This window comes from Mesorhizobium sp. M0051, from assembly GCF_040323235.1.
In the GTDB taxonomy this organism is placed as follows: domain Bacteria; phylum Pseudomonadota; class Alphaproteobacteria; order Rhizobiales; family Rhizobiaceae; genus Mesorhizobium.
The window spans coordinates 1-57,671 of record NZ_JAMYUT010000030.1; the positions used below are offsets into that span (position 1 = coordinate 1).

Here is a 57,671-nt window from a genome sequence, read left to right on the forward strand (position 1 = left end):
TTTATTTGTCTGGGCGCTGATATTTTTAAAAAACAAACCTACTCCGCCCCCCCCGCCGCGGGGGCCCCCCCACCCTGTGCCCGCGCCGCCACCCTGATCTCCACCCAACTGCGAAGGGAGCAAGCTCCCTAAAGCCGCTCCGGCCTCAATAGTAGAAGCGCTCTTCGGCAATCTTGCCGTTCTTGACCGTGTACAGGCCAACTTCGTCCATGGTGACACGCTCGCCGGTAGCCTTGGGCGTTATGTCGAACTTGAAGCGCACCGCGAACTGGTCGCCGTTGACATAGGGCCCCTCGACCGAGCCGCCATGCACTTCATTGTTCTCCTGCCACCACTGGCCCTTCTGCCTGAGAGCCTCCTTGCCACGGGCGATGGCCATCGGCCCCTCCATGGCTTCGAGGCTGACGATATCGTCGGCATTGTATTTTTCGGCGGCCGCTTCGTGTTCGCCCTGCTTGAGCAGTTCGGTGAAATCCTTGGCAATTTCCGCGATGGTCATTTGTGTTCCTCCTGTTCCGACGCATTGCAAATAGGGGACAGGTTGCTGGCTTGCCATCGTCTGGCCGGTCGTAGCTGACACGTCATGTCAGGATGATATCGCGGGACCGGATCCCCGCACATTCGGTTGCGGACACGAGCCATTTCCGCGATCCTAGGTAAATGTGCAACCTCTACAACATCACCACAACGCAAGAGGCGGTCCGCCAATGGACACGCACACTGCGCGACGTCATCGGCAACCTTGAACCTTCGGTCGACATCTATCCAAATCAGGCCGGCCCGGTTGTTCGCAATACGCCAGACGGGACGCGTGAGCTGGCGAAACTGCTTTGGGGTTTGCCAACGCCGCCAGAGCGCATGAAAGCTAGGGCCGACTACGGCACCACGAACGTTCGCAATCCGCAATATTCGCACTGGCAACAGTTTGTCGGCGTCGAGCATCGATGCGTCGTGCCCGTGACCAGCTTTGCAGAACCCAGCCCCACACCGAACGACAAGGACCCGGAAACAGGAATCCAGCGCAATTATTGGTTTGCCCGAGACGAAAGCCGACCTTTGTTTTTCTTCGCCGGTTTTTGGACCAGTTGGCATGGCGTGCGGAAAGTCAAGGATGGTCCTGGTGACTTCGAGTTGTATGCCTTCATGACAACCAGGCCTAATGCGCTCATCGCGCCGATCCATGAGAAGGCCATGCCGGTGATCCTGACGACGTCGGAAGAGACCGAGGCCTGGCTGACAGCGCCATGGTCAGAAGCACGGCATTTGCAGCGGACTGCGCTCGACGACGCGTTGGTGATCGTCGAGAAACCAGCCACACAGATCAAGTTCCCGCAGCACGTGCCAGCCCAGGGATCACTTTTCTAAGTTGCAGAATCGCCGTGTCAGCCCCTTCCTCAATCCTCGTCTCGCCACATCACCCGGCGAACCATGCGGACTTCGACAAGGCGTCTGACACGGATTTTCAATCGTTCAGCAGCACTCGGAAGGATGATATCGGCGTCAAGCTCGCGTAGTTTGCAGCGTTCGCACCGCATATGCCGTTCCACATCCCAAAAGGGGATGTCACCGACCAGCTTTGCGAGGTCGCCGGGCAGGTAGTGCCGAGTGATGTTGCAGTTCCGGCATCGGACGCGAACGAGTTGCCCGACGTCGTGCGCCAGGCACAGGGTTTGCACATTTCGGCGCGGTCGGCTGCTAGGTTCCGGCATCGACCAGATTTAGGAATATATTCCATGGCAGTCAAATCATACTTAATTTCATGCGGCCGTGGACTGCTTGTGGCCGCCGAACGGCGCGAACGTGTTGCTCCAGTTGTTACGTCGATGAGCCTAGCCCGGCAGCACGGGGCAGTTGGCGCCACGGCGCAGGCTGATATGCGCAACGTCGCCGACGCTGAACTGAAAACCCTCGGCCTGGCGCGGCGCGTCGATGACAACAGGTGCGCCCTGCCCGAGTTCGGCATGCAGGCGCAGCGTGCGGCCGTGAAAGACGATGCTGTTGACGCGCGCCGGCGCCGTGCCGGCCGCGGCCTCGGTGGCCGCCAGCAGATCCTCTGGCCGCACGCCGACGGTGCGCATGGCCCCTTCAGTGGGAGCCTCGCCGGCCTCGGACATGGCCTCCAGCGGCAGAGCGCCGGCGGCGAAATGCAGGCGATCGCCGTCGCGACCAATGAAACGCGACTGCAGCAGGTTCATCGTGCCGATGAAGCTGGCGACGAATTTGGTGGCTGGCCGGTCGTAGAGTGTGGCCGGCGGTGCGATCTGCTCGATGCGGCCCTTGTTCATGACGACGATGCGGTCCGAGATCGACAGCGCTTCCGTCTGGTCGTGGGTGACCATGACGAAGGTGGTGCCGAGCCGCGACTGCAACCGCTTCAGTTCGACCTGCATCTGCTCACGCAGATGCGCGTCAAGCGCCGACAGCGGCTCGTCGAGCAACAGCACGCGCGGCTCGCAGACGATGGCGCGGGCGAGCGCGACGCGCTGGCGCTGGCCGCCCGACAGTTCGGAGACGCGGGCGCCGATCTTGTCGGCGAGGCCGACCATGTCGAGCGCTTCGCCGACGCGTCTTGCCTGTTGGCTGCCTGAAAGCTTGCGCAGCGACAGGCCGAAGCCGACATTTTCTTCAACGTTCATGTGCGGAAACAGCGCATAATCCTGGAACACGGTGTTGACCGGCCGGTCGTAGGGCCGCAGCGCCGTGATGTCGCGGCCATCGAGCACCACCTTGCCGCTCGACGGGCTTTCGAAGCCGGCGATGACGCGCAGGCTGGTGGTCTTGCCACAGCCGGACGGGCCGAGCAGCGTGATGAACTCGCCGCTGACAATGTCGAGGTCGACGGCGTCAAGCCCGACGATGCCGCCGGGAAAGATCTTTGAGACCGCTTGCAGCCGGACGAGAGAATCAGGCGCCATCGCGAACCTCGGACGGCTTCGTGGTGTTGACCCAGAGGATTTGGCAGCGCTCGGCGCCCGGATTGCGGAAAGCGTGCAAAAGCGTGCTCTTGAAGGCAAAACTGTCGCCCGCCTTCAGCACGTATCTTGTCGCATCCACCACCAGTTCGACCTCGCCCGACAGGACGAAGCCGAACTCATGGCCGGCATGGGCATAGGCCTCGGCTGTGCCGCCGCCGGCTTCCACCGTCACCAGCATGCCGGTCAGCGTCGCGCCAGGCGGCGACAGCAGCGCCTTGGCAATGCCTTCCGACTTGACCGGGATTTGCCGCCGGCTGCCGGCCCGCACACAATAGAGATCGTTGGCGGCATCGTTGCCGTCGGCGATCAGCGCCGACGGCTCGATGTCGAGGGCGGCAGCGAGCGGCCAGATCACCTTGACGCGCAGCGAGGACATGCCGCGCTCGATCTGGCTCAGTGCCCCGATCGACACGCCTGCCCTGGCGGCAAGATCGGCCAGCGACAGCTTGCGCTCGAGCCGCAGCGCCCGCACCCGCCGGCCGACCCGCACATCGGCATCGTCCTTCGGCTTCTCAGCCGCTTCGTCCAGCATGTCCATTCATCCGTCCTCGTTTGCAGTCTCTCTATCGGAGTGCGGCGCAGCGCCGATAAGCTCCCCCTTCTCCCCTTGTGGGGTGAGAAGCGGTTCGCGCAGCGAACGAAAAGCCAATTGCTTGGCTTTTCGAGCTTCGAACGCCCTGAGCCTGCGAAGGGCCGGGCGTGGCTAGTCGATCCACCCTGCCGGGTCCCCGCTGCTTCGCAGCGTCCCGGCGTTCGCCGGCCTTTCATCGTGCCACTGGCACGATGAATTCGCCTACGCGAACCGGCTGCTCACCCCACAAGGGGAGAAGGCGGGCCTCAACTCAGCCGCCGGCCTTCACCTTCTCGAACATCTTGGCCAGCTCGTCATTCTGTTTCATCGGGCCGGTGAAGATGGTGGTCTTCAGCATCACTTCCGGGTCGGATGGCAGTTGCAATTTTTCCAGTTCCTCCTTCGGCACGGTGGCGAAGGCGGAACCCAGCGAGCTGCCATAGCCATAGGACTCGATCAGATATTTGCCGGAATCGGCGTCCAGCCGGCTGTTGATGAAATCATAGGCGAGATCGACATTCTTGGCGTCCTTGAGCATGACGAAACCGCAGGCCCAGGTCAGCATGCCCTCCTTCGGCTTCATGAACTCGACCGGCACGCCCTGCTTCTTCAGCGAGGTGGCCGACGCGTTCCAGGTCATGGCGGCGACCAGCTGACCGCTGGCCAGCGCCTGTTCGACCGAGGTCATGTCGGTTGTGTAGCTGGAAAGCAGCGGGCGTTGCTCGCGCAGCTTCTCGGCGACCTTGTCCATCTCGGCAGGCGTCATGTCGAACGGATTGACGCCGGCCAGAAGTGCGGCAACGATCGGCGTGTCGTGCACCGCGTCGATGGTCGCCATGCGGCCGGCATACTGCTTGTCCCACAGGAGGTTCCAGCTCGCCTCCGGATTCTTCACCAGATCGGTGCGGTAGAGGATCGAGGTGTTGCCCCAGTCCCACGGCACCATCCAGACCTTGCCGTCACCGGCCTGCAGGTCGGGCAGGTTCTTGAACACCGGGAAGATCGAATCCCAGTTCTTGATGCGCTTGGTGTCGATCGGCTGCAGCAGGCCTTCCTTGTTCCAGCGCGCCACCTTGTCATAGCAAGGGTGCGCAATATCGGGGCGGAAGCCGGCCTTGACCTTGGTGAACGCGTCGTCGTCGTCGCCGAAGATCGAGGCCTCGACGCCGTCGGGGTGCGCAACCAGGAAGCTCTTGTTGAAATCGGGCAGCTCGTAGCCCGACCAGGTGAAATATTGCAGCTTGTCGCCAGCGAAAGCGACCGTGGACGACAGCGCCAATGCCAGGGCGGCAAGACCGGCCCGGACAGTCTTTCCAGATATCAGGTCGCCAGATATCAGGTCGCCAGATTTCAGGTCGCTAGATTTCAGGTCGAATGCCATTGCAGTTCTCCTCTCTTGGTTTGTTTTGGTTGCAGTGGAACGGCGGGCGCCGCTGCGGCCAGGCCGCGATGGCGTAGGATTTCGGCTGCTGCCGCGATGACGAAGGACACCGCCAGGATCGACGTGCCCAGCGCCATGACCGTCGGCAGCGATTTGGGGAACCTGAGCTGGCTCCAGATGTAGAGCGGCAGCGTCGGCTCGGTGCCGGCCAGGAAGAAGACGACGATGAATTCGTCGAAGGAGATCAGGAAGGCCAGCATGAAGGCCGAGACGATGGCCGGCAGGCTGAGCGGCAGCATGACTCGCCGGAACGTCGTCCAGTCTGAAGCGCCGAGATCGAGAGCCGCCTCGCGAATGGTTTTCGGGATGGCTGCGAAGCGGCTGCGCATGATCACCACCGTCGTTGGCAGCGCCACCAGGATGTGGCCGAGAACGATGGCAACGCGCGATGGCCCGAGGCCGATGAGGTTGATGAGGATGAGCAGCGATATGCCGACGATGACGCCGGGGATCAGGATCGGCAGTCGGGCAATGCCGCTAATGGTGACGGCCAGCGGCGAGCGGCCATAGAGGTCCATATAGGATACGGTGATGCCGCACAGCGTAGCCCCCGTGGCGGCAATGACGCCGATGACGAGGCTGTTCAGGAGCGCACTGGTCAGTGCCGAATTGCCGAACAAAGTCGCGTACCATTGCAAGGTCAAGCCTTGCAGCGGAAACGCCGCCTGGATCGAGTTGTTGAAGGAAAACAGCGGGATCAGCAACACCGGCAGATAGAGAAAGACCAGGTAGGCGATGACGTAGGCGCCAAGCCAGCGGCCGTCTCGCTGCGTGCGCGTGGTTTTCATGTGCGGCTGCCAAATCTGCGGTCGGCGAAGCGCGCGACCAGCACCACCCAGAGGATGACCAGCATGACGGCGACGGAGAGTGCGGCGCCAAACGGCCAGTCATTGGCCTTGCCGAATTGCGCCTGGATCAGCGTGCCGATCATGGTGCTGGCCGGACCGCCGACGAGGGCCGGCGTGACATAATCGCCAACCGTCGGCACGAAGACGACAAGGGCTGCCGCCAGCACGCCCGGCATCGAATTGGGCAGCACGACACGGCGGAAAGAGGTGAAGGGCCGCGCGCCGAGATCGGAAGCGGCCTCGATCAGCGATTTCGGGATCGTGTCCAGCGCCACATAGATCGGCAGGATGGCGAAGGGCGCATAGGCGTGCGCCAGCGTGACGACGACGGCGGCCGGCGTGTTGAGAAAGGCCAATGTCGGCTCGGACCAGATGCCGCTTTCGATCAGCGCCGAGTTCAGCACGCCATTATAGGCGAGCACGATCTTCCAGGCGAAGACGCGCAAGAGATAGCTGGTCCAGAACGGCAGCGTCACCAGGAACAGCAGCAGGCCGCGCCGCCGGCCGGCATGGAAGGCGAGATAGTAGGCGACGGGATAGGCGGTGACGACGGTGGCCAGCGTGACAAGCGCGGCTATGACCAGCGAGCGCAGTGTCACCGTCCAGTACAACGGATCGGATACGACAGCTGCAAAATTCGCCACGGTGAAACCGGCGCCGAGCAGCGACCCGTCATTGCCGCGGAAGGCGAGGAAAAGCACCAGGCCGAGGGCAAACAGGATCAGCAGGAAGGTGACTAGCGCGCCCGGCAGCAGCATGGCGACCCGGAAGCCCGATGACGACCGGGCCTCTGGCGCTGGTGCTGCAACGATGGTCGACATCGACCTGCCTACCGAAATTTTGAAATTGGCTTAGAGTTTTTCATATTCATGAAACTGTCAAGCGGAATCCCAACCGAACCCCGCTGGAATGAATTGCCGTGGTCAGCGCTCCAGCGCGTCGAGCAGGCGATACCAGGCGATGGTCGCGGCGACGCCGACCTGCCGGAAGGCGTGGAATGGGATCGGCCGGATCGGCGAAAGCGGGAACGGCAATTGCCTCGCATCGCCACTTTGGAGATAGCCAGCGATACGCCCGCCAAGCGCTGTCATCAGTCCGACACCGCGGCCCTGGCAGCCGACCACGGCAAGCAGGCCCTGCTCCGGCTCGTGGATGTGCGGCAGGTGGTCCGGCGTCATCGCCACCCGGCCGAACCAGCGCTTCTCGATAGCGATTTCGGACAGCATGGGGTAGAGCCGCCGCAGCGCCCGCTCAAGATGTGCCCAGTCACTGGTGCTCGTCGGCAAGGCCATGCGGCCACGCCCGCCAAGCACCAGCCGTCCGTCGGCGCTCTTGCGGTAGTAGACGAGAATGCGCCTGGAGTCCGACACCGCCTGCCCCTCAGGCAGGATCGTGGCTGAAAAGTCGGGCGGCAATGGCGCTGTCGCGATCTGGAACGAATGCAACGGCACGATCGTCTCGGCGAGGCCGGGGACCAGACCATCCGTATAGGCATTGGTCGCCAGCACGACCGCTTTTGCCTGCAATTGCACCCCGTTCTCGGTTGAGATCCGCCAAACGCCGGCGCTCTTCTCCAACCGGACCACCTTCTGGTGTTCGGCGATTTTCGCGCCCGCTGCCGCGGCAATTCGTGCCAGTTCCGATGTGTAAGCAAGCGGATCGACGACACCTGCGCGGCGATCGAGCCAGCCGCCGAGATAGCCCTGCGCGCCGGTCATCGCCGTAATCTCCGTCGCGCCCAAAAGCCTGACATCGGCACCGCGCGCCCGCCACTGCCGGTCACGGTTTGCCGCGGCCTTCAGCGCGACCTCGGTGTGCGCCGCCTGGATCCAGCCATTGCGAACGAACGGCACCGCCAATTTTTCGCCGCGGATCAACTCGAAGACGGCATCGGCGGTCGAGGCGGCGAAATCGACGAGAGTTTCGCCGCGCTCCGGGCCAAAATGCGCCAGTAGCCATTCCGGATCATATTTCAGGCCGGGAATGACCTGGCCGCCATTCAGTCCTGATGCACCCTGGCCGATTTCGCCGGCCTCCAGCACCTGCACGGACAGGCCAAGGCGGGCAGCATGCAAGGCAGTCGACAGCCCCATGATCCCACCGCCGACAACCACGATATCGACACGATCACCGCTTGGAAAAAGCGATCGAAACCTGGAATCTGACTGCGGCTTGCGCCAGATGGGATCGGAGAATGGTGCGGACAAAGGGTCACCTGGATGCGTTGTGGATCAGTGAAAATTGTAGTGACGATTTCATATTTTTGAAAGAGCACTTCAGTTGTCGTCTGTGAACCCGACAGATGATCAGAAGCCGGAATCTCGATCGCCAGCGACGGGATAGACCTTTCAAGGGAATCCGGTGAAAGTGCCGCGCCGATCCAGCCAGCCGCATTTGTCGATCATTTCAGAGGACCAAACGCCATGACGAACCAGATGCACCTGCCCACTGAGGGGCTCTTTGTCGGCCGCGCCAGCAGCGCCTCGCATCCGCTGGTGGTCACGGTGCGCGACGGCACGGTCTTCGACATCACGTCGCGCACAGCGCCAACCATGCGCGACCTTTGCGAGATGGCCGATCCGGCAGGGCACGTCCGCTCGGCCAAGGGCAAACCGATCGGGTCGCTCGATGACGTCGCCGCCAACAGTTTTGAAACCAGGCGCGATCCGGCAAAGCCGTATTTGCTCTCCCCAGTCGACCTGCAGGCAGTAAAAGCCTCGGGCGTCACCTTTGTCGTCAGCCTGCTGGAACGGGTGATCGAGGAACAGGCGCGCGGCTCGGCGGAGAAGGCGGACGCCATCCGCGCCGACATCGCCGGACTGATCGGCCACGATCTGTCGAAACTGAAGCCCGGTTCGCCCGAAGCGATGGAGATCAAGGCCAAGCTCATCGCGCGTGGCGCCTGGTCGCAATATCTGGAGGTCGGCATCGGCCCCGATGCCGAGATCTTCACCAAATGCCAGCCGATGGCCTCGGTCGGCTTCGGGGCCGATGTCGGCCTGCATCCCGTGTCGACCTGGAACAATCCGGAGCCCGAGATCGCCATGATCGCCGCCAGCAGCGGCAGGATCGTCGGCGCCACCATCGGCAACGACGTCAATCTGCGTGACGTCGAGGGGCGTTCGGCGCTGCTGCTCGGCAAGGCCAAGGACAACAATGCCTCGGCCGCACTCGGTCCCTTCATCCGCCTGTTCGACGACACCTTCTCGATCGATGACGTCAAGCGCGCGGTCGTGCGCCTCAAGGTCGAGGGCGAGGATGGGTTTTCGCTGGAGGGCGCGAGCTCGATGGCCGAGATCAGCCGCTCGCCGGAAGAGCTGATTGCCGCCGCCATGGGTCCGCACCACCAGTATCCGGACGGGCTGGCGCTCTATCTCGGCACCATGTTCGTGCCGTCGAAGGATCGCGGCGAAAAGGGCAAGGGTTTTACCCACAAGGTCGGCGACATCGTCACCATCTCGTCGGAAAAATTCGGCGCGCTGGTCAACAGGGTGCGGCTATCGCCCGATTGCCCGCACTGGACCTACGGCGCCAGCCGTCTGATGCGGGAACTGGCGAAGGCCGATCTGATCTAGCACCTTTCGACACGCAGCCGTGGGTTCGGTTGTTGACGCTGGTCCGAGGAGTGGCCGCCGGCGTCATCCTCGTCAGTGCTGGTTGCGCTATCGCAGGTCGGGCAAACAGGACGACCCGTTCGGCTCAGTTCGACGCCAGTTATCCGACAGTCTGAAAAATCACATCAACTGATGCGATCTGATGGGAGCGCTGATGGCGCCCCGTCAGGCGCCAACTACATCTGCAGACGGAGGCTTGCCAATCGCCGAAAAAGGGAATGCTCTGACGGCGCTGGCAAAGACGCAATCCGGCGGTCGCCGGAACAAGGGACGGATTGAGAACTGACCATCGACAAACGGGAGGAAATCAAATGCTGACACGGCTAAGACTCGTCCTATACGGCCTATTGGTGGCGCTGACGATTGTTCCGGCAGCGGCACAGGCCAAGACATTCTACTGGATTTCGCATGGCGGCCCGGCCGATCCGGTCTGGACCTACTTCCTGGCCGGCGCCAAGCAATGGGCCAAGGACACCGGCAACACCGTCAACACCTCGTTCCACAATGGCGATGTCGCCTCGCAGCAGGAAGCGGTTCGCGCCGCCCTCTCCGCCAAGGCCGATGGCATCGTCACCACGAGCCCCGATCCGGGCAGCCTGGTAGAGATCGTCAAGGAAGCGCGTGCGGCGAAAGTGCCGATCATCAATTTCAATACGCCGGACCCGAAAGCGGACTTCAACGCTTATGTCGGCGGCGACAACGTCACCTTCGGCAAGCACTGGGCGCAATATCTGGTCGACAAGGGCCTGGTGAAGAAGGGCGACTTCGTCTGGATGCCGGTTGAGGTCCCCGGCGCCACCTATGGCGTCCAGGAAGAAGAAGGCATCAAGAGCGTATTCGGGCCGCTCGGCATCACCTATGAAATCACCGAAGCCACGCTCGACCAGGCTGAAGTGATCAACCGCATGGTCGACTACCTCACAGCCAACAAAGCCAAGGTCAAGGCGATCATCGGCCTCGGCGATCTCGTCACTGGCTCGATCAAGCGGGTGTTCGACCAGGTCGGCATCAAGCCGGGCGAAATCCCGGTCGTCGGCTGGGGCAACTCGCTCGACACCACCCAGGAAGTGCTGAACGGCTACGTCAATGCCGGCCAGTGGCAGGATCCGCAGGCGACCAGCTATGTCGCACTCTCGCTCGCCAATATGGCCGCGAGTGGCATTCCTCCGGGCTTCAACGTCATCACCGGCGCGCTCTACGAGAAGGACACCGCGCAGGTCTACGACAACATCCTGTCCGGCAAGTAACATCCCGTGCCCAAACAGTCGCGATCGCCTCGGTGATCGCGACTGGCTTCCTATTTTCGCCGAGCCGTTCACGCACGGATATGCAAGGCTCAGCCTTTCCACCTATGTCGCGGGTTGCTCGTGGAAAATCGTTCGCTCATCCAACACTTCGTCGCACGGCCAGAATTCGGCCCCTTCGTGCTGCTCGTCGTCGAGATCGCCGTTTTCTGGGGCATCAACCACGACTTCCTGTCGCCGCAGAACATCTCCAACACGCTTGCCTTCACGGTCGAGCTCGGCCTGATCGCGCTGGCGATGACGCTGTTGATGACGTCGGGCGAATTCGACCTCTCGGTCGGTTCGTTGTTCGGTTTCTCGCCGGTGCTGATGTGGACGCTGTTCAACAGCGGCCTGACATCGCTGGAGGTCGGCTTTGTCGCCGCGCTGCTGGTTGCCGGCTTCATCGGGCTGGTCAACGGCTGGTTCGTGACGCAGCTCAAGATCCCGTCCTTCCTGGTGACACTCGGCATGCTTTTGGTGGTACGCGGCACCGCCCTTTTCGTCACCGATGGCTTTCCGCAGCGCACCTGGAGCGCGGAAGGCAGCTGGCTGGCGGAAGCGCTGGTCGGCGATTTCTTCATCGGGCCGTTCCGCATCTACATGTCGCTGTTCTGGTTCATCGCCGCGGCCATCGCGCTCGGCTATGTGCTGACGCAGAGCCGGACCGGCAATTGGATCCAGGCGGCCGGCGGCAATCCCAATGCGGCGCGCGCCCGCGGCGTCAATGTCAGCGGCGTCAAGATCGGCCTGTTCGTGCTGTCGTCGGTCATGGCTTCGCTTGCCGGCGTCATCTCCTCGCTGCGCACCTCGGCTGCCAACCCCAACAGCGGCACCGGCTACGAGCTGGAAGTCATCGCCATGGTGGTGATCGGCGGTACAGCACTCACCGGCGGGCGCGGCACGATCATCGGCACCGTGCTCGGCATCCTGATCCTGCGCGTGATGCGCAACGGCATCGTGCTGATCGGCGTGCCAGGCCTTGCCTACAACATCTTCATCGGCGCGATCATCCTTGGCATGATGGCGCTCCACTCATGGCTGGAACGCCGGCATCAGGCAGGGACTTGAATCATGGCCGAGCCACTGATCCGCATGCAGAACATCCGCAAGTCCTATGGCCGCGTCCAGGCATTGGAGGATGCCAACTTCCATGTCAACGAACGGGAGATCGTCGGCCTGCTCGGCGACAATGGCGCCGGCAAGTCGACGCTGATCAAGGTGCTTTCGGGCGCCGTTCCATTGACCAGTGGCGATATCTTCATCCGCGGCCAGAAGGTGAGCCTGCGCAGCACCAGCGACGCCATCGCCCAGGGCATCGAAACGATCTACCAGGACTCGGCACTGGTCACGCAATTGTCGATCGCCCGCAATCTGTTCCTCGGGCGCGAGCCGCTAAAACCACCGCGCTTCCTCAACCGGATGGACCAGGACGCCATGAACACGGTCGCCCGCGATCTGCTCAAGCAGGTCGGCATCTCCAAGAACATACCGCCGACGACGCCGATCGGCTCGCTGTCGGGCGGCGAGCGCCAGGCGGTGGCGATCGCTCGCGCCATGCATTTCGACAGCGACCTGATTATCCTCGACGAGCCGACCAACAATCTCGGCGTCGCCGAAACACAGGGCGTGCTCAGCTTCGTTCGCAACGCCCGCGATTCCGGTCATTCCTGCATCTTCATCGCGCATAACATCCACCATGTCTTCCAAGTGGTCGACCGCATCGTCGTCATGCGCCGGGGCAAGGTGGTCGCCGACGACATCGACCCCAAGAAGACCAGCGTGTTGGAAGTCGAGCGGATCATCACCGGCATGTCGGACAAGGAAATCCGTGATGCCATTGCCGATGGCAAGCCATCGCACTGACTATCTGTGATGGACGGCAATCATCCGTCACTCAGGTCGCATCGTTCATCTGGCGCGGCCTCGCATCGGCGCATAGGTTGCGGCATGAAAGCCACCGTCTCGTATTTCGCCCGCAATTGCGGGCCGTGGGTTGCGGCATGAAAGCCACCGTTTCGGATCACGCCCGCAATTGCGGGCCGTGGGTTGCGGCATGAAAGCCACCGTTTCGGATCACGCCCGCAATTGCGGGCCGGGGGTTGCGGCATGAAAGCCACCGTCTCGGATATCGCCCGCAATTGCGGGCTGTCTACCGCAACGGTCGACAGGGTGCTCAATAGCCGGCCGGGTGCGAGCGCCGCCAACCGGCAGCGCGTCATGGAGGCGGCCAAGCAGCTCGGCTATCTGCCGGTCGCGGATCAGGTGACGCTGCCCTCGCGGCCCGCGCACCTCGAATTCCTGCTGCCGATCGGCAGCAATGCCTTCATGCGCGATCTTGCCGGCCATATCGAGGATTACGCCGCGCGCCTGCCGCTCGTCGCCTCGTGCCGGATCCACAACCTCGCAGGCATCTCGCCGAACGCGCTGCAGAGTGCCGTCGAAAATCTCTCGCTCAAGGCCAATGGCGTCGGTGTCATCGCCGTCGATCATCCGCGTACGCGCAACATCCTGCGCGACATCGTCGACGCCGGCATGCGCCTGGTGACGCTGGTGTCCGATGTTCCGGCGGCACCGCGCTCGGCCTATGTCGGCATCGACAACCGGGTGGCGGGACGAACGGCGGCGCTGTTGATGGGACGCTTCCTTGGCGGCCGCACCGGCCATCTGGCGATGGTCGTCGGCTCCCGCTCTTATCGCGGCCACGAGGAACGCGAGATGGGTTTCCGATCGGTGCTCAATGAAGAGTTTCCCAACCTGACGGTGAGCAGCGCAGTCGAGATCAACGACGAGCCTGAGATTAGCTATGCCGAAACCATGAAGGCACTGCGCAACGAACCGGAACTGCTGGGCATCTATTGCGTCGGAGCCGGACATTCGGGCGTTGCAAGGGCGATTCGGGAAGCGAGGCCGAACCGCAAACCGGTGTTCATCTGTCACGACCTCACCAAGGACACACGCGGCCATCTGGTCGACGATCTGCTCGATGTCGTCATCGACCAGAATGCCAGGCTGATCGCGGAACAGTCGGTCATTCGCCTGCTCGGCTCGATTGCCTCCTCGGCGCCCTACCTTACCAGGAAGTTCATCGAACCGCGGTTGATCTTCAGGGAAAACATTCCGGTGCAGTGAGGTGGGCGACTTGGCAAGGCACAATCCGGATTTGTACGACAATTGACACGGCAAATCTGCACAGGAGCTATGCAGGATTCATTATTGCCGAATCATTGGGCAAATCGTAGTTTCTGGTTGTCGGCCATCTACTCCTCCCAGATGCGATGCCGACGCTGAATGGGGTGCACCTCCTCCCGCACCACATTCGAAATCGAGCCCGCTGCCACCTCCTCCCGGCAGCGGGCTTTTTTTGTTTGGTCCTTGGAAATTTCCGGTGCAGCCTGCGTTGGGGCGGCGATGATCACCTCGGTCACACGACGGGTAAGACGCCAACAGTCGCGGTGGAGATCAACCGGCGGCGGTGCCCCGGAAGGAAACGATCAACCCTTCGGCCATGCGCACGAACTGCATGCTAGGACCTTCGTTTCCCACGGTCTGCACGCTGACACGCGCGCCCTCGAACAGCAGCGACAGCGTATCGGCGAGCAGTTCGGCCTGACCGATACCCGCATCCCTGCATAGCGTTACAAGGCGCTCACGCTGGGCTTCCTTGAGCTCCTTGATCACCAGCCTGGCCGGATGGTCCGGCTCGGTCAGTTCAGCGGCGGCATTGGCCATGTCGCAGCCACGACCGTCAGCATTGAGCATGGCAGCCGCCTTGCGAACCCAGGCATGCAGCTGGGCAAGCTTGTCACCAGGAAATTCGGCTTCAAATACATCCCACATAGCGCCGGCCTTGGCCGCATTGGCGCGCAGGCATTCGACGATCAGTTCGTCCTTGGATTCGAAGTGACGATAGAGCGTCATCTTGTTCGTGCCGGCAGCTTCGGTGATGGCGTCGACGCCGACGCCCTTGATGCCATGCTTGTGGAACATGTCGCGTGCCGTCTCCAGGATCCGCTCCCGGGGACGAGAGCGCTCCACGACGCCTTCTGTCATCATGATCTCCTTTCGTTTCCAAAAAACCCTCGGCCACCTCTTGACTAGGGTGTTACCGGTCTGTAACTTCCAGAATGTTACTTACTGGTAACACCTCTATCGTCCGTCGTCAATAACAAGGCCGTGAACTGGCCCTGCCAGGCGAAGGCGGATGAAAAACTGCCAATCATGCGGCCTCGGCCGGTGAAGAGATGAAAAACGGTTCGCGAGCATGGGCTGCGAACCGACAGACAAGGAGCCGGCCAATGCCACAGCGCCGCGATCTTACCATAGAGGAAGCCGTCCGGGATCCGATGATCCGGCTGGTCATGAAAGCCGATGGCGTTGATCCGCGCGCCTTCGAAAACATGCTGCGCTCACTCGCCGATGCGCAGCAGCGCGAGGTGCCGTTATTCCGTTCGCAGGATGAGTTCGGTGTCGGGCGCGCTCAAAGGTTGTCCAGGGTTGCCAGTGCCTTCGGCAGGGCAACGGCGGCCGGGGAGGCGTGTGTGTCGTGGTAAACTTTTTCATCCATCGTCCGATCTTCGCCTCGGCGATCGCCATCATAATGGTGCTCGCCGGGACGATTTGTTATTTCCTGCTGCCCGTCTCCCAGTTCCCCGACATCACACCGCCGCAGGTCGTGGTCAGCGCCCATTATCCAGGCGCCAGCGCGCAAGTGGTGGCAGACACGGTGACGACGCCGCTCGAGCAGCAGATCAACGGCGTGCAAGGCATGACCTATATGTCGTCGACGAGCTCCAATGACGGCTCCTCGACCATCACCATCACCTTCGATGTCGGCTATTCGCTGAGCACCGCCGCGGTCGACGTCCAGAACCGCGTCTCGCAGGCGGCCTCGTCGCTGCCGGCGATCGTCAACCAGGGCGGCGTGACGATCAAGAAGCAGAACCCGAACTTCGTCCTCATCGTCAACCTGACCTCGCCGGACAGTTCCGTCGATCCGGTGGCGCTGAGTAACCTTGCCTATCTGCAGGTGGTCGATCCGCTGAAGCGGTTGCCCGGCGTCGGCGACGTGCAGATCTTCGGCGAGCGCCGCTATTCGATGCGCGTCTGGCTCGATCCCGACAAGCTTGCCAATCTCGGCATCACCGCGGTCGACGTGCAAAACGCCATCGCCGAACAGAATGTCCAGGTGGCGGCCGGCAAGATCGGCCAGTCCCCGGCCCCGGCTGGCACCGCTTTCGAGATGCAGGTCAATGCCGTCGGTCGCCTGAGCGATCCCAAGGAATTTGGGGACATCGTCGTGCGCGCCAATACCGGCACCGGCTCGCTGGTTCGGCTGCGCGACGTCGCCCGCATCGAACTCGGAGCGCTGCAATATTCGTCGTCCGCCTTCTTCGGCAAGGATCCGACCGTCGTGCTCGCCGTCTACCAGATGCCGGGTTCCAACGCGCTCGATCTGCAGCAGCGCGTCAAGGACAAGATGCAGGAGCTGTCCGGCCGTTTCCCGAAGGGCGTCTCCTATGCGATGCACTACGACACGACCCGCTTCGTCTCGGCATCGATGCATGACGTGCTGATCACGCTCGGCGAAGCGCTGGTGCTGGTCGTCGCCGTGGTGTTCATCTTCCTGCAAAGCTGGCGCACGACGATCATCCCGACCATCGCCATACCGGTTTCGCTGGTGGCGACGCTGGTCGTCATGGAGATGCTCGGCTTCTCGCTCAACATGCTCTCCCTGCTCGGCATGGTGCTGGCGATCGGCCTCGTCGTCGACGATGCCATCGTCGTGGTCGAGAATGTCGAACGACAGCTGGAGGCCGGGCTCAAACCGCTGGCGGCCACCAAGGCCGCGATGGCCGAAGTCACCGGTCCTATCATCGCCACGACGGCGGTGCTGATGGCCGTGTTCGTCCCGGTTGCCTTCATTCCGGGTGTCTCCGGCAGGCTTTACAATCAGTTCGCGCTGACGGTCGCGATTTCCGTCGGCATCTCCGCCTTCAACTCGCTGACGCTCAGTCCCGCGCTCAGCGCGGCCTTCCTGCGGCATCGCGGCGAGACGCAGTTCGCCCCGTTCCGCTGGTTCAACACAGGCTTCGACAGGCTGTCGCATGCTTATGCGCACGGCGTGCGCATTCTCATCCGCCTGCGCTGGATCATGCTCGGCTTGTTCGCGGCCGGACTGGTCGCCACCTACTTCGTCTGGCAACGCCTGCCCTCGACCTTCCTTCCGGTCGAGGACCAGGGCTATTTCTTCGTCGTCATCCAGTTGCCCGACGGCGCTTCGCTGGAACGCACCGACGCAGTGGCCAAGAAGGCGCGCGACATCCTGCAGGCAACGCCCGGCGTCGAAATCGTCGGCTCGATCAGCGGCCTGAACTTCCTGACCAGTGCCGCGCAGTCGAATTCGGCGGTCGAGTTCGCCATCCTGAAGCCATGGGAGGAACGCGGTCCCGACCAGAGCGCCTCCAAGCTCGTCGCCGACGTGCGCGGCAAGCTGATGCAGATTCCGGAAGCCTTTGCGCTGAGCTTCGATCCGCCGTCGATCCCCGGCATAGGCACGACGGGCGGCTTCGAATTCGTCGTCGAGGACCTCACCGGTCGCGGCAGTTCAGCTCTCAACGACGCCACGCAAGCCGTGATCGCCGAGGCGCGCAAGCAGCCGGAGATCAATCCGCAGCAGCTGTTCTCGCCGTTCTCGACCTCGACGCCGCAGTTCAACTACGACCTCGACCGCAGCAAGGCGAAACTGCTCGGCCTCAACCTGCCGGATGTGTTCAGCACGCTGCAGATCTATCTCGGCTCGCTTTACGTGAACGATTTCAACCTGTTCGGCCGAACCTTCCGGGTGACCATCCAGGCCGACAAGGATGCACGTGCGGGTGCTGCCGACATTTCGCGGCTCTACGTGCGCAATGCCTCCGGCGGCATGGTGCCGCTCAGCACGCTGGGCAAGCTCGTGCCGTTCGTCGGCCCGGAAACCGTGCCGCACTACAACAACAACGCCTCGGCCTCGATCAATGGCGGCGCCGCACCCGGCTTCTCCTCGGGCCAGGCGGTCGCCGCGATGGAACGGGCCGCTGCCACCGCGCTGCCCAGGGATTTCGGTTTCGAATGGACCGGCATCACCTTCCAGGAGCTCAAGGCAGGATCGATCGCGTCCGTCGTCTTCGGCCTCGCCATCGTCTTCGTCTTCCTGATCCTGGCGGCGCAGTATGAGAGTTGGGCGATGCCGTTCATGGTGCTGCTGGCGGTGCCGCTCGCTCTGTTCGGCGCGTTCGTGGCGCTGTGGATGCGCGGCATGCAGATCGACGTCTACTCGCAGATCGGCTTCGTCATGCTGATCGGGCTGGCGGCGAAGAACGCGATCCTGATCGTCGAGTTCGCCCGGCGACGGCGCGAGGAAGGCTTGAGCATTGTGGAGGCGGCGATGGAAGCCGCCCGGCTCAGGCTGCGGCCGATCCTGATGACGGCCTTCGCCTTCATCCTCGGCGTGCTACCGCTGATGTTTGCGACCGGTGCCGGTGCAGCAAGCCGTCAGTCGATCGGCACCACCGTGTTCGGCGGCATGGTCGCCGCGACCATTCTGTCGCTGGTGTTCGTGCCGGTTTTCTACGCGGTCATCGAACAGCTGCGCGAGCGCCGCGGCAATGACGAGCCCGCTACTCAAGACAATGAGCCAACGACTGAGCACGCCTTCCCGCCCCTGGCGGAAGCGGCCGAATAAGATTGGAGACTGATCATGCGTAAATGGAAAATCGCTTTGGGAACGGCTGTCGCGCTGGGTGCGATCTCGGTGGCCAGCGTCCACCTGCTCGACATGGGCAATCTCAGCCTCAATGCCGGCACGGCCGGTGCCGCGCCCGCCCCGGCGGCGTTCGTCATGCCGGTGCCGGTGGTCAGCGTCGTCAGGAAGACGATCCCGATCTACCTCGACTACGCCGCGCGGACGGAACCGATCCGCAGCATAACGTTGCAAGCCAGGATTCCAGGCTATCTGCAGGAACAGAACGCTGCTGACGGCGTTGACGTCCGGCAAGGCGATCTTCTCTACAAGATCTCGCCTGACGACTTCCAGGCCGCTCTTGACCAGGCGAAGGCGCAGGTGCAGCGCGACATGGCGACGCTCGACTATGCCCGCTCCAATCTTGGTCGCGGCACCGAGCTTGCCAAGAGCGGGTACCTCGCCAAGGACGGCTTCGACCAGCGCACCAGCACCTTGCGCGAAGCGCAAGCGTCTTTGGCGCTCAACCAGGCGGCGGTCCGCACGGCCGAGCTCAATCTGAGCTATTCCGAAATCCGTGCGCCGTTCGGTGGGCGCCTCGGCCGCAACCAGGCCTCTGTCGGAACGCTGGTCAGCGTCGCCGGCACGGTGCTCAACACGCTGGTGCAGCTCGATCCGATCTACGTCACCTTCAATCCGAGCGAGACGGATCTGGCCGAGATCGAGCAGGCTCGCGCCAACGGCCCGATCGAGGTCGAGGTCCTGCTTCCCGGCCAGACCGAGGCGAGCCAGAAGGGCGAACTGACCTTCATCGACAATTCGGTCGACCGTTCGACCGGCACCATCACTGCGCGAGCGACGATCGGCAACGGCAAGTTCACCCTGTTGCCGGGGCAATATGTTCGTGTCCGGCTGCATGTGAAGCAGCAGCCCGATGCGCTCATGGTACCGCAGACGGCGCTGGGCTCGAGCCAGCTCGGCAAATATCTCTATGTCGTCGGCAAGGGCAACACGGTCGACCAGCGGCTGGTTTCGCTCGGCCCGACGAGCGGCGATCAGGTCGCCATCTTAAGCGGCGTCGCCGAGGGCGATCAGGTCATCACGGGCAATCTGCAGAAGATCGGACCCGGAATGCCTGTATCTCCAACGCCGGAAAAGCCGGCCACCTGAACTCCCCCGTCAGGACCGGCTTCAGCGCGGCGCCCCGACCTTCCCACAGGTCGCGGGCGCCGCTTTCGTGAGCAGTCCCCCAGTCAGGGGTGGCCGAGGCGCACCGACACGGGTGACAGCGCGATCGGCCCGGCGCCGTGACGCGGTGACCAACGGCGGGGCCCGGTCTCGCCGAGATGATCGCCAGGCTGGCGCCTTCGAAGAAGTCATAATGGCTCTTGTTCGATTGTCGACAACCTGATTGGCTTGCTGTCTCTCCTACGCGCGCGGTCTCGAACAGCGCCCTTCGAAAGGCGTTTGACCCGTCCCCACCATCGCAGCCAACGGAAAAGACACGTGCAGATCCAAACCATCAAAGCCTACCATGTCGTGCAGCCTTTCGTGGACGGGCCCTACCGCATGTCGAAGGGGCGCGTTGCCGATGCCTTCGACGCGGTGATCGTGTCCATTACCTCGGATAGCGGCCTCACCGGCTGGGGCGAAATGGCGCCGCTCGGCAATTTCTATTCGCCTGCCTTCGCGGCCGGCGTCCGCGCCGGCGTGGTGGAGATCGCCCCGCATCTGATCGGCCACGATCCACGCGGGCTTGCCAGCGTCGGGCGGCTGATGGACACGGTGTTCAAGGGTCATCCCTACATCAAGTCGGCGCTGGACATGGCGTGCTGGGATCTCGCGGCGCGCGCCGCCGACGTGCCGCTGGTGACGCTGCTCGGCGGCCAGGAGAGCGAGACGGCCGAACTCTACAAGGTCGTCACGCATGGCAGGGTCGAGGCCATGGCCACGCTGGCCAAGCGCATCGTCAAGGACGGCTTCCACCGGCTGCAGGTCAAGGTCGGCGGCAATGTCCACGACGACATCGAGCGCGTCACAGCGGTCGCCGCCTCGGTGCCGAAAGGCACGGTTATCTTCTGCGACGCCAATGCCGGCTGGACGCCCTACCAGGCGCGCCAGTTTGCCGACGCCACACGGGCCATCGACTATACATTCGAGCAGCCCTGCACGACGATCGACGAATGCATGTCGGTGCGCCGCTCGCTCGACAAGCCGATGGTGCTCGACGAGTCCGTCGCCTCGCTGGACGACATGCTCGACATCCACCGCAAGGGTGCTGCCGACGGGCTGACGCTGAAGATTTCGCGGCTCGGCGGCGTGAGCAGGACACGGCAGATCCGCGACCTTGCCGTCGACCTCGGCTTCATGATCACCGTCGAGGATACTGGCGGCGCCGAGATCGACACCGCTGCCATGGCGCATCTGTCGCTGTCGACGCCTGAAGAGCGCCGGCTGCACGCCATCGCTTTCCATGAATGGGTGACGGTGCGCACGGCGTCGAACATGCCGCCGGTCGCCGGCAGCCGCATGGGCATCCCGGACGGACCGGGCCTTGGCATCGACGTCGTTCCCGACCTGCTCGGGAAGCCTTTCTTCGAGGTCGGGCGCTGAGATGAAAATCCGCGGCATCAAAGCCGCGCCGATCAATTTGCGCCTTATGCCTGGGCGCTCGGCGAGCTCGACGGGTTTTCGCCGACCATTGTCGAGGTCGAGGATGGGCGCTTGATCGGGACGTAGCGCAGCGCGTACCTTCCCGAAAGCAGGGAGGGCTATCGATGGATCTTTTCAAACTTGACGGCGATGTCGCGCTGGTCACGGGCGCCGGCAGCGGCATCGGCCAGGCGATCGCGATCGGGCTGGCCGAGGCGGGTGCCGACGTCGCCTGTTTCGGCCATGCGTCGAAAGGTGGACTGGACGAAACCGCGCACCGGATCACCGCACTCGGCCGCAAGGCGCTTGTGCTCACCGGCACGGTGACGTCTGAGAGCGATCTCGCGGCGGCGATCGATCGCGTCGAGGCCGAACTCGGTGCGCTGACCGTCGCCGTCAACAATGCCGGCATTGCCGGCTCCGAGCCCGCCGAGACGCTGTCGCTGGAGACATGGCAGAAGGTGCACGAGGTGAATGTCGCCGGCGTGTTCCTTTCCTGCCAAGCCGAAGCCCGCAAGATGCTGGCGCGACGCAAGGGCTCGATCATCAACATCGCCTCGATGTCCGGCACCATCGTCAACCGGGGCCTGACGCAGGCGCACTACAATTCCTCGAAAGCCGCCGTCATCCACATGTCCAGGAGTCTCGCCATGGAGTGGGCCGACCGCGGACTGCGCGTCAATGTCGTCAGCCCCGGCTACACGCTGACGCCGATGAACAAGCGGCCGGAGGTGGCGGAAGAGGTCAAGATCTTCAAGCGCGACACACCGATGGGGCGCATGGCGGCGCCGGAGGAAATGGTCGGGCCGACAGTGTTCCTGGCCAGCCGCGCCTCAAGCTTCGTGACCGGCCTCGACTTGATTGTCGATGGCGGCTACGTCTGCTGGTAGGCTTCGACTTCGCCTGCAGTCTGAATTTATGCGTTTCGCGAAGCGTTAGTCGTTGCGCGACATGAACCTTGGTATATATAATTTCATCCTATGAAACGACCTTGGCGAGACGGGGCTTGCCGGGTCGATAGCCGAGAGCAATTGCAGCAAAAGTGCGAAGCGGTTTTGCGGCCGGAATTGCGTAAAAAACAAACGGATAGAGCATGGAGGCGATCGTGTTTCGCCGGAAATGCTCTGGATCATGGGAACACCTTGCAGGGCGCCGCAGGACTGGCAATTGATCCGCAGATGATCGCTCCCGCAGCGATCCGTCGGCAGCTATGACGCTGAGACTCCCAGCATTTTCCACCATCACCAGAATTGAGCACCATCTTGCCTGCGTTGGCCAGGACAGGGCAACAATTTGGCGCCGACGGCCTTGCGCAACGAACCGCCTTTCCAACACAATCAAGAAAAGCCGCAAGAAGGGAACGACCGATAAAACTGTCACAGCTTGAAGGAGAACAAGCATGTCATTTCGCAGTCACATCTCGAAACTCTCGATGGGCGCCGTCGCGCTCGCGACCTTAGGCCTGCTGACGCCGTCCGCCCAAGCCGCCGCACCGGAATCCAACGATCCGATCAAGATCGCGCTGTTCGACTGGACCAGCGTCAATCTGAACGCCAAGATCCTCGGCGGCATCCTGGAAAAGCTCGGCTATACCGTCGAATATCCGACCGCCGACTACCTCTCCAGCCTGACCACCGGTCTCACCAATGGCGATCTCGATGTCGGCCTGGAATTCTGGGACACGACCGCAGGCGAGGCCATGAAGGCCTCCGACGCGACCGGACAGACCGAACGGCTAGGCAAGCTCGGACCAAAGGCCAAGGAAGAGTGGTGGTTTCCCGAATACATGAAGGAGAAGTGCCCCGGCCTGCCCAATTGGGAAGCGCTGAAAGACCCGAAATGCGCCGAGGCCTTCTCGACGGCGGAAACCACACCGAAAGGGCGTTATCTCGGCGGGCCGGTGACATGGGAAGGCTTTGATGACGAGCGCGTCGAGGCACTGAAGCTGCCCTTCACCGTCATCCATGCCGGCACCGACGCGGCGATGTTCGCGGAACTCGATTCCGCCTACCAGCGCAAGGCGCCGATCATGCTGTGGATCTATTCGCCGCACTGGGCGCCGGCCAAGTACAAGGGCGAGTGGATTGAATTCCCCGAATACACGCCCGAGTGCTACAACGACCCGAAATGGGGCGTGAACCCCGACGCCAAGTATGATTGCGGCAAGCCGCATGGCGAGATCTGGAAATACTCCTGGGCCGGCATGAAGGACAAATGGCCGGTCGCCTACAAGGTGACGAAGGCCTACACGGTCGACACCGACGAACTCAACAAGATGAGCGGCGAGATCGATCTCGGCGGCAAGACGCCGGAAGATGTCGCCGCAGCCTGGATCGCCGCCCACGAGGCCGACTGGAAAGCCTGGGCGCAGTGATCGTTCCAACTGGAACAATGAGACCCGGCTGCTTGATCGGCCGGGTCTCAATTATTGATGTTCCAGAAGGACGTTTGAATGACGGACAAGATTGAACAGGAGCCAAACGTGGCGGGCACGCCAAAGGATGCCCGCCCGATAAAACTTGCCTGCCGCAATGTCTGGAAGCTGTTCGGATCGAATGCGGCCAACTTCATCCGAGAACGCGACGGCAAGGCCAGCATGGCTGAAGTCGCTGCTGCCGGACTTGTCGGCGCGGTGCGCGCCGTCGATCTTGAAATCCGCCAGGGTGAGATCTTCATCATTATGGGTCTGTCGGGCTCCGGCAAATCGACGCTGGTGCGCTGCATGTCGAGGCTGGTCGAGCCGACCCACGGCAAGGTCGAATTCGAGGGCAAGGACCTCCTGAAAATCTCGGATGCAGCACTGATCGAATTGCGGCGGCATCGCATGGGGATGGTGTTCCAGAATTTTGCGCTTCTGCCGCATCTCAACGTGCTGGAGAACATCGCCTTTCCGCTCAGCATCCAGGGACAGGACCGGCCGACGCGCGAGGCACGGTCCCGCGAGGTTATCGAACTCGTCGGCTTAAGCGGTCGGGAGCATTTCTATCCGCGCGAGCTTTCCGGCGGCCAGCAGCAACGTGTCGGCATCGCCCGCAGCCTGGCGACCAAACCGGAAATCTGGTTTCTCGACGAACCGTTCTCCGCGCTCGATCCGCTGATCCGCCGCGAGATGCAGGATGAGCTGATGCGGCTGCAGACCATGCTGCACAAGACCATCGTCTTCATCACCCATGATTTCGACGAGGCGATCCGGCTGGCCGACCGCATCGCCATCATGAAGGACGGCGAGGTCATCCAGATCGGCACGCCGGAGGAGTTGGTGGTCAATCCGGCGACCGACTATGTCGCCGAATTCACCCGCGACGTTGACCGCGCCAAGGTGATTTCGGCTCGCAGCCTGATGCGCGCCTGCGACGGCTCGGAGCATGGCGGCACGGTTTCGCCCGATGCCAAGATCGCCAGCTTCTCGGCCGGTATCGTTGCCGCCGACAAGCCGTTCGCGGTGGTCAACGGCACCGGCAAGCCGATCGGCGAGGTGACGCCGCAAGCGGTGATCGATCTGCTGGCCGGTATCGATCGCTCGAGGGCCGGCGCATGACGGTGACGGCAAGTGCCAGTGAAGCAAGGGCGCGACCGCTTCAGATCTGGCTGCTGATCTGGGCGTTCGCGCTTGCCGCCGTGCTTGTCGTTTTCCTGCTGCAGGACCGCCTGCCCTGGGCCGTCAACTATCCGGCAAGCGCCGTCGTGCCGGTCGCCGACTGGGTCAGCGCGCTGATGCGCTGGATCAAGTCGAACCTGTCGTGGCTGACCCGCTCGATCACCGCTGTGCTCGGCGTGCCGCTCGATTTCGCGCTCAACCTGCTGGCCAAGAATTTCAAGATCGGTCATGGCATTGATGCCTATGTCCTGCCGCGCCTGTCCTGGGTCGGCGTCTGCGCTGCCGCCTTCCTCGCCGGACATGCCGTTGGCGGCCGGAAACTCAGCCTGCTGGTTGGCGGCTGCTTCCTCTATATCGCGCTGTTCGGCCAATGGACCAGTGCCATGCTGACGCTGGCGCTGATCTCGATCGCGGTGCCGTTCTGCATCGTCACCGGCCTGTTCGCCGGCATATGGGCATGGCGCAAGCCTTGGGCCGAAAGGCTCATCGTCTCCCCTGCCCTTGACCTGATGCAGACGATCCCGACCTTTGCCTACCTCATCCCGATGCTGCTGCTGTTCGGCAACAGCCCGGTCTCGGCGATGATCGCGACCGCCATTTTCGCCACGCCGCCGATGGTGCGGGCGACGATGCTGGGGCTGTCGCGGGTGCCCTCCGAGATCGACGATTTCAGCGAAATGGCCGGCTGCACGGCCCGCCAGAAATTGTGGCGGGTGCTGCTGCCTTCGGCGCGGCCGACACTGATGGTCGGCGTCAACCAGGTGATCATGCTGGCGCTGAATATGGTCATCATCGCCTCGATGATCGGTGCCGGTGGCCTCGGCTACGACGTGCTCCTGGCACTGCGCGCGCTGAAGGTCGGCGAAGCGATGGAAGCCGGTCTCGCCATCGTGGCGCTCGCCATCGCGCTCGACCGACTGAGCCAGGCCATCGCGCACAAGCAGGCCAAGGGTCATGTCCATAAGGCGATCGGCGCGAGCCTCTGGCGACGCTACCCCAATCTGACGCTGGCCATCGCCATCCTTGCCGTGACAACGCTGCTCGGCCTGTTCGTGCCGGCCTTCGCGGCGGTGCCGAAGGCGATCACCTTCACCACCGCGCCGCTGTGGAAGGCGGCGGTGAACTGGGTCACGATCAATTTCTTCGATGCGATCGAGGCGTTTCGCGTGGCGCTGATCCTCAATTTGCTGAATCCGCTGCGCGCCTTTTGCGAAGGCTTTCCCTGGCTGGGTGCCGTCTTCCTGCTCGGCCTCGCCGGCTATCAGCTTAGCGGTTTCCGCCTGGCCGTATTGGTTGCCGCTCTGACCGCCTTCTGTGCCATCACAGGCCTGTGGGAAAAAACCATGGCGACCGTCTATCTCTGCGGCATCTCGGCCTTCGTCGCTTGTCTGATCGGCATCCCGATCGGGCTGATGGCCTCGCGCAGCGACCGCTTCGAGAAGATCGTCACCCCGGTCATCGACACGCTGCAGGTGCTGCCTTCCTTCTGCTTCATAATCCCGGTGGTGATGCTGTTTCGGGTCGGTGATGTCACCGCGATGATCGCAACGATAGCCTTCGCGGTGGTGCCGGCGATCCGCTACACCAATCACGGCATCAGGCAGGTGCCGCCGGCGCTGATCGAGGCGGCCAAGGTGTCCGGCTGCACGCCGCGCCAGACCTTCTTTCGCGTGCAACTGCCGCTGGCGCTGCCGGAGATCATGCTCGGCGTCAACCAGACGATCCTGATGGCGCTGGCAATGATCATCATCTGCGCCATGGTCGGCACGCGCGATCTCGGCCAGGAAGTGTTCATCGCGTTGTCCAAGGCCGATTCCGGCCGCGGCATCGTCGCCGGCCTGGCAATAGCCTTCATCGGCATCGTCGCCGACCGGCTGTTCAGCGCCTGGACGGCGAAGGCACGGGCGAGGCTGGGGTAGGATTCGTCAGCGAACGAACACAGAGCTTCATTTCCGGTCGTGGCCGAATGACCCGGTAAGGTCGGAATCCGATCCAATGCGACATTCGCCGTACTAGGCGTCTGCCTCGCGCCATATCCGGACCTTGCCGGCGATGCCGTGAATGTTAAGTCTCGGCTCCGATGCGGACGTTCCGCCCGAGTTCGAAGACTGAGAGCGACCGTTCTGCCAATGAGTGGCGTCTCACATCCCACTCCTTGCGTCCATTGGGAGGGGTCGTTGTGGACCAAGCCCTACTACCCGGGCTTGTGACAAAGCCGATCCAGCGCGTCTCGAAGTGCAGTGGCGGCATCGCCACGCTCGTCAGGGGACATCAGCTCCGGTTCAAGTTCCAGCCTGAAGTGCGGCAGCTCGGTTCGAACAGCACAACGAGCGGCCGCCAGATTGGCCTTCAGATCGATGACGCGGTAGGTGGCGACGGGATAGGCGATCCCCTTGACCTGGACGTGCCCCAGCTCCTCACAGTCGATTGAGTCCTTCACTTGCGCAAACGTCTCGTAGGAAATGAGGATGGCCCCCGGCGGCGCCTCCTGCTCCAGGCGCGAGGCGAGATTCACGGCGCCGCCGATTATCGTGTAGTCCATCCGGTCCTCGCTGCCGAAGTTACCGACGGTGCAGTAGTCGGTATGGATGCCGATGCGACAGCGCAGCGGTGTTTCGATCCCCATGTCCCGCCAGACTTCGGCAAGCTCGATAATCCGCTTTTGCATTGCAAGTGCCATCTGCGCGCAAGCCAGCGCGTCCTCCTTGACGCCGCGAGTCTCGGGATCGCCGAAAAACATCAGGATCGCGTCGCCGACATATTTGTCGATTGTCGCGCCGTGATCCGAAGCAATTTTCGACATTTCCGTCAGATAGTGATTGAGGAGTTGGGTGAGATCCTCGGATTCCATTTTGTCAGTGGTCTCGGTAAAGCCGGCGATATCGGAGAAGCATATTGTCAGTTTCTTCCGCTGGCTGGCGATCCTGACCTCCTGGCGGCCGGTGAATATCGAGCGATACACTTGGGGCGCCAGATACTTCGCCAGCTTGCTGGAAAGCGCCTCCAGAACCACGGATTTCTCGGCGAGGTTCTCCTCCCTTTGCTTCAGCTCAGTGATGTCCGAATAGACGGCGACCGTGCCGCCGGCGCTGATCCGCCGCTCGCTGATCATGACCCATCGCCCATCGCCTCGCCGCTGCACCCAAGGTTCGCCAGGGTTGCGGTGCCGCGAGAGGCGCTCGGCGACCCACTCCTCGACCCGCCCCTCGGCGTCCCTGATGTAGCCGCGCTCAGCGGATCGGCGAATGATTTGCTCGAATGTCGTGCCGGGCGTCAGTTCGGTCTCCAGACCGGTGTAGAGCAATTCGCGGTAGCGGCTGTTGCTGAGGACGAGCCGGTCCTCCCAGTCGTACAGGGCGAATCCTTCGGAGATGCTTTCGATGGCATCGATGAGCCGCTGACGAGCTTCCGCAACGTCGCGCAGATTCTTTTCCTCGATCTCGACAGCAGTATCCCGGAAGAGTCTCAGCGCTTCGGCCATGCGCCCGATTTCGTCGCTGCCAGCTGCGGGCAGCGGCGCACGAAGGTTGCCCCCCGCAATCGCGAGCATGCCCTGGCTCACGGCCCCCAGTCGGGCAAGGAGGCTGCGGTCGACATAGAGCCAGACAACCAGAACCGAACTCAGGAGGCTGAGGAAGGCGGAGCCGAGCACAACCGCGGTGCCGTAGCGCTGGACGAGCGCGGCTTCGCGACCGGACGCAGCGATCTCCTGGTCTGCCGTGGCGACCAGGCGATCGACGCCAGCGGTGAGATTGCGCGACAGTCGATTGTTCTCGGCCAGAAGCCTTTCGCCCTGTGCCAGGACACCAAACTCGTCCTCCCGCGCCTTGGGGATGCTGTCCTCGCCGTCGGTCAAACCCTTGAATTCGTCGACACGCTGCCGGAAGCGGATCCGCAGCTTTTCGTCGATCTCCGTGGCAACCTTTTCAAGAGCAGTGAGCGAACGGCGTAGCGGAAAAAGGATCAACGCCAGGTCGCCCGGCGTCGGCGCGTTCGCGACCTTCACCAGCGCGTCGTTGACCGCCGAGATCTCCAGCTGCGCCTTCTGCTGGGGGATGTAGGCCGCAATCGCCTGGACCAGGTCGGCCATCGCCGCTGCGCGTCGATCAGCCGACAGCGACGTGTCGGCCGCGACCGCCCGCCATTGCGGGAGCCTGGAATCCATCACTAGGATGCCGGTGGCGACAAGGCGCTGGCTGCCGGTCGTCGTCGCGGCGAGGCGGTTCAGGAGTTCCTCCTTACGGGCTACCACGTCGAGCCGGGCGACAACAAGAGAGTCGAGCTCCTTCAGGTTGCGCCTCAGAACAATCGCGGCTTCCTCGATCTCGGCCAAAGGCACTGTGCCCGACGTGGCATCCCGGAGGTCCGTGCGCAGGGCCTCGAGGCGGGACATCTCGAGCGCGACGGCAGCCGAGACCTCGCTGTGCTGAGCCCTGCTTGTCGCTGCCAGCACCGATGGCGCGGCAGCAGCGACCCGTTCGGCCTGGCGCGACAGCTGGAGGGAGGCGAGCGCCGACGGCACTCGATCCGTGGTAATTCGGTCGACGACGTCGCCAACCTGGAGGAAGGCATAAAGCGCCGCAGCGGTTGCTAGCACCGCAAGGGCGCTGATCCCGAAAAAGGCGAGCAACAGCCGGCCGCGTATGCCGAGGCGTTCAAGCATCTCGGCGAGTCGGAACAGTCCGGCCACACTGGTCTTCATCAGACTAGACGTCTCAGCCGGCGCGCCGGCGATCAGCGAATCCTATTCAACCGGCACGTACTCTCCGCCGCGCCAGACGTACCAAACCCAGCTCTGCTTCGTGAGGTCGCCCTTGTCGTCGAAATCGACCCGGCCGATGACGGTGTCGAATTCCTGTTCGTGCAGTGCCGCAATGACGGCCTTCGGCTCCAGCGAACCTGCCTTCGAGACGGCCTGGGCCCAGACCTGGACCGCGCAGTAGCTCAACAGCGTATAGCCCGCGGGTTCGAAGTTCTCCGCACGGAACTGCTCAACGACCGCGGCCGCTTCGGAGCTTCGCCTCGGGTCCGCCGGGAACGTGAAGAGGGTCCCCTCCGCCGCGGGGCCGGCGATCAGGGCAAATTCCTCGGTCGCCAAAGCATCTCCGGATATGAGCTGAAGCGTATAGCCACTGTCGTGTGCAGCGCGAGCAATCAGCGCAACCTCGGCATGATACCCACCCACATACAAGGCCGAGACGCCGGCGGTCTGCAACGCAGCGACCTCGGCCGAATAGTCGTCCTTCCCGGGAATGTATGCGTCGTAAACGGCCTCAGTCACGCCCCGCTTGTTCAGCTGCTTCCTGGTCTCGTCGGCGAGACCCTTCCCATAGGTCGAGTTGTCGTGGAGGATCGCAATCTTCTTGTTGCCCCAGCGATCGGCAAGGTAGTTGCCGGCGATGAACCCTTGCGCGTCGTCGCGGCCAATGGTGCGAAAGACATTGGCACGGCCCTGTTCGGTCAGCTGCGGATTGGTCGAGCCTGGGGATATCTCAACGACGCCCGCCTCCTCGTACACTTTTGATGCGGGGATCGAGGCCCCGGAGCAATAATGCCCGACGACGAGCACGACCCCGTCAGCCACCAGCTTCTTGGCGGCCGCCACAGCTTGCTCGGGATCGCAGAAGTCGTCGACCGAGATGAGCCTCACCTTCTGGCCGAGCACGCCGCCCGCCGTGTTGACGTCGGCCACTGCCATCTCCGCGCCGCGCTGTCCCTGCTCGCCGATCCAGGCGAGCCGTCCCGTCATCGCAGCCGAGACGCCGATCAGCACCTCCGCCCGCGCGGAGCTGAACACGGCCGCGAGAACTAAGATCGCTATGGCGATGATGCGGTGCATGTGTGCACCCCCTTAGCTGTAGCTTACGCCAATCCCGCCAGAGCCGACAGCCCCTTCGGCAAGCGCGACTGAATCCGGCTGCTATTGCAGCGCACACCTAATTTGGCGAAGCAATCATACACTGGAATGGCGTGTCGTAACTTCGTTCGCTGAGGTCGGAATCGCGCGCCAAATCCGGACGTTACCACTGACCGGAGTGAGCGTCGTGATCGGGTCAACTTGCGTCGTCCAGGCTCTCGGCGTCAAATGGCCGAGAAGGGCCGGGACTCGATCGTTCAGAATGATTGGATTTTGACCCTAAGCCGCGGACTCTATTTTCGTTTTCTTATTTGACCATGATCTTTTCCGAACGGAGGTCAGCGAAGCAAAAACCGGTATCCACTTTTCGCTGATGCGACCCTTCGGTTCGGAGGCCGGAGCTACTCAGCCGCTACCCCCTTTACCTCCAGATAGCTCTCCATCGAATCGTCCAGCGCCTGCAGCCAGGGCGTATGATGCAACGGCGCCATGGTGCCGGTCATCAGCGAGCGATAGGCGTGGTCGCGGAAGCTCATGATGTCTTCGCCTTTGTGGTGCTCCCACTCCATGAAGGTCTGGTTGACCGCCTCGACATCGAAACCGGGATAGTCGGTCTGATCCATCAATTCCTTGGTGTAGTCGCCCTGGAACCAGATCATCTGCTCGGCGTCTTCGAGCGTTTCCTCACGCGCCCGCCATTTCGCGCCGTGCGCGGCCATCGCCTCGGCCGACGGCAGCTTGATGCGGCCCATGATCACGTCTCGCGCGAACCAGGCCTGCGCGTCGAACATGTTGAAGGTGTAGAACTGGTCCTGCATGCCGATATAGGAAAGCTGCGGGTTCTTCTCCCAGACGACGCCTTCGTAGAGATCGAGCGGCCACATGCGGTTGGCGGTCTTGAGCTTCAAATCGTCGGTCAGGAACGGGAAAGAATGCAGGTAGCCGGTGCACAGGATGATAGCGTCGACATCCCTAGTAGTGCCATCCTTGAAATGCGCCGTCTTGCCGACAACCTTCTGCAGCAGCGGCACCTCTTTCCAATTCTCCGGCCATTTGAAGCCCATCGGCTTCGAGCGGTAGCTGGTGGTGATCGATTTGGCGCCGTACTTGTAACATTGCGAACCGATGTCCTCGGCTGAATAGGAACGGCCGATGATCAGGATATCCTTGCCCTTGAATTCCATCGCGTCGCGGAAATCATGGCTGTGCAAGATGCGGCCGTTGAAGGTGGAGAAACCCTCGAAATAGGGCACGTTGGGCACCGAGAAATGCCCCGAAGCGACGACGACATTGTCGAACTCTTCCGAGTAGGTGACGTCATTGGTGCGGTCATGCGCGGTGACGGTAAATTTCTTCGTCTCGTTCGAGAAGGTGACCATGCGCACCGGGCTGTTGAAGCGCACCCATTTGCGCACGCCCGACTTCTCGACACGGCCCTTGATGTAATCCCACAGCACGGCGCGCGGCGGATAGGAGCCGATCGGCCGGCCGAAATGCTCCTCGAAAGTGTAGTCGGCGAATTCCAGGCATTCCTTCGGGCCGTTGGACCATAGGTAGCGGTACATCGAGCCATGCACAGGATCGCCGTGCTCGTCGAGGCCGGTGCGCCAGGTGTAATTCCATAGGCCGCCCCAGTCCGACTGCTTTTCGAAGCAGACGATCTCGGGGATGTCGGCGCCCTTGTCGGCCGCCGACTTGAAAGCCCTGAGCTGTGCCAGGCCGGATGGACCGGCTCCGATGACGGCAACGCGACTGTTCATGGCAGGCCTCCCGATCCGATTTCGGCTTTTGTCTTGACGCAATCCCCAAGGGAAAGCGCAACCGGCTTTTCCCGGGAAAACCGCTTTACGTTTTTCATGGAATTGCTCTTACGAAACAAATTTCACTCACAGGACAATAATTGGCCCTTTCGTGCTGTCAACCGGCCGGTGCTGAAACAAGGTTGCACCGTGATGGATTTCCGAAAAAAAACTGGTGCGGCCAAACGCGGGATCACGCGCATGCGCCTTCAGGCGACTTGCCGTCGCAGTTGCGCTGCTGTATCGGCAGCTGACATGTTCACCTAGAGTGAAATAAATCCCAGGAGTGCCGGGGCGACATGGCGAAGACAGTTTCCGATTCCAAGGCTGGTTCCGCCGGTGCGAAGGCCAAGCCGCTGCCAAAGGTCTCGGCCGACGGGAAAACCATCCGCGCGCCGCTGACGCAGAACCCGCATGCCATTCGCGATACCCGTGAAAAAGTGCTGGAGGTCGCGATCGGCCGCGAGGTGCGCGCCTTCCGCAAGAAGCTCGGCATCACCGTCGCAGACCTCGCGGTCGCCACCGACATTTCGCTGGGCATGCTGTCGAAAATCGAGAACGGCATCACCTCGCCGTCGCTGACCACTTTGCAGGCACTGTCGCGGGCGCTGGGCGTTCCGGTGACCGCCTTCTTCCGCCGCTTCGAGGAAGAGCGCAGTGCCGTCTTCGTCAAGGCGGGCGAAGGCCTCGATGTCGAGCGCCGCGGTACGCGAGCCGGCCACCAGTACAATCTGCTCGGTCATATCGGTTCCAACACCAGCGGCGTCGTCGTCGAACCCTATCTGATCACGCTGACGGAGGATTCGGATGTGTTCCCGACCTTCCAGCACGAAGGCATGGAGTTCCTCTACATGCTCGAGGGCGAGGTCGTTTACCGGCACGGCAGCAACCTCTACCCGATGAAGCCCGGCGACAGCCTGTTCTTCGACGCGGATGCGCCGCACGGGCCGGAGCAGCTGACCAAACTGCCGATGCGCTATCTCTCGATCATCTGCTATCCGCAGAGCGCGGGTTAGGTTAGCCGATCTCCCCCCTCGAGGGGGAGATCGGCAGATTTGCGGGCGGCAGCTTCAGTCCGGCCCGAACCCCGGGCTCGTCGCACTCCCATCATCGAGCTTCGACAACCACTCGACGAGCGCCGGACGGTAGCGCGTCAGGCCCTTGTAATTGGCGAGTTCGTCGGGAAGATCGCGGATGACGCGGTGCAGGCGCCGTGCCCATTTCGGCTGCGTCACCAGTTCATCCATCTTGATCAGGTAGCAGCGAATTGGAAAGACGATGCCGTTCGAGCGCGGCAGGCGCCAGAAGCTCTGCAGTTCGACGCGCAGATGCACCTTGTCGCCGACATTTTCGGGCGTCACCGTCGCCCGGTCCGGACCCCATTTGTGATAGTTCTCCGGGCTCGTATCGAGGCGTGGATTGATGGTCATCGTCCAGTTCAGGCGCCGCGCCGGCTTGCCTTGCTGGATGTTGGTGAGGAATTTCAGCGCCCTGACGAAAATCCCCTTCTCATGCGCCAGCGGCACCGGCGCGTGCCATTCGAAGAAATTCATGCCGATGTCGAAATCGAGCGACCAGTCGGCCTGGGTGGTGACCATGCCGGCATCCATCCACAGATTGCCGTCGCGCTGGTCGAGGATGCAGAAATCGCCCTGGCTCTGCCGGGTGATGTACTCCATCGGCCCGTAAGGCAGCGTCGAGGTGTCGCCGAAGGTGAAGGTGTCGTCGATGCCGAGCGGCCGGTTGATCCAGCGCCAACGATCGCCGTCACGGGTCAGCGTGAAGTGCTCGGGATAGCCAAGTGCCTGCTGCTCCATCAAAAGCTCGAGCAGGTCCCAGCCGGCCAACGTCATGTGCGGCAGCGACTGGCACCGCAACGGGTCCTCGGCGAGCACCAGCGCGCGGTCCTGCATCTCGGCGACATAGTGCTCGTCGACGTCGATCAGATTTTCCAGCACGCTGCCCCTCGACCCGACGACATGCGGCTCGATGTTGACGGCATACATGTAGGCATCTTCGTGGAACGGGAACGGAAACCGCCTGATGTGCTCCGGGCTGTTCCTGAAGGTGAAGTCGTCGCGGAACGTTTCCTTGCGAAAGGTGATGCCCATGATTTTCTCCTAGCGCTCCAGGACCAGCGACCGGCCCTCGAAGCGCGACACGCACGGCATGATCTTCTTGCCCGAACGGTGCTCTTCCTCGCTCAGCCAGTGGTCGTTGTGGATGAACCTGCCGTCCGAAGAGATGACGTTGGTTTCACACTGGCCACAGACGCCGCCGCGGCAGAGATAGGGTGGATCGACGCCGGCCGCCTCGATCGCCTCGAGAAGGCTCTGCTGCTCATCGACACGGATCGTCTTGGCGCTGACGGCAAGCGTCACGTCGAACGGCAGCCCGGGCTGGGGGGCCGCGAAATGCTCGAAATGCACGGTCTCCGTCGGCCAGCCGAGGCTTGCCGCGCGGTCACGCACCCAATTGATCATGCCGGCCGGGCCGCAGACATAGAGATGCGTGCCGAGCGGCTGCGTCGACAGCAAGCGGTCGAGCTCGATGCGTTCCTCGCGATCGTCGTGATAGAGCCTGATGCGACGGCCGTAGCGCTCGCGCAGCACATCGGCATAGGTGCCGAGCGATGCGGTGCGGCAGGTGTAGTGCAGCTCGAAATTGCCGCCTTCGGCCGCCAGTTGCGCGGTCTGCGCCATGAACGGCGTGATGCCGATGCCGCCGGCCAGCATCAGGTGCTTCCTGGCGCGCAGGTCAAGCGAGAATAGGTTGACGGGGTAGCTGACCACCATCTCCATGCCGGGGCGAACATGCCTGTGCATGAACAGCGAGCCGCCGCGGCCGACATCGTCGCGGCGCACCGAGATCGTATATTCGCGGGTGTCGAGCGGCGAGCCCATCAGCGAATAAGGATTGAGCCTGGTGCGCTCGCCGTCGCGCATCTCGACCACGACATGGGCGCCACCGGAAAAGATCGGCAAAAGCTCGCCGTCGCGGCGACGGAAATGGAAGCGGGTGACCAGGTCGTTGACCGGGACGACATCGCTGACGACGACGTCGAGTTTTGTTGTTCCGATGCTCATCGGAAGACCTCCTCCATCGGAGGAATCTCCGAGCGATCTTCCGCATTGATGCAGACGCCCTGGAAGGCGGCGATGCGCCGGGAATAGTGATCGCGCACCAGAAGCAGCAGCCCGCAATGCGCGCAGGTCGCCGGCTGCGTCGTCACATTCTCGGTGATGCCCTTGCAGTGAACGCACTGCATGCGCCGCGCCAGCGAGCCGCGGTGCTCGGTCTGGATCGAGGTGTGGTCGATGCCGGCTTCAAGCGCCACCTGCATCGCCTGGCCGATCAGGCCTTCTGTGCCGGCGAGATAGAGGCGCAGCCCCATATGCGCGTTGGCGAGTGTCTGCCTGAGCCGTGGCAGCAGGCTGGCGAAGGACGGGGCCTGATGAAACTGTGCCGGTTTCAGCATTTCGAGCGCGGCGATGTGTTTACCGTCAGAGCCAGGAATAAAGACGATTTCGGCCCCGTCGAAGAACCCGGCCGGCGCGCTGCCGGCCATGTCCCTTATCGCCAGCGCCCCTTCCGCATCCGCGATAAATAGATGATGCTTGCCCGGTTGCGGACCCAAGGTTCCGTAAACCGGCCGGCTGATGATGCTTTTGGCTGCCATTTAAGTCTTCGTGCCTCGAACCCCTCGCCGTTGACTATGCCTCAACCTTTCGCCGTGCGCTTTGTCTTCTTGGGATCATCGAAAGGGAGCGGCTGCGCAGTCGCCTTGATGGCACCGCTCTTGTTGCGGATTTCGAGCCTGGTGTCCTTGACCGCGCAATCGACGTCGAGCCGGGCGATGCCCATCGATTTCTCGACCAGCGGCGAATACATGGCGCAGGTCACCAAGCCGACCTTCTTTCCGTCGCGATAGACCGGCGCGCCTTCATCGGCGGGCTCCTTGCCGTCAAGCAGAACGCCATAGATCTTGAAGCGCTCCTTGCCCTTCAGGCGGTAGTGCTCCTCGGCGCCGCGAAAGCCCGTCTTGCCAGGGCTGACGGTGAAATCGAGGCCGAGTTCCCACAGCGTGTCGCCGGGGCCTTCATTGTCGAACGGATACTTTTGGGAATTGTCGTAGGGAGAAAAGAGCAGGTAACTTTCGACGCGCAGCATGTCGAGCGTGGTGAAGCGGCACGGAATGATGCCGGCGCTCTTGCCTTCGTCGAGGATCCTGTCCCAGATCGTGCCGGCATCCTGGCCGCGGCAGAAGATCTCGTAGCCGCGCTCGCCGGTGTAACCGGTGCGCGAAATCATCACCGGAAAGCCGAACAGCTGCGTCTGCATGTGGTGGAAATAGTTGAGGTCGCGGATGCCCGGCACATGCTTGGCCAGATAGTCGACCGATGTCGGGCCCTGCAGCGACAGATCGTGCAGATTGTCGTCGAAGCGCAGCGAGACGTCGCGTCCTACCGAAGCGCGCTGCAATTCCTCGTGGCCGGTGCCCGATCCGTGCACGACCATCCAGGCATTGGGGCCGGTGCGGTAGAGGATGCAATCGTCGGTGAATTTTCCGGCTTCGTTCAGCATGCAGGCATAGGCCGACTTGCCGGGATAGATCTTTTCGACATCGCGCGTCGTCGCCAGGTCGATCAGGTGCGAGGCATGCGGCCCGGTGATGTGGACCTTCTTGAGGCCGGAGACGTCCATCAGGCCAGCCTTGGTGCGGATGGCGATGTACTCCTCGTCGGCATTCTTGTCGTAGCTCCAGGCGGTTCCCATGCCGCTCCAGTCTTCGAGCTTCGAGCCGAGCGCGCGATGGCGATCCGCCAGGGCCGAAAATCTCCAGGATGCCGTCATCCGCACGTCCTCCGCTTCGAAAAATCTTTTGCCGTTCCCCGCTCCCTGCGCAGCGGCGGGAGCTTTGGCCGAATATTGACCGCAAACGTCAGGGCGCCGCAATACCCATAAGCAATTAATTTCATTGTGAGGCAAAATCCGTTGCGCGAAGCAAACGGTTAACCCGGCGTAAATCGCGCTTGACAATTGCGGGATTCGGACGGAATTTATGAAAAAAATTTCACTCTCTTGAAAGAGGGCGGCGAGCGGCCAATTCGGGGTCGAACGTTGGGAAAAGGGGAAAACCGATGTCAGACATGCACCGGCGCATCGAAGCGCTGTACCGTTCCGACGTGCGCGGGTCCGCGCTCCTGATCGTGTGCCTGTGGGCGACGATCCTCTTCGTCCTCTTCATGACGTGGCCGTACGTCCCGAACACGGGGATCAAGGCGGTCGTCGCCGCCGCCGCCGCTGCCGTGCTGATCTTCAACACGGCCGCCATCCTGGCGATGGTCAAGCACTACAAGGAAGACAAGGAATTCATCTACGGGCTCGATATCAAGAACGCCGACGCGTTCCGCAACCGCAAGTCCTGAGGGGTAGAAGAGATGCCGCGCTACACGCCACCGGAGCAGAGCAAGGCCGGGCAGGTTTTCGACATCGCCGTCGTCGTGGTCGCCATTTTCGTGGCACTGTGGCTGCCGCTCAAGCTGGGCCTTGCCGGTGCGGCAAAATCGATCGACGCGCTCGACGCCAAGACGTGGGAAGCGCTTGGCCAGAACCCGACCATGGCCTCGATCTGGGAAAAGCTCGGCTACACGCCCGAGACCGCGCATGACATCATCCAGAACCGCTTCCACTATGTCATCGACTGGCCGACGCTGATTATCATGGCCGCGGTGCTGATCGGCTATTTCGTCTTCCTGTTTCGCGCATCCGACCGCGAATATCGCGACGTCATCAACGAAAAATTCGACGACAAGTAAAAGCTTCGACGACAAAATTGGGGCACGCACCATGTGGACGGTACTCTCTTACGCATGCTGGGGCATCTCGATCGTGCTTGCCCTGTGGATGCTCTACGACTGGTTCAAGGTCGACACGACCTTCTCCGAAGAGGTGCTGACCTCGTCGCGCGAAGGTGAACTGGAAGCCGTTTCCGAAAAACACCGGATCTGAGTGGGGATTGAACAATGACGGTTACACTTGAACCGGCAATCCACGGAGACAGGGTTTCCCTGCTGCGCGTGCTTGGCCCGGCCCATGTCTGGGCGCTTGGCGTCGGCATCGTTCTCGTCGGCGAATTCACAGGCTGGAACTTTGCCGCCGACAAGGGCGGCGCGCTGGCAGCACTGATCGTCTGCTGGGTTGTCGGTTTGCTCTACACCTCGGTCGCGATGATCGATTCCGAGGTGACATCGACCGTCGCCGCCGCCGGCGGCCAATATGCGCAGGCCAAGCACATTGTCGGACCGCTGATGGCGTTCAATGTCGCGCTGTTCCTGGTCTTTGCCTACACCATGCTCGAAGTGTCCGACGCCATCCTGCTCGGCGACACCATCGTCGCCAAGGCAGGGGTCGAAGGGCTGACCCACAATTCCTTCATCGCCGCGACCATCGTCGTGCTGGCGTGGCTGAACTATCGTGGCGTGCTGATGACGCTCAACGTCAACTTCGTCATCACCGCAATCGCCTATATCTCGATCGTCATCCTGTTCTTCTCGGTCAGCCCGTGGACGCAGGGCGCCGTGCTGAAGCTCAACGAACTGGTCACCCCCGGCAATGCCCTGCCCTATGGCTGGATCGGTGTCATCGCCGCCTTCCAGTTCGGCATCTGGTATTATCTCGGCATCGAGGGCACCACGCAGGCCGCCGAAGAAGTGCGCTCGCCGGCCCGCTCGCTGCCTTACGGCACCATGGCCGGCATGATCACGCTTTTGATCGCCGCCGCCATGACCTGGTATGTCTGCGCCTCGATGATGCCGTGGGAATATCTGGGCATCACCTATTACCCGTTGTGGGACGCGGGCAAGCTGACCGGCAGTCCGCTGCTCGAGAACCTGCTGTTCGTCGCCACGCTGCTTGCCGCGCTGGCCTCGGCCAATGGCTGCATCAACGATGCGGCGCGCGCCTGGTTCTCGCTCGGCCGTGACCGCTATCTGCCGACCTGGTTCTCGGCCGTGCACCCGAAATATCGCACGCCCTACCGCTCGATCCTGTTCCTGCTGCCGATCGCGCTGGCCTTCGCCTTCATCGCCGACCTCAACCAGGCGATCACTTTCTCGATCCTGTCAGGCGTGCTGCAATACACGTTCATGAGCATCAACATCGTCATGTTCCGCAAGAAGTGGCCGCTGGGCTCTATCCGCCGCGGCTACACGCACCCGTTCCATCCGATCCCGGCCGTCGTGCTGTTTTGCCTTTGCGTGGTGACCTTCTTCGCCATCTTCCTCGGCTTCGGTTCGCAGCTGATCGCCATGGTCGCCTTCTACTTCTTGATCTCGCTGTGGTTCCATTTCTACCGGTACAGATTCGTGCGGCGCGGCGATCAGTTCACCATGCCGTGGCCGAAGCCGCAGGGGTATTGATGGGAGCAGGCCTGTCCGGACTCCGGGCGGGCCCGGCATGAGAAAATGTCCGAGGTGACACCAGCACTGCTTGCCGGGGCCATTGTCCTGGCTCTCGTCCTCCACCTTGCCTGGCTGGCGCGCATCGGCCGCAAAAGGGCCTCGGCTGCGCTCGCCGTCGAGCAGGGCCGTGTCCGCACAGTCATCGCCGACGCAGCCGATGTTTCGGACGGCACCGCCGGCGTCATCACCTGGCAAGGATCATGGAGAGGCCGGCGCGTGCAGGTACGCACCATCGTCGATACGCTGGCGACGCGGAAACTGCCGGCGCGCTGGCTCAGTGTTTCGGTCACCGAAGCGGTGGCGGTGCCAGCTACGTTCGACATGATGATGCGGCCGGGCTCGCCGACGACCTTCTCCAATTTCGATCACCTTGAGCATACGCTGCCGAAGGCCCCGGGATTTCCTGCCGAGGCGGTGCTGCGCACCGACCGCAGGGCGGCGCGCTTTCCCCAGGGCCTCATCGCCAGCCATATCGAGATCTTTGCCGAGGGCCGCGCCAAGGAACTGCTGATCACCCCGAACGGAGTGCGTATCGTCTGGCTGCTGGCCGAGGCCGAACGGGCACGCTACGGCGTTTTCCGGCAAGCCGAATTTGGCGGCACCACACTCGATCCAGCATTGATCGAAAGATTGCTGGTATCGGTGTCGGCGCTGCGCGACGCCATCAACAAAACCGAACGGCAGGCCGCATGACCAGTTCCATCCCCGCACCCACCAATCCCTATCTGGTCCTCGGCGCCGCAATCATGCTGCCGGCAAGCGGACATGTCATTCTCGGCGTGCCGGTGCGCGGCCTGCAGTTCCTCTTCTTCATGGTGATCCTGGCATGGGTCACGGCCAAGATCGCGCCGCCTGATGCCAGCTTCGTCGGCCGCCATGCCGGCGGCTTCCTGATCTATGCCCTGTCGATCCTCGACGCCTACAAGATCGCCCGCATCCGCACCGCCAAATGGGTTCACAATGCGCGGACGGGCAGCGATAATTCGCATGGCGGCATTACGCCACGCACGTAATCAGAGGAAAATTTTTTTCATAGCATTGAATTTTGCCAACGCATTCGATACATCATCTCATAGTTACAAACGTTGGGAGGCTGACATGTGTGGGATTGTCGGACTGTTTTTGAAAGACAAGGCGCTGGAACCCCAGCTTGGGGCGATGCTGTCGCAGATGCTGATCTCGCTCAGCGATCGCGGCCCGGACAGCGCCGGCATCGCCATCTATGGCGCGCCTTCCAAAAACGAGGCCAAGATCACCATCCAGTCAGCCAAGCCGGAGCGCGATTTCCGCGGCCTCGAGGCGGAACTCGCCAGGGCCATCGGCACACCGGTGACGATCGCGGTGAAATCCACCCATGCGGTCGTCAGGACCACGCCTGCCAAGATCGACGAAGCGCGCGAAACCATCCAGGCGCTACGCCCCGACATCCGCATCATGGGCGCCGGCGACGTTGTCGAGATCTACAAGGAAGTCGGCCTGCCCGAGGCCGTCGTCGATCGCTTCGATGTTCGCAAGATGACCGGCACGCATGGCATCGGCCACACCCGCATGGCGACGGAATCGGCAGTGACGACGATGGGCGCGCATCCGTTCTCGACCGGCGCCGACCAGTGCCTGGTGCACAATGGTTCGCTTTCCAACCACAACAATGTCCGCCGCGAGCTGATCCGCGAAGGCATGACTTTCGAGACCGAGAATGACACCGAGGTCGCCGCCGCCTATCTCTCGTCGCAGATGGCGCATGGCAAGAATCTCGGCGAGGCGCTGGAAGGCACGCTCTCCGATCTCGACGGCTTCTTCACCTTTGTCGTCGGCACCAAGAACGGCTTTGGCGTGGTGCGCGACCCGATCGCCTGCAAGCCCGCCGTGATGGCCGAGACCGACCAGTATGTCGCCTTCGGCTCGGAATATCGCGCGCTGACCAAACTGCCCGGCATAGACAATGCGAGGGTCTGGGAACCCGAGCCCGCAACCGTCTATTTCTGGGAGCACTGAGTTCATGCCGGCAATCAACCTTTCAAAGATGACGGCGCACGACCCTCGGGTCTTCGATCTCGATCAGCTGTCGCTGCGCGAACTCAACCAGGCACTTCACAATCTGGCTCCCGGCTCGAATGAAACAGCCTGGGAGGTGCTCCATCCGAAAGGCAGTCATTCGGTCGCCGTTGGCGTCGACCAGCCTGTCGCCATCGATGTGCGCGGCAGCGTCGGCTATTACTGCGGCGGCATGAATTCCGGCAGCACGATTACCGTGCATGGCTCGGCGGGTCCCGGCGTCGGCGAGAACATGATGTCGGGGTCGATCACCATCAAGGGTGACGCCAGCCAGTATGCCGGCGCCACCGGCAGGGGCGGCCTGCTGGTCATCGAGGGCAACGCCTCGTCGCGCTGCGGCATCTCGATGAAGGGGATCGACATCGTCGTTCACGGCAATATCGGCCACATGTCTGCGTTCATGGCGCAGTCCGGAAATCTGGTGGTGCTTGGCGACGCCGGCGACGCGCTGGGCGATTCCATCTACGAGGCGCGGCTGTTCGTGCGCGGCAAGGTCGACAGCCTGGGTGCCGACTGCATTGCCAAGGAGATGCGGACCGAGCATCTGGAATTGCTGCAGGGCCTGCTCGACCGCGCCGGTGTCACCGGCGTCAATCCCTCGGAATTCAAGCGCTACGGCTCGGCGCGCACGCTCTACAATTTCAATATCGACAACGCCGACGCGTATTGAGGCAGCATGACCTACAGGAACCCGCCGACGACGCCGCGCAAATCCGCGACCTTCGACGACTATACGCTTTCCGAAATTCGCCGTGCCGCGGCGACCGGCATCTATGACATCCGTGGTGGCGGTGCCAAACGCAAGCTGCCGCATTTCGACGACCTCCTGTTCCTCGGCGCCTCGATCTCGCGTTACCCGCTCGAAGGCTATCGCGAACGCTGCGACACCAGCGTGGTGCTGGGTTCGCGCCACGCCACGAAGCCTATCGAGCTGAAGATCCCGATCACCATCGCCGGCATGAGCTTTGGTTCGCTGTCGGGGCCTGCTAAGGAAGCACTTGGGCGCGGCGCGACGCTGGCCGGCACCTCGACCACCACGGGCGATGGCGGCATGACCGAGGAGGAGCGCGGCCATTCCAAGCAGTTGGTCTATCAATATCTGCCCTCCCGCTACGGCATGAACCCGCGCGATTTGCGCCGGGCCGATGCCATCGAGGTGGTCGTCGGCCAAGGCGCCAAGCCCGGCGGCGGCGGCATGCTGCTTGGCCAGAAGATCTCGGATCGCGTCGCGGAAATGCGCACGCTGCCGAAAGGCATCGACCAGCGCTCCGCCTCGCGCCACCCGGACTGGACCGGACCCGACGATCTCGAGATCAAGATTCTCGAACTGCGTGAAATCACCGACTGGGAGAAGCCGATCTACGTCAAGGTCGGCGGCGCGCGGCCCTATTACGACACTGCGCTTGCCGTGAAGGCCGGCGCCGATGTCGTCGTCGTCGACGGCATGCAGGGCGGTACCGCCGCGACGCAGGAAGTGTTCATCGAAAATGTCGGCCAGCCGACACTTGCCTGCATCAGGCCGGCCGTGCAGGCGCTGCAGGATCTCGGCATGCACCGCAAGGTGCAGCTGATCGTCTCCGGCGGCATCCGCAACGGCGCCGATGTCGCCAAGGCGCTGGCCCTCGGCGTCGATGCGGTCTCGATCGGCACGGCTGCCCTTGTCGCGCTCGGCGACAACGATCCCCACTGGGAGGCGGAGTATAACGAACTCGGCACCACGGCCGGCGCCTATGACGATTGGCACGAGGGGCGCGACCCGGCCGGCATCACCACGCAGGACCCGGAACTGATGAAGCGGGTCGATCCCATCGCCGCCGGACGCAGGCTGGCGAATTACCTCAAGGTGATGACGCTCGAGGCGCAGACCATTGCGCGCGCCTGCGGCAAGAACAGCCTGCACAATCTCGAGCCCGAGGACCTTGTCGCGCTGACGATCGAGGCAGCCGCCATGGCCGGCGTGCCGCTGGCCGGCACCAACTGGATACCGGGGAAGAACGGCTTCTGATCAACGAAGGGCCGAAGCCCACATGCTCTGGAGCCAACAATCGACAAAAAATGGGGAACTGCGGTGACACTTGATCTTGCTGAATTCGCAAGGGCGAAAAACGTCAAATACTTCATGATTTCCTACACCGACCTGTTCAGTGGCCAGCGTGCCAAGCTGGTGCCGGCGCAGGCGATCGCCGACATGCAGAAGGATGGCGCCGGCTTTGCCGGCTTCGCCACTTGGCTCGATCTGACGCCGGCGCATCCCGACATGCTGGCGGTGCCGGACCCGACTTCGGTCATCCAGCTGCCGTGGAAGCCTGAGGTGGCCTGGGTCGCAGCCAACTGCATCATGGACGACAAGGAGGTCGACCAGGCGCCGCGCAACACGCTGAAGCGGCTGGTCGCGGAAGCCGCCAGTGATGGCATGCATGTCAAGACCGGCGTCGAGGCCGAGTTCTTCCTGATTTCCCCGGACGGCAAGACGATCTCCGACGAATACGATACGGCGTCGAAACCTTGCTACGACCAGCAGGCGGTGATGCGCCGCTACGATGTCATCGCGGAAATCTGCGACCACATGCTCGCGCTCGGCTGGGGCGCCTACCAGAACGACCACGAGGACGCCAACGGCCAGTTCGAAATGAACTGGGCCTTCGACGATGCGTTGGCGACCGCCGACAAGCACTCCTTCTTCAAATTCATGGTCAAGTCGATCGCGGAAAAGCATGGCCTGCGCGCCACCTTCATGCCCAAACCCTTCCAGGGACTGACCGGCAATGGCTGCCATGCCCATATCTCGGTGTGGGACAAGGCCGGCAAGACCAACGTCTTCGCCGACAATGCGATGGAACTCGGCCTGTCGGCGAAGGGCAGGAATTTCCTCGGCGGCATCATGAAGCATGCCTCCGCGCTGGCCGCCATCACCAACCCGACAGTCAATTCCTACAAGCGTATCAACGCGCCGCGCACCATTTCGGGTGCCACCTGGGCACCGAACACGGTGACCTGGACCGGCAACAACCGCACCCACATGGTGCGCGTGCCCGGTCCCGGCCGCTTCGAACTGCGCCTGCCGGATGGTGCCGCCAACCCTTATCTGCTGCAGGCGGTCATCATCGCGGCCGGCCTCGACGGCATCCGCTCGAAAGCCGATCCGGGCAGGCGCTACGACATCGACATGTACCAGCACGGCCATACGGTGGAGGGCGCGCCGAAGCTGCCGCTTAACCTGCTCGATGCGTTGCGCGAGTTCGACAACGACAAATCGCTCAAGGCGGCGCTGGGTGAGGAATTTTCGTCGGCCTACCTAAAGCTGAAGCACCAGGAATGGAATTCCTATGCTTCGCACTTCACGCAATGGGAGCGCGACCACACGCTGGATATTTAACAACCTGCGTGGTGCGAGCGGCCTCGGAATGAATTGATGAAATATTCTATCTTCTCGCTCGTCCGCGCCGCCCTTTCCGGCCACAAGAACTGGCAACGCACATGGCGCGACGCCACGCCGAAGGATCACTACGACGTGGTGATCATCGGCGGCGGTGGCCACGGGCTGGCAACCGCCTGGTTCCTGGCCAGCGAGTACGGCATCAGAAACGTCGCCGTGCTCGAGAAAGGCTGGATCGGCTCCGGCAATGCCGGCCGCAACACCACCATCATCCGCTCCAATTACGGCCTGCCCGGCAACACCGGCTTCTACGAACTGTCGATGAAGCTGTGGGAGCGGATGGAGCAGGACCTCAACTACAACACGATGGTCAGCCAGCGCGGCGTCATTAACCTCTACCACTCCGACGCGCAGCGCGACGCCTATGCACGGCGCGGCAACACGATGCGCATCAACGGCATCGATGCCGAACTGCTCGACCTCGCCGCGGTCAGGAAGATGATACCGTTCCTGAACTTCGATAATGCGCGCTTTCCCGTGCAAGGCGGGCTCCTGCAGCGGCGCGGCGGCACGGCGCGCCACGATGCGGTGGTCTGGGGTTATGCACATGCGGCAAGTGCGCTCGGCGTCGACGTCATCCAGAATTGCGAAGTGACGGGCTTCACCCGTGATGCCAACGGCAAGGTGACCGGCGTCGAGACATCGCGTGGCAAAATCGGTGCCGGTAAGGTCGGCATGGCCGTCGCCGGCAGTTCGTCGCGCGTCGCGGCGATGGCCGGCCTGCGCCTGCCGATCGAAAGCCATGTGCTGCAAGCTTTCGTCTCCGAGGCGATCAAGCCGCTTATCCCCGGCGTCATGACCTTCGGCGCCGGCCATTTCTATGTCAGCCAATCCGACAAGGGCGGCCTGGTCTTCGGCGGCGACATAGACGGCTACAATTCCTACGCCCAGCGCGGCAACATGCCTGTGATGGAGGACGTCTGCGAGGGCGGTATGGCGCTGATGCCGATGATCGGCCGTGTGCGTCTTTTGCGCCAGTGGGGCGGCATCATGGACATGTCGATGGACGGCTCGCCGATCATCGACAAGAGCCCGGTGGACGGGCTCTACATCAACGCCGGCTGGTGCTATGGCGGCTTCAAGGCGACGCCGGGCTCGGGCTTCGTGTTCGCCCACCTTCTGGCCCGCGATGAATCGCACGGAGAAGCTGCAAGGTTCCGCCTCGACCGGTTCCGGACTGGTGCGATGATCGACGAAAAGGGCCAGGGCGCCCAACCGAACCTGCATTGAAGGCGGTCTAGAACAGCATGCGCATTGTCTGTCCCTTCTGCGGCGAACGTGAACTCGGCGAGTTCACCTATCTCGGCGACGCCAAGCCGGTGCGGCCCGAAGCCGGCGCCTCACAAGACGAGGTCTTCGACTATGTCTATCTGCGCGACAACGTCGCCGGGCAAACCAGCGAATACTGGTACCATGGCGACGGCTGCCGGGCCTGGCTGAATGTCACCCGCAACACGCTGACGCACGAAATTTCGGCGGTAGAGCCGGCGACCGGCGCTGGGGCGAGGCAGGTCGCGAAATGAGTTTTCCTGTCGAGACCATAGCCGTCGCGAAAAGCGCCAGCGCTCCACCTCCCCCTTGTGGGGAGGTCGGACCGCAGGTCCGGGTGGGGGGCGGTGCCGCACCCCCACCGCGCTGCTGCGCAGCGACCCTCCCCACAAGGGGGAGGGTAAGAGGCGGCGCAACCGTCTCGCATTTCATCGAACTCACGGAAGGCCGGCAGTCGTGACGTCGTCCCAATCCCATCGCCTCACATCCGGCGGTCTCATCGACCGCTCGGCGCGGCTCACCTTCCGCTTCGACGGCAAGGCTTTCTCCGGCTTCCAGGGCGACACGCTGGCCTCGGCGCTGATCGCCAATGGCGTCAAGCTGGTCGGCCGCTCGTTCAAATACCATCGCCCGCGCGGTATCCTCACCACCGGCTCGGAAGAGCCCAACGCGCTGGTCGAACTGCGCACAGGCGCTCGGCGCGAGCCGAACACCAAGGCGACCACGGCCGAACTCTATGACGGGCTGGAAGCCGCGAGCCAGAACCGCTGGCCGTCGCTGCGCCACGATGTAATGTCTGTGAACCAGCTGTTCGCGCCGATCTTCGTCGCCGGCTTCTACTACAAGACCTTCATGTGGCCGGCGAAGTTTTGGGAAGCGATCTATGAGCCGGCGATCCGCCGTGCCGCCGGCCTTGGCCGCGCCGCCGGCGTCGCCGATCCCGACCACTACGACAAGGCTTGGGCACACTGCGATGTGCTGATCGCCGGCTCAGGTCCGGCCGGTCTGGCCGCGGCATTGGCCGCCGGCCGCTCTGGCGCCCGCGTCATCCTGTGCGAAGAAGATTTCACGCTTGGCAGCCGTCTGCTGTCGGACGGCGGCACGATCGATGGCTTGCCGGCAGCCGAGTGGCTGTCTCGGTCATTGGCAGAACTGGCTGATATGCCCGACGTCCGCACCATGACCCGCACGACATTGTTCGGCGTCTACGACGGCGGCACGTATGGTGCGATCGAGCGGGTCAACGACCATTTGCCGTCGCCGCCCGAGCATCAGGTGCGTCAGCGCCTGTGGCGGATCGTGGCCAAGCGCTGCATCGTCGCGGCCGGCGCCATCGAACGGCCGATCGTCTTTGCCGGTAACGACACGCCCGGCGTGATGATGGCCTCCGCCATGCGAACCTACATCGCGCGCTACGCTGCAACGCCGGCCAGACGCATCGCGCTGTTCACCAACAATGAGGATGGCTGGCGCACGGTCGAGACCGCGCTTGGCGCCGGACTGCAGATCGCGGCGGTCATCGATGCGCGCCCTGATGTATCTCCAGCCCACCGATCGCTCGCCTCCAGGGGTGGCTTCGCGGTGCTGCACGGCTCCGTCAGTGGTGTCGAGGGCGGCAAGGGCGGCGTCAGGAAAATCGCGGTGTCGCTGACGGGCGGCGCTCGCGCCGAGGTCGAAGCCGACGGCCTCGCCGTTTCCGGTGGCTGGAACCCGGCTGTCGGGCTGACCTCGTATCATCGCGGACGGCCGAAATGGCGTGACGACATCGCCGCCTTCGTGCCGGACGGCGTTCCTCCAGGCATGATTGCCGCCGGCGCCGCGAACGGCGACTTCGGGCTCGGCGCCTGCCTGAGCCAGGGATTTGCCGCCGGCATGGCCGCGGCGCGTGACGCGGGGCACAATGGGATGGCGGGCGCCGTTCCTGTCGCCGACGACGAGGCCTTTTCACTGACACCGCTCTGGCATGTCGCCGGAAAGGGAAAGGCCTTCGTCGACTACCAGCACGACGTCACCGCTTCCGACATCGAACTGGCGCAGCGCGAGGGCTTTGAATCGATCGAGCACCTGAAGCGCTACACGACGCTCGGCATGGCGACCGACCAGGGCAAGACCTCAAATGTCGCCGGCCTCGCCATCATGGCTGCGATCAGCGGCCGCTCCATTCCCGAGACCGGGACGACGATCTACCGGCCTCCTTATGTGCCGGTCGCCATAGGCGCCTTCGCCGGCCATCATCGCGACGAGACTTTCCACGCCACAAGACTGACGCCGTCGCATCACTGGGCGGCCGAACAGGGTGCGATCTTCGTCGACACCGGCCTGTGGAAGCGTGCGCAATGGTATCCGCGCGCCGGCGAAAAGGACTGGCTGGAATCGGTGACCCGCGAGGTCAAGGCGGTGCGCGGCGGCGTCGGCTTCTGCGATGTCTCGACGCTCGGCAAGATCGACGTGCATGGCCCGGATGCCGGCGCCTTCCTCGACCGCGTCTACATCAACACCTTCTCCAGCCTTGCGGTGGGAAAAGCCCGCTACGGGCTGATGCTGCGCGAGGACGGCATCGTCTACGATGACGGCACCACGTCGCGGCTGGCCGAGGATCATTATTTCCTGACCACCACCACCGCCAAGGCCGGCCTGGTGATGCAGCATCTCGAATTCTGCCGGCAGGTACTGTTCCCGGACCTCGATGTGCAACTGACCTCCGTCTCCGACCAGTGGGCGCAATTCTCGATCGCAGGCCCGAAAACGCGCGACCTGCTCAGGGAGATCGTCGACCCGGCGGAAGACCTTTCAAACGAGGGTTTCCCGTTCATGGGCGCACGCGAAGTCGCCCTTCGCGGTGGCCTCAAGGCGCGGCTGTTCCGCATCTCGTTCTCCGGTGAAATGGCCTTCGAGATTTCGGTGCCGGCACGCTTCGGCGACGCCATGGCGCGCAATCTGATGCTGGCCGGCACGCCATTCGGCGTCACACCCTACGGCACCGAGGCGCTCGGCGTCATGCGCATCGAAAAGGGGCACATCGCCGGACCGGAACTGAGCGGCACGACGACGGCGGCCGATCTCGGCTTGGGCAAGATGATGTCGACCAAGAAGGACTATATCGGCCGCGTCATGGCGGGGCGCGAGGCGCTGGTCGCGCCGGATCGCCAGGTCGTTGTCGGCGTCAAGCCGGCCGACAAGGCCCGCCGCTTACGCTCCGGCGCGCACGTCATTCCGAAAGGGCAGACACCTGGCCCCGGCAACGACCAGGGCTATGTCACCTCGGTCTGTTTCTCGCCGACATCGGACCAATGGATCGGGCTCGCACTTGTCGAACGCGGCCGCGAGCGCATCGGCGAGATCGTACACGCGCATGACCCATTGCGCGGCGAGGACTATGATGTCGAGCTGTGCAATCCCGTCTTCTACGATCCCGATGGAGGGCGCCAGCGTGGCTGAGTTTTCCTGGGCTCCCCGCAGCCCCCTCGAGCACGCGCTGGTCGCCGGTCGGCATGGTGCAAGCAGCATCGAGGCCGGCGTTTGGCTGACCGAGATACGCAACTTCGACCTGATCCAGGTGATGGCGCGGCGCGGCCAAGCGGCCGAACTGGCAAAGGCGGCCATGGCCCGCTTCGACGTGGCGGCCCCGGATGCGCCGAAGGCGATACAGGCTCAGGAGGCCACGCTTATCTGGTCGGGACCGGATCAGTTCTTCGTCCTGTCGAAGGGCGGCAAGCACGCAATGGATACGCTGGCGCCGGCATTGTCCGGTGCCGCCTCGCTGTCCGACCAGTCGCATGCGCGCGCCATGATCAGCATTTCCGGAGCAAAGGCCCGGATGATGCTGGTGAAACTGTCGTCGATCGATCTGCACGCGGGAGCATTTCCGATCGGCGCTGCCGCCGCAACCTCGATGGACCACACCAGCGTCACGCTCTGGCGCGGCGGCGATCGTCCGGATGGGCTGGCGGTGTTCAATCTGCTGGTGTTTGCGACCTTTGCCGAAAGCCTTTGGCACACGATGCTCGACTCGGCTGCGGAATATGGAGTTGCTGTCAGCCATTCCGCAGAACTGGCGTAGCGGTCTTCTCTTCTCCCCTGTGGGTCCCACAGGGGGAGAAGGGGGAGCCAGCATCACCTCCGCCTTGCCAAACCCAACCGCACTGCTATTCTTGCTGCTAAAATAATTTTACACACAGGCAAACTTGTTTCTCGAACCGCAAGGCAGAGATGAGCCAGTCGCCCTACCCCGCAATTGCAGCCGGACCGCCCCGGCCGAGCCTCATCCTGAGGCCCGGCCAGATTGCGCTGCCGCCGGGCATGGAGCGTTATACGATCCAGGGCAACGGCGCGGTGCTGATCGACATCGAGGCCGGCGATACGATCACCGTGCGCAATGTCGAGGGCGGCCAGGCCTGCGAATTGCTGGCCTGGGACAAGACCGGCGCGACCGGCTCCGACATTTTTGGAGAAACATCGAACAGCAATGCGGCCGGCATCAAGGCGCTGCTGGCCGAGGGCGACGATAGTCTCGCATCCCTGCGGGGCGGGCTCGCGCGCCGGCAGGTGCATCTGGACCAGGCCAAGGCGGTGCGCGTGTTCGGCGGTTCCACGCCTGCCGGCACCGAGCAGGCTTTCACCGTCGCGCGCGACGGCTCGATGGTCGTCGCCGCGCCCGGCGGGCCGATGCTGGTCGATGGCCATGACACGGCGACTCCGCTCACGGTTATCGTGCGCCGCGCCACGATCCGCCCGGCGGCGAAATCGCAACTGGCCGATCCGCTGGCCGATCCGGTGCTGGATTTGCGCGTACATTCGGCGACGGCGCAGTCCTATTTCGTCAAGGCGGGCGACTATCTGCAGATCATCGATGTCGATGGGCGCCAGTGCACCGACTTCCAGTGCTTTTCGGCGCGCAAGCTGGACAAGGGCTTCGACCAGCCACTCGACGTGACGACGACCCGCACGCTGATGGGTGCGAGCTATCCGATGCCCGGCCTGCATTCGAAATATTACGACCAGGACATGGAGCCGCTGGTCGAAGTGGTGCAGGACACATGCGGTCGGCATGATGCGTTCGCGCTCGCCTGCGCAGCCAAATATTACGACGATATCGGCTATCCCGGCCACGCCAACTGCTCGGAGAATTTCAATCGCGCGCTGGCGGACAGAGGCGTCAATCCTCGTGCCGGCTGGATGGCGATCAACTTCTTCTTCAACACCGCGATCGACGCGCGTGGCGTGATGGTGTCCGATGAGCCATGGTCGCGGCCCGGCGACTATGTGCTGCTGCGCGCGCTCACCGACATCGTCTGCGTTTCCTCCGCCTGTCCCGACGACACGACGCCGGCCAATGGCTGGAACCCGACCGACATCCATGTGCGCACCTATTCCGGCCAGCACAAATTCTCGCGAGCGATCGCCAGACGCATGACGCCTGATTCGGAACCGAAAATGACCCGCGAGACCTCCTTTCATTCGAGCTTTGCCAAGCACACCCGCAACTTCCAGGAGTACAGGGGCTACTGGCTGGCCAACTCCTTCGCCAAGGACGGACCGATCGCCGAATACTGGGCCTGCCGGCAGGATGCGGTGATCATGGACCTGTCGCCGCTGCGCAAGTTCGAGGTCACTGGTCCCGACTCCGAAGCGCTGCTGCAGTACACGCTGACCCGTGACGTCAAGAAGCTCGGCGTCGGCCAGGTCGTCTATTCCGCCATGTGCTACGAGCATGGCGGCATGATCGATGACGGCACGTTGCTGCGCCTCGGCAAGGATAATTTCCGTTGGGTCGGCGGCGATGATCTGTCCGGCGAATGGCTGCGCGAGACAGCGGCAAAGCTGGGGCTCAACGTGCTGGTGCGTTCCTCCACCGACCAGATGCACAATGTCGCCATGCAAGGGCCGAAGAGCCGCGACATCCTGCGTGAAGTCATCTGGACGTCGCCGCTGCAGCCGTCGATCGACGAGCTCGAATGGTTCCGTTTCGCCGTCGCCCGCATCGGTGGGGGCAACGGCATTCCGGTCGTCGTCTCGCGCACCGGCTACACCGGCGAGCTCGGCTACGAGATCTGGTGCCATCCGCGCGACGCCGAAAAAGTGTTCGACGCTATCTGGGAGGCCGGCCAGCCGCACGGATTGAAGCCGATGGGGCTGCAGGCACTCGACATGGTGCGTATCGAGGCCGGGCTGATCTTCGCCGGCTACGAATTCTCCGACCAGACCGATCCGTTCGAGGCCGGCATCGGTTTTACCGTGCCGCTGACAAGCAAGACCGATGACTTCATTGGCCGCGAGGCGCTGATCCGCCGCAAGGAGCACCCGCAGACGAAGCTGGTCGGGCTCGACATCGACGCCAATGTCGCAGTCGGCCACGGCGACTGTGTGCATGTCGGCCGCGCCCAGATCGGCGTCGTCACCTCAGGGATGCGTTCGCCGGTGCTGAACAAGAACATCGCATTGGCCAGGCTCGACGTCACTCATTCGGCGATTGGCACCGAGGTCGAGATCGGCAAGCTCGATGGCCATGCCAAGCGGCTGCCGGCGCGGGTCGTTGCCTTCGCACATTACGATCCGCAGAAGATAAAACCGCGCTCATGAGGACCGTTTTCATGACAAACAGGTCGGCCGGTCTGTAATTTCACTGGTCGCGTGAATCCTACGCTCACAAGCGTGATGTGCATGGCTTCACAAAACGCTTGACCTGAAAGCGTGTCGGATCAATCTTCACTGTTAAGAAAAAAATACGACTGAGTGGAAACACGCAGTCGCTCAATGCGTGCGTCGATGATGAAGCCTCGCGAAGTCGCGGCCGTCACGAACGGGGAACATCAAAAAAGGGGAACAAAGACACATGAGCACGATAACGACTGCCCTGGAGCCGCTTGCAGAAGGCAAGCTGCACCGGAATATCGATTGGCGCGGCGCCTTCTGGGTGGCGAGTGGCGTCCCTGCCCTCGTCCTGTTTTCGATCGGCGGCATTGCCGGCACGACCGGAACGTTGGCCTTCGCGATCTGGATCGCCTCCATGATCATGGGCTTCCTGCAATCCTTCACCTATGCCGAGATCGCCGGCCTGTTCCCGAACAAATCCGGCGGCGCCTCGATTTATGGCGCCACGGCCTGGCTGCGCTATTCCAAATTCATCGCGCCGCTGTCGGTCTGGTGCAACTGGTTCGCCTGGTCGCCGGTGCTGTCGCTCGGCTGCTCGATCGCCGCCGCCTACATTCTCAACGCGCTGGCGCCGGTGCCGCTGTTCACCGACGCCTCGCCGGATGTCGTCGCCTATATCGCCGCGCATGCCGGAACGAGTGCCGCCGACGCCATCACGGCGGTGACAGCCGCCGCAACGCCGGCGATCCGCAACTGGACGCTCTACAGCCACACGCTGGGACCGGTCTCGTTCACGTTCAACGCGACTTTCTTCATCGGCGCGGTGCTGATGCTGATCATCTTCGCCATCCAGCATCGCGGCATCCTCGGGACGGCCAACGTGCAAAAGTATATCGGCCTGCTGGTCATCATCCCGATGCTGATCGTCGGCGTCGTGCCGATCATCACCGGCCAGATCAACTGGGCGAATTTTTCGCCATTTGTACCGCTGGCGGCTGCCTATGCGCCAGAACCCGGCGTCTGGAATATCGCTGGCTGGACGCTGGTGCTCGGCGGCATGTTCATCGCCGCGTGGTCGACCTACGGCTTCGAGACCGCCGTCTGCTACACCTCGGAGTTCAAGAACCCCGGTACCGACACTTTCAAGGCGATCTTCTATTCCGGCCTTTTGTGCATGCTGCTGTTCATCCTGGTGCCCTTCACCTTCCAGGGCGTGCTCGGCCTTAACGGCATGTTGGCCACGCCGATCGTCGACGGCTCCGGCGTCGCCGACGCATTGGCCGGCATGGTCGGTGGCGGCGCGCTGATCCACAGCCTGCTGGTAATGCTGATGATCCTGGCGCTGGTGCTGTGCATCATGACCGCCATGGCCGGCTCTTCGCGCACGCTTTACCAGGGCTCGGTCGACGGCTGGCTGCCGCGCTATCTGAGCCATGTCAACGAGCACGGCGCACCGACCCGCGCCATGTGGACCGATCTCGTCTTCAACCTGATCGTGCTGGCCATCGCCTCGGCCGACGCGACGAGCTTCTTCTTCATCCTCGCCGTGTCGAACTGCGGCTACATCATCTTCAACTTCCTCAACCTCAACGCCGGCTGGATCCACCGCATCGACAACGGCCATATCGCGCGGCCCTGGAAGGCGCCGAGCTGGCTGCTCGGGATCGGGGCGATCTTCGCCTATGTCAACGCCATCTTCATGGGCGCCGGCGCCAAGGTGTGGAACCCGATGGCGCTGTGGGCAGGACTGATCACAGCGGCGCTGATCATCCCGGTGTTCTGCTTCCGCCACTACGTCCAGGACAAGGGCAAGTTCCCCGACCACATGCTGGCCGACCTCGGCATGACGGGAGCCGACCTCGCGGTCAAAAAGGCGGGCATGCTGCCCTATTTGACGCTGGTCGCCGGCGTGGTGGTGATGCTGCTGGCCAACTGGTTTTTCGTCATCTGACGACTTCCCGAAAAGGCCGGCAGCGGAAAGCCTTAACAGGATGGACAATCGGCCGGTCGAAACTCGACCGGCCGATATCGTTTATTCAGCCGCCAAGGCCAGTCGAGGCCTTTCGGCTACTTTGCTGGATGCCAAATCGTCTTCCTTCGCGGCAATCCTCTTGGGCTCGCGGCCGAAGAACAGGGCGTAGCCCGCCGGCAGGACCAGGATGGTCAGCACGGTGGCAACGAGGATGCCGCCCATCATGGCGTAGGCGAGCGGCCCCCAGAACACGCCGCGCGAGATCGGGATCAGTGCAAGCACCGCCGTCATCGCTGTCAGCACGATCGGCCTGAAGCGGCGCACGGCCGAGCCGACGATCGCTTCGTAGCGGTCCATGCCTCTCGCAATGTCCTGGTCTATCTGGTCGACCAGGATGATCGAGTTGCGCATGATGATGCCGAGCAGAGCGATGACGCCGAGGATGGCGACGAAGCCGAACGGCGCGCCGCTGATCAAAAGGGCCGCCGCAGCACCGATGATGCCGAGAGGACCGGTCGCCAGAACCAGCATCGCCTTGCCGAAATGCTGCAGCTGGATCATCAACAGCACGACGATGACGGCCAGCATTATCGGCGCCTTGGCGGCGATCGAAGCCTGGCTTTCCGCCGAATCCTCCGCACCGCCCTGGATCTCGATCTTGTAGCCGGGCGCCAGCCCGTCACGCAGGCCCTGCATGTCCTTGTACATTTTGGTGATGACGTCGTTTGACTGCACGCCATCCGGCAGCGTCGCCCGCACGCTGATGGTCGGCAAGCGGTCGCGGCGCCATTCGATGCCTTGCTCCAGCACCGGCACAACCTTGGCCACCTGCGACAGCGGCACGGAGCCGCCGAAATCGGTCGGAATATAGACGGAGTCGACCGAGGACAGCAGGCTGCGGCTGGCATCCGGCTCGCGGGCGACGATCGACACCGTCTCCTCGCCGTTGCGGAAGTCGTCGAGCGGCACGCCGGACATGGCCGCCCGCAGCGTCTGGCGGATGCGCTGCGAGGTGACGCCGAGCGCACGGGCGCGATCCTGGTCGATGTCCAGCTTCATGGCCGGCACCGGCTCGAGCCAATCGTCATGGACTGCGCCGAGTAGCGGATCCTCGCTGAACTTCGCCTTCACCTGGTCGGCGATGCGGCGCACCTCCTGGCGATCCGGCCCCATGACGCGCATCTGCACCGGCCATCCGGTCGGCGGACCGAGGAACAGACGGTCGACCTTGGCGCGGATCGACGGAAAATCCTCGGCCAGGACGGTGCGCAATTTGACGATCAGCCGTTCGCGGGCCGGTTCGTCATTGGCCATGACGAGCAGCTGGGCAAAGTTCGGGTTGCTCAGCTGCTGGTCCAGCGGCAGGAAGAAGCGCGGCGCGCCTTCGCCGATATAGGTAGCGATGAAGCGCTTGTCCTTGTCGTCCATCATCTTGGCTTCGAGCGCCTTGGCCTGTGCCTCGACCTCCTTGATGCTGGTGCCTTCCGGCAGCCAGAGGTCGACGAGGATTTCCGGACGCGACGATTGCGGGAAGAAGTTCTGCGGGATGAACTGGAAGGCCCACAGGCTGGTGCCGAAGGTGACCAAAGTCATGGCTAGGACGATGATGCGATGGCGCACCGCCCAGCCGACGGTTCCGCGCAGCCGGCGATAGAAGCGCGTGTCGAAGGCGTCGTGGTGGCTGCCAGCATGCTTGCGCTGCTTGAGGATCATGTTGCCAAGCCACGGCGTGAAATACACCGCGACGAACCAGGAGACGACCAGCGCGATGCCGACGACATAGAACAGGGTGCGGACATATTCGCCGGCCGTCGAGGCGGCGAAGCCGACCGGGATGAAGCCGGCCGTGGTGATCAGCGTGCCGGTCAGCATCGGGAAGGCGGTCGAGGAATAGGCGAAGCTTGCCGCCTCGATCTTGACCAGCCCCTCTTCCAGCTTCCGCTCCATCATCTCGACGACGATCATGGCATCATCGACAAGCAGGCCGAGCGCGATGATCAGGGCGCCGAGCGAGATGCGCTGCAGGTCGATGCCGAGTTCGTACATGATGGCGAAGGTGGCAGCGAGCACCAGCGGGATGGTGATGGCGATGATCAGGCCCGAGCGCCAGCCGATCGACAGGAACGAGACGACGAGCACGATCAGCAGCGCTTCGCCGAGCGCATGCATGAACTCGGCCACCGCATCCGTGACGACGCCCGGCTGATCGGAAATCTGGTCGACCGAAACGCCATAGGGCAGCGTCTCCTCGAAGCGCTTGTAGGTGGCCTCGACGTCCTTGCCGACATCGGTGACCTTAAATCCCTTGGCCATGACGACGCCAAGCTGCACGCTGTCATGACCGTTGAAGCGGTATTTGCGCTGGAACGGGTCTTCCAGACCTGAAGTCACCGTGGCGATGTCGCCCAGCCTTGTGACCTGGCCGCCGGCGCGCAAGCGCAGGTTCCTGATATCCTCGACCTTGGCGACGTCGCCTTCGACGGCAATGCGCACCGAATTGGTGCCGGTGTCGACGGATCCGGCCGGA

Annotated in this window: 48 protein-coding genes (1 of these 48 running past the window's edge); 31 read left to right on the forward strand and 17 right to left on the reverse strand. The window is 62.9% G+C overall.

Going from position 1 to position 57,671, the window contains the following annotated elements:
- Positions 1-145: 145 nt before the first annotated feature.
- Positions 146-499, reverse strand: a complete 354-nt coding sequence (locus tag NKJ90_RS25935) for a nuclear transport factor 2 family protein (RefSeq protein WP_023759048.1) — start codon at positions 497-499, stop codon at positions 146-148.
- Between the two features lie 161 nt (positions 500-660).
- Between NKJ90_RS25935 and NKJ90_RS25940 the strand changes: the two genes are divergently transcribed.
- Positions 661-1,365: an SOS response-associated peptidase gene (locus NKJ90_RS25940; protein WP_023759047.1), complete on the forward strand. Its 705-nt coding sequence runs from the start codon at positions 661-663 to the stop codon at positions 1,363-1,365.
- A gap of 464 nt (positions 1,366-1,829) precedes the next feature.
- Here the strand turns inward: NKJ90_RS25940 and NKJ90_RS25945 are convergent, their stop codons facing one another.
- From NKJ90_RS25945 to NKJ90_RS25970, 6 genes are all read right to left on the reverse strand, one after another.
- Positions 1,830-2,915: an ABC transporter ATP-binding protein gene (locus NKJ90_RS25945; protein ID WP_023759045.1), complete on the reverse strand. Its 1,086-nt coding sequence runs from the start codon at positions 2,913-2,915 to the stop codon at positions 1,830-1,832.
- Positions 2,905-3,513, reverse strand: a complete 609-nt coding sequence (locus NKJ90_RS25950; RefSeq protein WP_023759044.1) for a cupin domain-containing protein — start codon at positions 3,511-3,513, stop codon at positions 2,905-2,907. Before NKJ90_RS25950 ends, NKJ90_RS25945 begins: the two co-directional genes overlap by 11 nt.
- Positions 3,514-3,817: 304 nt before the next feature.
- Positions 3,818-4,927 carry an ABC transporter substrate-binding protein gene (locus NKJ90_RS25955; RefSeq protein WP_023759043.1) on the reverse strand — a complete coding sequence of 370 codons (1,110 nt, stop codon included), beginning with the start codon at positions 4,925-4,927 and terminating at the stop codon, positions 3,818-3,820.
- Positions 4,912-5,775, reverse strand: a complete 864-nt coding sequence (locus NKJ90_RS25960) for an ABC transporter permease (RefSeq protein ID WP_023759042.1) — start codon at positions 5,773-5,775, stop codon at positions 4,912-4,914. The genes NKJ90_RS25955 and NKJ90_RS25960 overlap by 16 nt, the downstream gene beginning before the upstream one ends.
- On the reverse strand, positions 5,772-6,656 hold the full coding sequence (locus NKJ90_RS25965; protein WP_023759041.1) for an ABC transporter permease: 885 nt from the start codon (positions 6,654-6,656) through the stop codon (positions 5,772-5,774). Before NKJ90_RS25965 ends, NKJ90_RS25960 begins: the two co-directional genes overlap by 4 nt.
- A 102-nt stretch (positions 6,657-6,758) precedes the next feature.
- The gene (locus tag NKJ90_RS25970) at positions 6,759-8,042 is read right to left on the reverse strand and encodes an NAD(P)/FAD-dependent oxidoreductase (RefSeq protein WP_023759040.1); all 1,284 of its coding nucleotides are present in this window, start codon (positions 8,040-8,042) and stop codon (positions 6,759-6,761) included.
- 216 nt (positions 8,043-8,258) lie between these two features.
- On the opposite strand from NKJ90_RS25970, the gene NKJ90_RS25975 reads away from it, so the two are divergent.
- The 5 genes from NKJ90_RS25975 to NKJ90_RS25995 all read left to right on the forward strand — a co-directional run bounded on the left by NKJ90_RS25975 (position 8,259) and on the right by NKJ90_RS25995 (position 13,864).
- Entirely contained in the window at positions 8,259-9,410 is a 1,152-nt protein-coding gene (locus NKJ90_RS25975; protein ID WP_023759039.1) for a fumarylacetoacetate hydrolase family protein, read from the forward strand.
- A 350-nt stretch (positions 9,411-9,760) separates the two neighbouring features.
- Complete coding sequence (locus NKJ90_RS25980; protein WP_023759038.1) at positions 9,761-10,696, forward strand: substrate-binding domain-containing protein; 936 nt, start codon at positions 9,761-9,763, stop codon at positions 10,694-10,696.
- A 120-nt stretch (positions 10,697-10,816) separates the two neighbouring features.
- Positions 10,817-11,803, forward strand: coding sequence for an ABC transporter permease (locus tag NKJ90_RS25985; protein WP_023759037.1), 987 nt, complete (start codon positions 10,817-10,819; stop codon positions 11,801-11,803).
- Positions 11,804-11,806: 3 nt separating this feature from the next.
- Complete coding sequence (locus NKJ90_RS25990; RefSeq protein WP_023759036.1) at positions 11,807-12,598, forward strand: ATP-binding cassette domain-containing protein; 792 nt, start codon at positions 11,807-11,809, stop codon at positions 12,596-12,598.
- 243 nt (positions 12,599-12,841) lie between these two features.
- On the forward strand, positions 12,842-13,864 hold the full coding sequence (locus NKJ90_RS25995) for a LacI family DNA-binding transcriptional regulator (RefSeq protein WP_023759035.1): 1,023 nt from the start codon (positions 12,842-12,844) through the stop codon (positions 13,862-13,864).
- Positions 13,865-14,194: 330 nt separating this feature from the next.
- On the opposite strand, the gene NKJ90_RS26000 is transcribed toward NKJ90_RS25995, so the two are convergent.
- On the reverse strand, positions 14,195-14,785 hold the full coding sequence (locus NKJ90_RS26000; protein WP_023759033.1) for a TetR/AcrR family transcriptional regulator: 591 nt from the start codon (positions 14,783-14,785) through the stop codon (positions 14,195-14,197).
- Positions 14,786-15,030: 245 nt separating this feature from the next.
- Between NKJ90_RS26000 and NKJ90_RS26005 the strand changes: the two genes are divergently transcribed.
- The 5 genes from NKJ90_RS26005 to NKJ90_RS26025 all read left to right on the forward strand — a co-directional run bounded on the left by NKJ90_RS26005 (position 15,031) and on the right by NKJ90_RS26025 (position 21,994).
- Positions 15,031-15,285 (forward strand): hypothetical protein, encoded by a 255-nt coding sequence (locus tag NKJ90_RS26005; RefSeq protein WP_023759032.1) that lies wholly within the window; start codon positions 15,031-15,033, stop codon positions 15,283-15,285.
- Complete coding sequence (locus NKJ90_RS26010; protein WP_023759031.1) at positions 15,279-18,455, forward strand: efflux RND transporter permease subunit; 3,177 nt, start codon at positions 15,279-15,281, stop codon at positions 18,453-18,455. Before NKJ90_RS26005 ends, NKJ90_RS26010 begins: the two co-directional genes overlap by 7 nt.
- Positions 18,456-18,470: 15 nt before the next feature.
- Positions 18,471-19,622 carry an efflux RND transporter periplasmic adaptor subunit gene (locus NKJ90_RS26015; RefSeq protein WP_023759030.1) on the forward strand — a complete coding sequence of 384 codons (1,152 nt, stop codon included), beginning with the start codon at positions 18,471-18,473 and terminating at the stop codon, positions 19,620-19,622.
- A 336-nt stretch (positions 19,623-19,958) separates the two neighbouring features.
- Positions 19,959-21,065: a mandelate racemase/muconate lactonizing enzyme family protein gene (locus tag NKJ90_RS26020; RefSeq protein WP_023759029.1), complete on the forward strand. Its 1,107-nt coding sequence runs from the start codon at positions 19,959-19,961 to the stop codon at positions 21,063-21,065.
- 164 nt (positions 21,066-21,229) lie between these two features.
- Positions 21,230-21,994, forward strand: coding sequence for an SDR family oxidoreductase (locus NKJ90_RS26025; protein WP_023759028.1), 765 nt, complete (start codon positions 21,230-21,232; stop codon positions 21,992-21,994).
- Between the two features lie 88 nt (positions 21,995-22,082).
- On the opposite strand, the gene NKJ90_RS26030 is transcribed toward NKJ90_RS26025, so the two are convergent.
- The gene (locus NKJ90_RS26030) at positions 22,083-22,505 is read right to left on the reverse strand and encodes a hypothetical protein (protein WP_156938533.1); all 423 of its coding nucleotides are present in this window, start codon (positions 22,503-22,505) and stop codon (positions 22,083-22,085) included.
- On the opposite strand from NKJ90_RS26030, the gene NKJ90_RS26035 reads away from it, so the two are divergent.
- The 3 genes from NKJ90_RS26035 (at position 22,504) to NKJ90_RS26045 (ending at position 26,621) form a co-directional block, all read left to right on the forward strand.
- The gene (locus NKJ90_RS26035; protein WP_023759027.1) at positions 22,504-23,478 is read left to right on the forward strand and encodes an ABC transporter substrate-binding protein; all 975 of its coding nucleotides are present in this window, start codon (positions 22,504-22,506) and stop codon (positions 23,476-23,478) included. The genes NKJ90_RS26030 and NKJ90_RS26035 overlap by 2 nt on opposite strands.
- Before the next feature lie 78 nt (positions 23,479-23,556).
- Positions 23,557-24,642 carry a quaternary amine ABC transporter ATP-binding protein gene (locus NKJ90_RS26040; protein ID WP_023759026.1) on the forward strand — a complete coding sequence of 362 codons (1,086 nt, stop codon included), beginning with the start codon at positions 23,557-23,559 and terminating at the stop codon, positions 24,640-24,642.
- Positions 24,639-26,621: an ABC transporter permease gene (locus tag NKJ90_RS26045; RefSeq protein WP_023759025.1), complete on the forward strand. Its 1,983-nt coding sequence runs from the start codon at positions 24,639-24,641 to the stop codon at positions 26,619-26,621. The genes NKJ90_RS26040 and NKJ90_RS26045 overlap by 4 nt, the downstream gene beginning before the upstream one ends.
- 275 nt (positions 26,622-26,896) lie before the next feature.
- On the opposite strand, the gene NKJ90_RS26050 is transcribed toward NKJ90_RS26045, so the two are convergent.
- The 3 genes from NKJ90_RS26050 to NKJ90_RS26060 form a co-directional block, all read right to left on the reverse strand.
- Complete coding sequence (locus NKJ90_RS26050) at positions 26,897-29,365, reverse strand: adenylate/guanylate cyclase domain-containing protein (protein WP_023759024.1); 2,469 nt, start codon at positions 29,363-29,365, stop codon at positions 26,897-26,899.
- A gap of 81 nt (positions 29,366-29,446) precedes the next feature.
- A complete protein-coding gene (locus tag NKJ90_RS26055; RefSeq protein WP_023759023.1) occupies positions 29,447-30,541 on the reverse strand; it encodes a branched-chain amino acid ABC transporter substrate-binding protein in 1,095 nt (364 codons plus the stop codon).
- 419 nt (positions 30,542-30,960) lie between these two features.
- Positions 30,961-32,319, reverse strand: a complete 1,359-nt coding sequence (locus NKJ90_RS26060) for a trimethylamine monooxygenase (RefSeq protein WP_023759022.1) — start codon at positions 32,317-32,319, stop codon at positions 30,961-30,963.
- A gap of 338 nt (positions 32,320-32,657) precedes the next feature.
- Here NKJ90_RS26060 and NKJ90_RS26065 point away from each other — a divergent pair, with 338 nt between their 5' ends.
- Positions 32,658-33,374 carry a helix-turn-helix domain-containing protein gene (locus NKJ90_RS26065; protein WP_023759021.1) on the forward strand — a complete coding sequence of 239 codons (717 nt, stop codon included), beginning with the start codon at positions 32,658-32,660 and terminating at the stop codon, positions 33,372-33,374.
- Positions 33,375-33,428: 54 nt separating this feature from the next.
- Here the strand turns inward: NKJ90_RS26065 and NKJ90_RS26070 are convergent, their stop codons facing one another.
- Genes NKJ90_RS26070 through NKJ90_RS26085 form a run of 4 tightly spaced genes read right to left on the reverse strand, consistent with a single transcriptional unit; the run spans position 33,429 to position 37,212 of the window.
- Positions 33,429-34,469 (reverse strand): heme-dependent oxidative N-demethylase family protein, encoded by a 1,041-nt coding sequence (locus tag NKJ90_RS26070; protein ID WP_023759020.1) that lies wholly within the window; start codon positions 34,467-34,469, stop codon positions 33,429-33,431.
- 9 nt (positions 34,470-34,478) lie between these two features.
- Positions 34,479-35,444 (reverse strand): PDR/VanB family oxidoreductase, encoded by a 966-nt coding sequence (locus NKJ90_RS26075; RefSeq protein ID WP_031260149.1) that lies wholly within the window; start codon positions 35,442-35,444, stop codon positions 34,479-34,481.
- Positions 35,441-36,037, reverse strand: coding sequence for a dimethylamine monooxygenase subunit DmmA family protein (locus tag NKJ90_RS26080; RefSeq protein WP_023759018.1), 597 nt, complete (start codon positions 36,035-36,037; stop codon positions 35,441-35,443). The genes NKJ90_RS26075 and NKJ90_RS26080 overlap by 4 nt, the downstream gene beginning before the upstream one ends.
- A 41-nt stretch (positions 36,038-36,078) precedes the next feature.
- Positions 36,079-37,212 carry an aminomethyl transferase family protein gene (locus NKJ90_RS26085; protein ID WP_352487132.1) on the reverse strand — a complete coding sequence of 378 codons (1,134 nt, stop codon included), beginning with the start codon at positions 37,210-37,212 and terminating at the stop codon, positions 36,079-36,081.
- A 287-nt stretch (positions 37,213-37,499) separates the two neighbouring features.
- Here NKJ90_RS26085 and NKJ90_RS26090 point away from each other — a divergent pair, with 287 nt between their 5' ends.
- The 16 genes from NKJ90_RS26090 (at position 37,500) to NKJ90_RS26165 (ending at position 55,123) form a co-directional block, all read left to right on the forward strand.
- Positions 37,500-37,787, forward strand: a complete 288-nt coding sequence (locus tag NKJ90_RS26090; protein ID WP_023759016.1) for a hypothetical protein — start codon at positions 37,500-37,502, stop codon at positions 37,785-37,787.
- Between the two features lie 12 nt (positions 37,788-37,799).
- Complete coding sequence (locus NKJ90_RS26095) at positions 37,800-38,177, forward strand: hypothetical protein (RefSeq protein ID WP_023759015.1); 378 nt, start codon at positions 37,800-37,802, stop codon at positions 38,175-38,177.
- Positions 38,178-38,208: 31 nt separating this feature from the next.
- The gene (locus tag NKJ90_RS26100; RefSeq protein ID WP_023759014.1) at positions 38,209-38,370 is read left to right on the forward strand and encodes a hypothetical protein; all 162 of its coding nucleotides are present in this window, start codon (positions 38,209-38,211) and stop codon (positions 38,368-38,370) included.
- Between the two features lie 14 nt (positions 38,371-38,384).
- The gene (locus NKJ90_RS26105; protein ID WP_023759013.1) at positions 38,385-39,779 is read left to right on the forward strand and encodes an APC family permease; all 1,395 of its coding nucleotides are present in this window, start codon (positions 38,385-38,387) and stop codon (positions 39,777-39,779) included.
- A gap of 45 nt (positions 39,780-39,824) precedes the next feature.
- Complete coding sequence (locus tag NKJ90_RS26110) at positions 39,825-40,514, forward strand: hypothetical protein (RefSeq protein WP_023759012.1); 690 nt, start codon at positions 39,825-39,827, stop codon at positions 40,512-40,514.
- Entirely contained in the window at positions 40,511-40,834 is a 324-nt protein-coding gene (locus NKJ90_RS26115) for a hypothetical protein (protein ID WP_023759011.1), read from the forward strand. Before NKJ90_RS26110 ends, NKJ90_RS26115 begins: the two co-directional genes overlap by 4 nt.
- Positions 40,835-40,919: 85 nt before the next feature.
- Positions 40,920-41,816, forward strand: coding sequence for a class II glutamine amidotransferase (locus NKJ90_RS26120; protein WP_023759010.1), 897 nt, complete (start codon positions 40,920-40,922; stop codon positions 41,814-41,816).
- Between the two features lie 4 nt (positions 41,817-41,820).
- Complete coding sequence (locus NKJ90_RS26125; RefSeq protein ID WP_023759009.1) at positions 41,821-42,546, forward strand: GltB/FmdC/FwdC-like GXGXG domain-containing protein; 726 nt, start codon at positions 41,821-41,823, stop codon at positions 42,544-42,546.
- 6 nt (positions 42,547-42,552) lie between these two features.
- On the forward strand, positions 42,553-43,881 hold the full coding sequence (locus tag NKJ90_RS26130) for an FMN-binding glutamate synthase family protein (protein WP_023759008.1): 1,329 nt from the start codon (positions 42,553-42,555) through the stop codon (positions 43,879-43,881).
- Positions 43,882-43,944: 63 nt separating this feature from the next.
- Positions 43,945-45,252: a type III glutamate--ammonia ligase gene (glnT, locus tag NKJ90_RS26135; protein ID WP_023759007.1), complete on the forward strand. Its 1,308-nt coding sequence runs from the start codon at positions 43,945-43,947 to the stop codon at positions 45,250-45,252.
- Positions 45,253-45,288: 36 nt separating this feature from the next.
- A complete protein-coding gene (locus tag NKJ90_RS26140; RefSeq protein WP_023759006.1) occupies positions 45,289-46,542 on the forward strand; it encodes a sarcosine oxidase subunit beta family protein in 1,254 nt (417 codons plus the stop codon).
- A gap of 17 nt (positions 46,543-46,559) precedes the next feature.
- Positions 46,560-46,835 (forward strand): sarcosine oxidase subunit delta, encoded by a 276-nt coding sequence (locus tag NKJ90_RS26145; protein WP_023759005.1) that lies wholly within the window; start codon positions 46,560-46,562, stop codon positions 46,833-46,835.
- 202 nt (positions 46,836-47,037) lie between these two features.
- Positions 47,038-50,019, forward strand: coding sequence for a sarcosine oxidase subunit alpha (locus NKJ90_RS26150; protein ID WP_352487134.1), 2,982 nt, complete (start codon positions 47,038-47,040; stop codon positions 50,017-50,019).
- On the forward strand, positions 50,012-50,641 hold the full coding sequence (locus NKJ90_RS26155) for a sarcosine oxidase subunit gamma (protein WP_023759003.1): 630 nt from the start codon (positions 50,012-50,014) through the stop codon (positions 50,639-50,641). The genes NKJ90_RS26150 and NKJ90_RS26155 overlap by 8 nt, the downstream gene beginning before the upstream one ends.
- 149 nt (positions 50,642-50,790) lie before the next feature.
- On the forward strand, positions 50,791-53,160 hold the full coding sequence (locus NKJ90_RS26160; protein ID WP_023759002.1) for a trimethylamine N-oxide demethylase: 2,370 nt from the start codon (positions 50,791-50,793) through the stop codon (positions 53,158-53,160).
- 253 nt (positions 53,161-53,413) lie between these two features.
- Positions 53,414-55,123 (forward strand): trimethylamine N-oxide permease, encoded by a 1,710-nt coding sequence (locus NKJ90_RS26165; RefSeq protein WP_023759001.1) that lies wholly within the window; start codon positions 53,414-53,416, stop codon positions 55,121-55,123.
- 81 nt (positions 55,124-55,204) lie between these two features.
- On the opposite strand, the gene NKJ90_RS26170 is transcribed toward NKJ90_RS26165, so the two are convergent.
- Positions 55,205-57,671, reverse strand: partial view of an efflux RND transporter permease subunit gene (locus tag NKJ90_RS26170; protein WP_023759000.1) — the 3' portion only. The gene runs 674 nt beyond the window's last position; only the last 2,467 of its 3,141 coding nucleotides appear in the window; its start codon lies off the right edge, out of view; its stop codon occupies positions 55,205-55,207.

Excerpts from the sequence above, each read along its gene's own strand:
- NKJ90_RS26080 (WP_023759018.1), bottom strand. The coding sequence starts at position 36,037 with ATGGCAGCCAAAAGCATCATCAGCCGGCCGGTTTACGGAACCTTGGGT.
- NKJ90_RS25935 (WP_023759048.1), bottom strand. The coding sequence starts at position 499 with ATGACCATCGCGGAAATTGCCAAGGATTTCACCGAACTGCTCAAGCAG.
- NKJ90_RS26045 (WP_023759025.1), top strand. The coding sequence starts at position 24,639 with ATGACGGTGACGGCAAGTGCCAGTGAAGCAAGGGCGCGACCGCTTCAG.
- NKJ90_RS26110 (WP_023759012.1), top strand. The coding sequence starts at position 39,825 with ATGTCCGAGGTGACACCAGCACTGCTTGCCGGGGCCATTGTCCTGGCT.
- NKJ90_RS26040 (WP_023759026.1), top strand. The coding sequence starts at position 23,557 with ATGACGGACAAGATTGAACAGGAGCCAAACGTGGCGGGCACGCCAAAG.
- NKJ90_RS25945 (WP_023759045.1), bottom strand. The coding sequence starts at position 2,915 with ATGGCGCCTGATTCTCTCGTCCGGCTGCAAGCGGTCTCAAAGATCTTT.
- NKJ90_RS26005 (WP_023759032.1), top strand. The coding sequence starts at position 15,031 with ATGCCACAGCGCCGCGATCTTACCATAGAGGAAGCCGTCCGGGATCCG.
- NKJ90_RS26120 (WP_023759010.1), top strand. The coding sequence starts at position 40,920 with ATGTGTGGGATTGTCGGACTGTTTTTGAAAGACAAGGCGCTGGAACCC.
- NKJ90_RS26105 (WP_023759013.1), top strand. The coding sequence starts at position 38,385 with ATGACGGTTACACTTGAACCGGCAATCCACGGAGACAGGGTTTCCCTG.
- NKJ90_RS25995 (WP_023759035.1), top strand. The coding sequence starts at position 12,842 with ATGAAAGCCACCGTCTCGGATATCGCCCGCAATTGCGGGCTGTCTACC.
- NKJ90_RS26025 (WP_023759028.1), top strand. The coding sequence starts at position 21,230 with ATGGATCTTTTCAAACTTGACGGCGATGTCGCGCTGGTCACGGGCGCC.
- NKJ90_RS26015 (WP_023759030.1), top strand. The coding sequence starts at position 18,471 with ATGCGTAAATGGAAAATCGCTTTGGGAACGGCTGTCGCGCTGGGTGCG.
- NKJ90_RS26165 (WP_023759001.1), top strand. The coding sequence starts at position 53,414 with ATGAGCACGATAACGACTGCCCTGGAGCCGCTTGCAGAAGGCAAGCTG.
- NKJ90_RS26085 (WP_352487132.1), bottom strand. The coding sequence starts at position 37,212 with ATGACGGCATCCTGGAGATTTTCGGCCCTGGCGGATCGCCATCGCGCG.
- NKJ90_RS26075 (WP_031260149.1), bottom strand. The coding sequence starts at position 35,444 with ATGAGCATCGGAACAACAAAACTCGACGTCGTCGTCAGCGATGTCGTC.
- NKJ90_RS26050 (WP_023759024.1), bottom strand. The coding sequence starts at position 29,365 with ATGCTTGAACGCCTCGGCATACGCGGCCGGCTGTTGCTCGCCTTTTTC.
- NKJ90_RS26000 (WP_023759033.1), bottom strand. The coding sequence starts at position 14,785 with ATGACAGAAGGCGTCGTGGAGCGCTCTCGTCCCCGGGAGCGGATCCTG.
- NKJ90_RS26055 (WP_023759023.1), bottom strand. The coding sequence starts at position 30,541 with ATGCACCGCATCATCGCCATAGCGATCTTAGTTCTCGCGGCCGTGTTC.
- NKJ90_RS26095 (WP_023759015.1), top strand. The coding sequence starts at position 37,800 with ATGCCGCGCTACACGCCACCGGAGCAGAGCAAGGCCGGGCAGGTTTTC.
- NKJ90_RS26090 (WP_023759016.1), top strand. The coding sequence starts at position 37,500 with ATGTCAGACATGCACCGGCGCATCGAAGCGCTGTACCGTTCCGACGTG.
- NKJ90_RS25960 (WP_023759042.1), bottom strand. The coding sequence starts at position 5,775 with ATGAAAACCACGCGCACGCAGCGAGACGGCCGCTGGCTTGGCGCCTAC.
- NKJ90_RS25955 (WP_023759043.1), bottom strand. The coding sequence starts at position 4,927 with ATGGCATTCGACCTGAAATCTAGCGACCTGAAATCTGGCGACCTGATA.
- NKJ90_RS26060 (WP_023759022.1), bottom strand. The coding sequence starts at position 32,319 with ATGAACAGTCGCGTTGCCGTCATCGGAGCCGGTCCATCCGGCCTGGCA.
- NKJ90_RS25950 (WP_023759044.1), bottom strand. The coding sequence starts at position 3,513 with ATGGACATGCTGGACGAAGCGGCTGAGAAGCCGAAGGACGATGCCGAT.
- NKJ90_RS26030 (WP_156938533.1), bottom strand. The coding sequence starts at position 22,505 with ATGCTTGTTCTCCTTCAAGCTGTGACAGTTTTATCGGTCGTTCCCTTC.
- NKJ90_RS26140 (WP_023759006.1), top strand. The coding sequence starts at position 45,289 with ATGAAATATTCTATCTTCTCGCTCGTCCGCGCCGCCCTTTCCGGCCAC.
- NKJ90_RS26100 (WP_023759014.1), top strand. The coding sequence starts at position 38,209 with ATGTGGACGGTACTCTCTTACGCATGCTGGGGCATCTCGATCGTGCTT.
- NKJ90_RS26145 (WP_023759005.1), top strand. The coding sequence starts at position 46,560 with ATGCGCATTGTCTGTCCCTTCTGCGGCGAACGTGAACTCGGCGAGTTC.
- NKJ90_RS26130 (WP_023759008.1), top strand. The coding sequence starts at position 42,553 with ATGACCTACAGGAACCCGCCGACGACGCCGCGCAAATCCGCGACCTTC.
- NKJ90_RS26160 (WP_023759002.1), top strand. The coding sequence starts at position 50,791 with ATGAGCCAGTCGCCCTACCCCGCAATTGCAGCCGGACCGCCCCGGCCG.
- NKJ90_RS25975 (WP_023759039.1), top strand. The coding sequence starts at position 8,259 with ATGACGAACCAGATGCACCTGCCCACTGAGGGGCTCTTTGTCGGCCGC.
- NKJ90_RS26035 (WP_023759027.1), top strand. The coding sequence starts at position 22,504 with ATGTCATTTCGCAGTCACATCTCGAAACTCTCGATGGGCGCCGTCGCG.
- NKJ90_RS26115 (WP_023759011.1), top strand. The coding sequence starts at position 40,511 with ATGACCAGTTCCATCCCCGCACCCACCAATCCCTATCTGGTCCTCGGC.
- NKJ90_RS26070 (WP_023759020.1), bottom strand. The coding sequence starts at position 34,469 with ATGGGCATCACCTTTCGCAAGGAAACGTTCCGCGACGACTTCACCTTC.
- NKJ90_RS25980 (WP_023759038.1), top strand. The coding sequence starts at position 9,761 with ATGCTGACACGGCTAAGACTCGTCCTATACGGCCTATTGGTGGCGCTG.
- NKJ90_RS25990 (WP_023759036.1), top strand. The coding sequence starts at position 11,807 with ATGGCCGAGCCACTGATCCGCATGCAGAACATCCGCAAGTCCTATGGC.
- NKJ90_RS25940 (WP_023759047.1), top strand. The coding sequence starts at position 661 with ATGTGCAACCTCTACAACATCACCACAACGCAAGAGGCGGTCCGCCAA.
- NKJ90_RS25965 (WP_023759041.1), bottom strand. The coding sequence starts at position 6,656 with ATGTCGACCATCGTTGCAGCACCAGCGCCAGAGGCCCGGTCGTCATCG.
- NKJ90_RS26065 (WP_023759021.1), top strand. The coding sequence starts at position 32,658 with ATGGCGAAGACAGTTTCCGATTCCAAGGCTGGTTCCGCCGGTGCGAAG.
- NKJ90_RS26125 (WP_023759009.1), top strand. The coding sequence starts at position 41,821 with ATGCCGGCAATCAACCTTTCAAAGATGACGGCGCACGACCCTCGGGTC.